Below are 57,671 nucleotides of genomic sequence, written 5' to 3'. Positions count from 1 at the left end.
TTTCGTATAATGAATAGAATTCAGGAATTAAAAACAAGATATTGTAGGGCGATAACATTGGAAACGTATCTGTAAACATTGGGGGCTCATTTTGCTTATAATTAAAAGCACAATTATAGCAGTAAGATATGACGAAATTGATAATGTATTGTACCTCCTGGTCAAAAAAATGTTGACTATCACTCTTTGTTCACTATAATGAACAGCATAGGATGTATAACAGAGGTCTATTTTGAAGTTTGGTAAGATGATTAGAGAACTGAGGCAGGAGAGGAATTTGACCCTGCGGGCCCTTGCGGAGTTGAGCGGCTGCAGCACTTCATTCCTTTCTCAGGTAGAGAGGGATTTAATCTCGCCGACTGTGGCAAGCCTCAAGAAGCTGGCCGATGCACTCGGCGTAACCATGACCTCCTTCTTTGAGCAGGATAACAGCACAAAGAGCAGCGTTGTTGTCCGCAGAGGGGAGAGGGTTCGGTTTGCCTCAAAGGGCTCCCGTGTTATTTACGAGTCACTGAAGCCCCTTGAAGCAAACTCCGTACTCGAGCCGCTTTATCAGATCCTTGAATCAGGTGCTTACAGCGGTGACGACTATAACATCCATGTTGGCGAAGAGTTTGTTATAGTCCTTAGTGGAAGGCTTGAGATAACCCTGGATGATGAATCCATCGTTTTGTCAGAAGGGGACAGCGCTATCTATAATTCTAACGTTCCGCACCGCTGGCGGAATATCAACGATGGTCAAACAGAGCTGTTATGGGTGAATACACCCCCAACATTTTAATTTACGGATAGAGGAAGTAAGCGAATGCTAAACGAACTTATTGCCAACACAATGCCCTTTATGCCCAAATCCTTTGTGAGACTGTTTGCTCAGAAGTACGTTGCGGGAAAGTACCCTGAGGATGCCTTCCAGTACACAGAGGATCTGAATCGTGAGGGAGCCGTGGGAACAATCGATCTCCTCGGCGAATTCACAGAGGAGCGCGAAAAGGCCCGTGAAACTGTGGATATGTACAAGCATGTTCTGGACAACATCGTTTCCAGAAAGCTCGGTACAAACATATCCATCAAACCCACAGCCTTCGGAGCGCTGGTGAACATGGACTTCTGCACGGAAAACATCCGTGAGGTTGTCAAATATGCCTATGAGAAGAAGATCTTTGTAAGGATCGATATGGAGGATCACCCCTATACCGATTTCACAATCGATCTTTATCTTCAGCTCAACAAAGAGATGCCCGGCTCTTGCGGTACGGTACTCCAGTCCTATATGAAGAGGACGCTTAAGGATATCGAATACATCGCAGAGAACATCGACAGGGCGAATATCCGCCTCTGCAAGGGTATCTACAACGAGCCCGAGGAGGTCGCATACAAGGACAAGAAGAAGGTTAACGAAAACTTCCTTGATGCCCTTGATCTCCTCTTCAAGAACAAGGCGTATGTGGGTATTGCCACCCATGACGACTATCTCATCGACGGCAGCTACGAGCTGATCAAGAAATACGGGCTCAATAAGGATGATTATGAGTTCCAGATGCTTCTCGGTGTTCGTTCCGAGCTCAGGAAGAAGCTTCTGGCAGACGGCCACCTTCTGAGGATCTACACACCCTTCGGTGAGGACTGGCTCCCATACAGCATCAGAAGATTAAAGGAAAACCCCGCCATAGTCGGTTCGGCTATAAAGGGATTTCTTAAGGGCGGCAAATAAGGCCGCGATATAAATCAACAACCTTAATACTTCAGCAATGGAGAGTAGCATTATGAACAACAGCCAATTTAAAGTACCTTTCCCCACGAACGAGCCTGTAAAGGAGTATCGTGACGGAAGCCCCGAGAAAGCAGAGCTTAAGGCCGCTTTCAATGAACTTAAGGATAACTACACGGAGATCCCCCTTATAATAGGCGGGAAAGAGATCAAAACCGGCAACACTGTTGAGATCACTGCACCCTTCGACCACTCCATAAAACTCGGAAAGTACCACCTCGCAGGCGAAGAAGAAGTTAAGCTCGCCATCGAAGAGTCCATGAAGGCTCGTGAGGCGTGGGGCAAGATGCCCTGGTATGACAGAGCGGCTATCTTCCTCAAGGTGGCAGAGCTCCTTTCCACAAAGTATCGTGCACAGATCAACGCAGCCACCATGCTTTCCATCGGTAAAACCGCCCACCAGGCGGAGATCGATTCAGCATGCGAGCTCATCGATTTCCTCCGTTTCAACGTATTCTACATGCAGCAGATCTACGGCGAGCAGCCCCTTCACAACTCCAAGGGTGTGTGGAACTCCACCCAGTACCGCCCCCTCGAAGGATTCATCCTCGCTGTAACACCCTTTAACTTCACAGCCATTGCAGGAAACCTCCCCACTTCTCCCGCAATGATGGGTAACGTATCACTCTGGAAGCCCTCTTCCGATGCATGTTACGTACCCTATCTGCTCATGAAGATCTTCAAGGAAGCAGGACTCCCCGACGGCGTCATAAATCTTATACCCTGCCGTTCATCCTCACTTTCCGGCATCGCTTTCAGCCACAAAGACTTCGGCGGTATCCACTTCACAGGCGGTACATCCACCTTCAAGAACATCTGGGAAACCATCGGCAAGAACATCTGGAACTACCGTTCATACCCCAGAATCGTCGGCGAGACAGGCGGAAAAGACTTCATCTTCGCACACAAATCCGCAGACATTCAGGAACTCGTTACAGCCAGCGTAAGGGGCGCCTTCGAGTACCAGGGACAGAAATGCTCCGCAGCTTCCAGAGCTTATGTTCCCAACTCCATGAAGGAAGAGTACCTCAAGCGCATGAAGGATATGATCGCAACCATCAAGATAGGTACACCCTACGACTTCAGAAACTTCATGACTGCATGCGTTTCCAAGAAGGCTTATCAGGAGATCACCGAGTATATTGATTTCGCTAAGGATGCCTCCGACGCAGATGTTGTAATCGGCGGAACATACGATGATTCCAAGGGTTGGTACATTGACCCCACGGTTATCGTTACAGACAACCTTGAGTTCAAAACCTTCAAGGAAGAGATCTTCGGACCCGTTCTTACAGTAACATTCTATGATGACGAGAAGTACGAAGAATATCTCAAACTCTGTAACAGCGGCAACGAGTATGCACTCACAGGCGCAATCTTCGCAAGGGAGCGCGAGGCTGTTAATACCGCCATCGAACTCCTTGAGGATTCCGCAGGAAACTTCTACATAAATGACAAACCCACAGGAGCGGTTGTAGGCCAGCAGCCCTTCGGCGGCGGCAGAGGCTCCGGAACCAACGATAAGGCCGGAAGTTACCTTAACCTCATCCGCTGGGTAAACACCAGAACCGTAAAAGAAACCTTCGTACCCCCCGTTGCGTACGAATATCCTTTTATGGAAGCAGAGTAAGTCTATAATTCCGGTAGCGTTAAACGCATAAATAGTGTTACAATGAAAATGCGTTTTATATCGGTACTTTAGAGGGTAGTGAGCGGGCGACTGTCCAGCTCCTGTCCACACAATAAAGTGATAAACCAATTTATGGAGGGTATCGCATGAAGAAACTTTTGGTTATGGTAGCTGTAATGCTTACAGCGGCAGTCTTCGCCACTGGCGCATTTGCAGAAACCATCAAAGTCGGTGTTCAGGCCCCGATCACTGGACAGTACGCTAACGAAGGGCAGGGAATCGACAACGCAGCCCGTCTCCTCGCAGACCAGGTTAACGCCAACGGCGGACTTCTCGGCAAGCAGCTTGAAGTATTCACCTGTGATGACGAAGGTCAGGCAATGAAGGCAGCTATCTGCGGAAAGGAACTCGTTAACAAAGGCGTTATCATGATTATCGGTTCCTACACTTCTTCCGCTGCAGCAGCAGCTCAGAAGACCTACTATCGTGCTGAAGTACTTCAGACAACTGACGGAACAAGCGATGAGCTCGTGGAGAACTGCTACTGGACTTTCTTTAGAAACTCCAACCCCAACTCCGCAGCTGCCGCTTTCACTGCAGACTACATAGTTAAAGAGCAGGATTTCAAGCGCATCGCTATAATCTCTGACTACTCCAGCTATGCTCAGGGTCTTGCAGATGCAGTTACCGATGAGATCAAGAAGCGTGATGGAAACATCGTTTACTCCGGTAAGATCAAGGCCGGAAGCCAGAACTTCACACCTGTACTCACAAAAGTGAAGTCTCTTAACCCCGATGTTATCTACTTCTCCGGCTATTATGCTGACGGCGGTCTTCTCCGTGCACAGCAGGTACAGCTTGGAATCGAAGCTGACTTTATCGGCGGTGACGCAAACGACAACGTAGATTTCGCCAAACTCGCAGGCAAAGCTGCAAAGGGTGCTAAGATCATCAACGTTCCCACACCCGAAATGCTCCCCTACGACAGCGCTAAGACTTTCCTCGCCGACTACAGAGAGAAGTACGGCAAGGATATCCCCTCAATCTGGGCACTTCTTAACGCTGATGGTATGCAGGCTTTCCTCAAAGCTATTGAAGAAACAAAGTCAACTGACACTAAAAAGATGGCTGAGTGGCTCCGTGCTAATGAGATCCAGGGTTACTCCGGTACCCTTAAGTGGGACAAGTGCGGTGAGCGTGTTGGTTCTGCATTCATGGTTTACGAAATCCAGGAAGACGCAAGCTACGACGTAGTCTTCCCCAAAGTTAACTAATTAATCATTTTGCTTAAATACTGGGGCCGTTTCTTCGGCCCCAGTCTAAAAATTACAAAGTAGTAGTCTCAAAGGAAGCTCATATGGATATATTACTGCAACAGATCGTTAATGGTCTGACAATAGGAAGTATATATGCGCTCGTTGCCCTCGGCTACACGATGGTTTACGGTGTGCTTAAACTAATCAACTTTGCCCACGGAGACCTTGTGGCGCTTTCCGCCTATGTTGGTCTTGTAGTTTACATGCAGATAGCCGGCACAATCCCCGGTGCGTTTGCTGTAATTATTATGTTTCTGGTTACTGCTATGGTAATCGCCGTTGTTGGTGTTATCCTCGAACGCCTTGCATACCGTCCTCTCAGGACAGCCCCAAGACTTTCTGCGGTCGTTTCCGCCCTTGGAGCGTCTATGATGATCCAGAACGGTATCATGCTTATCTGGGGTCCCAACATCAGGATCTATCCCTCTGATATTCTGCCGACTACTACATGGACTATCTTTGGCGTTACGGTTACCTTTGTTCAGGTTGTTATGCTTGTTATCACCATCGTCCTGATGGCTGCTCTCACTCTGTTTATAAACTATACCAAATTCGGTACTGCAATCAGGGCTAGTGCCATCAATCAGGACGCCGCCAAACTTATGGGCATTAACGTAAATATGGTTATCGTTGTAATCTTCATCCTCGGTTCCGTTCTCGGTGCTGTGGGCGGACTTTTCATCGGTATGTACTATAAGAGTATTTCATTCAACCTCGGTTGGAACTACGGTCTAAACGCCTTCATCGCCGCCATCCTCGGCGGAATCGGAAACATCCCCGGCTCTATGGTGGGCGGATACCTTCTCGGTCTTTTCACCGCCCTGATATCAGGATACGTCTCTTCCACATGGGCAGAGGCTTTCACATTCATCCTGCTTATCGTTATCCTAATCTTCAGGCCGACGGGAATTCTCGGTGAACGTGTTGCGGAGAAGGTGTAATGAAAACATCAACTATAGGATACATAATCTTTTTGGGAGCCCTTGCGGTTTTCCCCGTAATAGACGATCCCCGCTGGATAACGGTTGTTACAACATTCTGTATCTATTCCGTTGTTGCTCTCAGCGTTGACATAGTGCTCGGACGTGCTGGGATGTTCGATATGGGTCATGCGATCTTCTTTGGTCTCGGAGCCTATATTACAGCTATCCTAAATGCGCACTTCGGGCTTAATGTCCTTATTGCAATTCCGCTGGTTATTATCATCCCGGCGTTATTCGCAATTATTATATCATCCCCCATTGTGCATCTGCGAGGTGACTATCTCCTTGTTGCCACAGTGGGATTCAACATCGTGTTTGAGCAGGTGCTTAAGAATAACCTCTTCGGCCTCACAGGAGGCCCCAACGGTATCTTCGGCGTGGACGCATACGTGTTTGGCTTTTACCTTGATGAACCCCTTGTGGTTTACTATCTCGCCTTCGCTCTGCTCATACTTACCCTCGTAATTATCAGAAATCTTGAGGCGAGCAAAGCGGGTAGGGCGCTCCACTATGTTCAGGAGGATCCCCTCGCATCGGAGAGTATCGGTATTAACCCCAGGTTCTATCGTGTTTTTGCCTTTGCTCTTGGTGCAGCTATTGCGGGTCTTGCAGGATTCCTCTTCACAATCCAGTACGCGGCAGTTAGCCCGGAGGCCTTCGGATTCATGACCTCCGTTCTCTTCTTCGCCATCGTACTTGTGGGTGGAAAAGCCTCCATCCCCGGAATTCTGGCGGGAACATTTATCATGTTCGTGCTTCCAGAGATCTTCCGTGAGTTTGCCACATGGAGATACTTCGTTTTCGGATTCGCCATGATCTTTACCATGGTTATGCGTCCCCAGGGTATCTTCCCCGCTAAATACGGCAAACTCCCTAAATACATGACTGGAGATAACCATGACACTGCTTGAGCTTAAAAACGTAACCAAGGTATTCGGTGGTGTCGTTGCAGTGGACGATCTCTCCTTCAGTGTTGAGGAGGGGCAGATATACGGCATTATCGGACCTAACGGTGCCGGTAAAACCACTGCATTCAACTGCATCACAGGAATTTACAAACCAGAAGGTGGAGAGATCCTCTGGAAGGGTGAGAATATAGCTGGAAAACACCCCTGCGATATCGCAGATAAGGGTATTGTCAGGACATTCCAGAACATCCGCCTCTTTGGAAAGATGAGCGTTGCGGAGAATATAATATCCGGACGTCACCACAAGTCGAAGCAGCAGTGGTGGCAGGGACTCCTCAGAACTCCCGGATATAAGAAGGATGAGGAGTATAACTGGATGCAGGTTAAGGAGATCCTCAAGTTCCTTGACCTGGAAAAGTATGCAACTATCCCCACACAGTCGCTCCCCTACGGTATTCAGAGAAGGGTGGAGATCGCACGGGCACTCGCTATTGAGCCCGAGCTCCTTATCCTCGATGAGCCGGCGGCCGGTCTTAACGATAAAGAGACCTTCGAGCTTGTGGAACTTATATACGAGATTCGCAAACAGGGTGTTACCATTCTGCTCATTGAGCATGATATGGATATGGTTATGGAGCTTACAGACTATATAACCGTTATCAACTTCGGTAAGAAAATCAGCGAAGGAACACCCGACCATGTACAGAACGACCCCGAGGTTATCGAAGCATACCTCGGTGTTGATGACGACGATGAAGAGGAGGCCGTAAATGAGTAATGATTTGCTCCTCTCGGTAAACGACCTTTGTGTAAACTACGGTAACATTCAGGCAATAAAGGGTATCAACTTCCGTGTTAAGAAGGGTGAGATCGTATCCATCCTCGGTGCGAACGGTGCTGGTAAAACAACCACCCTGCGTACCATCAGCGGACTGCTTAAGCCGAAATCGGGTGAGATAATCTATCAGGGTACGGATATATCCAAAGTTCCCGCTCATAAGATTGTCCAGATGGGTGTTTCACAGTCCCCCGAAGGGAGACAGGTTTTCGGAACGCTCACCGTTGAGGAGAACATACGCCTCGGAGCCTTCACAAGGAAGAAGCCCAGCCAGGAAACCATAGACTGGATATACGAGCTCTTCCCTAGACTCCTGGAGAGGAGAAAACAGCTCGCTGGAACACTCTCCGGCGGTGAACAGCAGATGCTCGCCATTTCACGGGCACTTATGGCTCAGCCCCAGCTTCTTCTGCTGGATGAGCCCTCCCTTGGTATCGCACCTATCCTTGTTAAGATGATCTTTGCCGCAGTAAAGAAGATCTCCTCAAGCGGTGTAACAGTACTTCTGGTTGAGCAGAATGCAAAGGCAGCCCTTAAGCTTGCAGACAGAGCTTATGTACTTGATGTCGGTAAGGTTACCATTGAGGGTGATGCGAGTGAACTCCTCAGTGACCCAAGGGTCCAAGAGGCATACCTCGGTAAAAAGGCAGCAAACTAATATAATAACCGGGGCATGCGCTAAGCGTATGCCCCTTTTTTGTAACTTGATATTGCGGTTGCTTACGGAAAATGGTAATGGATAATAAGACTAAAGGGATGATATTTAACTTTAAAAAGTACGCCGTTCATGACGGCCCCGGCATCCGGACAACGGTCTTTCTGAAAGGCTGTCCTATGGAGTGCTGGTGGTGTCATAATCCGGAGGCGAGAAACGCTGCACCGGAGAAGATTGAGAAGAACATCAAGCTGGACGGTATAACGAAGAAAACATATAAGACCATCGGGCGCGAGATGAGCGTCCGGGAGGTTATGGACGAGGTGGAGAAGGATCTTATCTTCTATGAGTCCTCCGGCGGCGGGGTAACATTCTCCGGCGGTGAGGTATTTGTCCAGAAAGACTTCCTCTTCGGCTGTCTCAAAGAGGCCAAGAGGAGAGGGATGCATACCTGTATCGATACAACAGGCTACACCTCCGCAGACAATATGGAGAAGGCTATTGAGCTGACAGACCTTTTCCTCTATGACATAAAGTTTGTGGATGATGAACAGCATAAAAAGTACACAGGGGTTTCCAACGAACGGATACTGGACAATATTAGAAGGATAAGGGCATCCGGCACACCTCTCAGGGTTCGTTTCCCGCTTATACCGGGGATAACGGACAGCAGAGAAAACCTGCGTGATGTAGCTGAGCTTACCGCATCGCTCACGGAAACAGAGATAGATGTTCTCCCATACCACAGGATAGGGAGTGACAAATACAGCAGACTCTCCATGCCATACATGATGGATGGTGTGAAAGAACCAACAGAAGAAGAGGTTCAGAAGGTCTGTGATTACTTCAAAAGCTACGGCCTTACGGTCGGAGTAGGAGGATAGTACATGACAGAACGTATCAAAATGCTCAGAGAGCAAAGCCTTAATGCAGTCCCCACAGTTTCATCAGAGCGTGGTGTGCTGTTAACCGAATTCTATCAGAGCGGAGCCGCAGACGGTCTTTCCGTACCTGTTCAGCGTGCTAAAGCCTTCTACTATATAATGGATAAAAAGGAGCTCTGCTTCCACGACGGAGAGCTTATTGTCGGCGAAAGGGGGCCGTCCGCCAAGGCGACACCCACATACCCCGAGGTGTGCATCCACTCCGAGCAGGATCTCGATATGCTCGATTCACGTGAAAAGGTGTTCTTCAAGGTGGGCGACAAGGACCGCAAGGATCACCTTGAGAAGGTGTACCCCCACTGGCACGGCAAGTCCCACCGTGAAAAGGTTATGCTCCATATGACAGAAGAGTGGAAGAATGCCTACGCTGCCGGTGTTTTCACAGAGTTTCAGGAACAGCGTGCTCCCGGTCACACAGTGCTCGGTGAGAAGGTTTTCCGCACCGGACTTAACGGCCTCAAGGAAGAGATCGCCGATGCCATAGCCGCCCTTGATTTCTATAATGACCCCGAAGCCTTTGATAAAAAGGAAGAGCTGACGGCTATGGATATAGCCGCCGATGCTGTTATAAACTACGCAGAACGCCATGCAGACGCACTCAGAGGCCTTGCAGAGCTTGAAACCGATGAGAAGCGCAAGCTTGAACTTCAGGAGATGAGCGCAATCTGCTCCAGGGTTCCCGCCAATGCACCCGAGACTTTTTGGGAGGCTCTGCAGTTCTATTGGTTCCTACATGTGGGTGTGATCACCGAAACTAATCCATGGGACTCCTTTAACCCAGGCAGGCTGGATCAGCATCTGTATCCCTTCTACAGCAATGATATGGATACCGGAGCCATAACCGAGGAGAGCGCAAAGGAACTGCTCGGCTCATTCTGGATCAAGTTCAACAACCATCCCGCACCCCCGAAGGTGGGAGTTACGGCGAAGGAGTCTAACACATATACTGATTTTGCCCTAATCAACGTTGGAGGGCTCAAAGCGGACGGCAGTAATGCTGTTAACGATTTTTCCTATGTGCTCCTTGACGTTATTGAGGAAATGAGGCTTCTACAGCCTAGTTCGATGGTGCAGATCTCCAAGAAAACACCTGATCGTTTCCTCAAGAGGGCGCTAAACATCATAAAGACGGGCTTCGGCCAGCCATCAATATTCAACAGCGATGCGATTGTTCAGGAGCTTGTCCGTCAGGGCAAGGATATTGTGGATGCCAGAAACGGCGGGGCTTCCGGGTGTGTTGAGTCCGGTGCATTCGGCACAGAAAGCTACATACTTTCTGGTTATTTCAACCTCACAAAGATCCTTGAGCTAACCCTCTACGGCGGCTATGATAAGCGAACAGAGAAGCAGGTCGGTCTCAATATAGAACCTGACTTCAACACCTTTGAAGAGCTTATGGCGGCCTATGAGAAACAGCTCAACTACTTCATAGATATTAAGATACGTGGCAATAACGTTATAGAGCGTCTCTATGCTGAGCATATCCCAGTACCCTTCCTTTCCATACTTGTTGAGGACTGCATAAGCAAGGGTAAGGACTACAATGACGGCGGTGCAAGGTACAACACCACATATATTCAGGGTGTGGGCCTTGGTTCCATAACAGATTCTCTCACATCACTCAGGTATAACGTTTACGACAAGGAGCGTGTAAGCCTTAAGCAGATGCGTGAGATACTTGATGCAGATTTCGATGGATACGATGACGAGCGCATCATGTTCCTTGAGGATACACCGAAATACGGCAACGATGATGACTATGCCGATGAGCTCTCCGTTCAGGTTTTCGAGATGTTCTATGAAGCTGTTAATGAACGTCCTAACACGAAAGGTGGGCACCACAGGATCAACATGCTCCCCACCACATCCCATGTTTACTTCGGAAGCGTTATCGGCGCAACACCCGATGGGCGTAAAGCGAAGATACCGCTCAGCGAAGGAATCTCACCTGTTCAAGGAAGCGACAGGAACGGCCCCACGTCCGTTATCAAGTCTGCCTCCAAGATAGACCACATCAGAACCGGCGGTACGCTTCTGAATCAGCGTTTCTCCGTGGACTTCATGCACACGTATGAAGGGATAGACAAGGTCGCAAATCTTGTTCGCTCGTACTTCAAGTTGGACGGTCATCATATCCAGTTCAACGTAATGAACGTAGATAAACTCCGTGAGGCTCAGAAGAAGCCGGAGAACTACCGTGACCTTATCGTCAGGGTTGCTGGCTATTCGGACTATTTCGTTGATATCACCGAAGAGCTCCAGGAGGAGATTATCAAGAGGACTGAGCACGAAGGGGTGTAAGTATAGCGTTTAGGGGGAGATATTCATGAATATTTCCCCCTAATATATCTATGGAATTTCCCATCCATGGAAATTCCATTGTTGTTCGGGCAAAGGGACTTTGCCCTCTCGCACTTCCGGCTACGTGAATTGAGCAAAGCCCAATTCAGCTCCGCCTTCAGGGCTTCCATCCATACTAATCTGGGAAATTCATCATCCTGAGAATTTCCCTGCCGCTCCGCTCGGCAAAGCCTTCGCTTCGCTTACTTCCGTTACAGAATATGAAGCATAGCTCCATATTCTTCACTTCAGAGGCTTCCATCCATGGAAGCCTGTTACGTATCAACCCCAAACGTATGATTAGCAAAAGCTTTCATTGATGAAAGCGCGCTTGCGTAAGTGAGAAGGAAGCCTCTTTCTTCGAACGGCAGAATAATTTCCATGGACGGGAAATTATTCAGATAAATAAAGGAGTTTTTGAGGGGTGCGGGGAACTTTGTTCCCTAAAAAGTTCCCTGCGATTTTTGCTTTCACACTTATACTCGAAATAAGTCACTAACTTATTTGTCTTGCGCTTATGCGCCACATACTTTTTAGAAAAGTATGCAAAACTACTCCCTCAGAGTTTTTAATCCGTCATTGTTACCAGCATTTTAATAAAATACTGATAACTGATGACGGTACCCTTGCTTCGCACTCCCTTTTCCTGAATATTTCCTGATTCTGAGGAGGTTATTAACTAATCACAGTTAACCGAAGCCACTATTCATAGATTCAGCAATGGTTGTCGTGCGGGAAATATTCCGGGCGGAAAAGTGAGTACTCGTTCGGCTTAAAAACATTCAGGGAAGAAAAGAAAGGAACGTGTACGCAACAACTACATGGTCGAATGTATGACTACTGAACAAACAGATCCACACGGGGCACGTTGTTTTGCTCGCACCGGGCACGTGACAGCATACTTTATAACGGTCTGCGTCGTCATTAATCTAGGAAATTGTAGGGAAACCTTCCCCTTAGGAACCCCTTAAAAACCCATTTAGAAAAAATCATTTTACTTGGGGCACCTAAATCATTACAATCGTGTTTCATTCATTTTTGTAGGTGTGTCATGATTAATAATAACTTAGCGGGAAAACTTCTCGTAATCTCCGCCGCCGTTCTTTGGGGAACAACGGGCACTACACAGGCGCTTTCACCCGAAGGTGCATCACCTCTGGCAGTTGGTGCCTTAAGGCTTGCCATAGGCGGTACGGCACTATTCCTTATCTACATCAGCAAGAACGGGTTCTCCGCATGTAAAAAATGGCTGAACAGTGTGACGCTCTCCGGTGCACTCTTCATTGCACTTTACCAGATATGCTTCTTTAGCGGCGTTTATATGACGGGTGTGGCTGTGGGAACCATCGTTGCCATCGGCAGTTCACCCATGTTTGCCGGCCTGCTTGGCAGTCTGGTTATGAGAGAGGGGTTGTCTAAGGCATGGTACGTATCTTCGGCTCTGGCAGTAGCCGGCGGCACTGTTCTTGTTCTAACAGGTAGCAAAGAGGGTGTCAGCATCAATATATACGGAATCCTTCTCGCACTGGGAGCCGGCGCTTCCTATGCTCTTTATACTCTTACAAGCAAGCTTCTCCTTGAGCGGAAGCTGAAACCTAGCGAGGTTATGGCATCCCAGTTCTTTTTTGGTGCATTCATGCTTGCGCCCTTCCTGTTCATCAACGACATATCCTGGACGGTGACCGTTCAGGGTGCACTCCTGATGGCGCACCTCGGGCTTATCGTGACCACACTGTCCTATGTGCTTTTTGCAAGGGGGCTGCAGTACGTTAAGGTTTCTACTGCGGGAACGCTTGCCCTCGCAGAGCCTCTTACGGCAGGGTGCCTCGGTATATTCTTCCTTGGTGAAGCTGTGAGTCCGGGGACAGTGACGGGGATAGGTCTGCTGATAGCAGGGCTTGTGGTTCTCAGCGTAAACAGGACATGAAAAAGGCCGGTTGAAAATCATTCCGGCCTGTTTAGTTGATTAATCGTCCTTCTTAGTCTTTCCAAGTTCTCTTGATTTCAGCGTTGCAGCCTCAACTGCATCGATGACCGCCGGACGAAAGCCCGCCTTGTCCATGGCGTGGAGCGCCTTGATCGTTGTTCCGGCGGGTGTTGTTACGTTATCCTTGAGCTGGCAGGGGTGTACGCCTGTCTCAAGTACCATCTTAGCAGCTCCCATGACGGTCTGGGCAGCGAGGAGGGTTGCGTTGGCACGTGTGAGCCCCATGTTAACACCTCCGTCGCTAAGAGCGTCGATAAACATGTATACAAAGGCGGGGCCGCTTCCTGAAAGGCCTGTGATGGCGTCCATCCTGTCCTCTTTCACCACAACGCACACACCCACGAGCTCGAAAATCGACTTGATAAGATCTACATCATCATCTGTGGCGTGGCTTCCTGCGCAGACCGCTGTTGCGCCTGTCATAACGAGGGCAGGGGTGTTTGCCATTACACGCACAACCCTTGTCCCCTCGGGGAGGTGGGACTCGATGGTGGGGCACTGGACACCTGCGGCGATGGATACAACAAGCCGGTCACCTATATCATCCTTAAGCTCATCGAGCACATCGGGGATAATCTGGGGCTTGGTGGCGATGAAGAGTATGTCGCAGAAATCAACGGTTCTTTTATTATCTATGTTGGCTTGGCCTACCTTGTACTGGGTTTTGAACATATCGAGGCGGGCTTCATTGATGTCCGAAACGGCTATGAGTGCGGGGTTTGTCTTCGTGGTGATACCACGGACGATCGCCTCCGTCATGTTGCCTGCGCCAATGAATCCGATCTTGTAGTTTCTAAGCATAGAATCTGCTCCAATATATGAAGATTTTATATAAAGATTTCGATAATTTTATCAATTTACTCTTATTTTGGCTAGAATAATCTGCGGGACGGGGATAATGTCTGTTTGTAAAAATTCTCGCTATGACGGGGAAAATACTTGTGTTTCCATGTTTGGTATCTGCATTTATTGTCAGATAGATACGTTAGACTGTTTGAATCTTGATTTTATGTTTGGAATTTCCCATATATTAAAAGCTTATCGTATCGAACTCAATATTTGCCAAATCTGTTTTTAAGAGGAGCTTTATACATAAAGATTAAACAATGTATTAGTTACTTACAATTATTCTTATAACAAAAAAGCCCCTTCGTTTTTGAAGGGGCTTCATTATTTGATATAGAGATATGTTTATATTCTTTCTACGATAAGGTCGCCCATTTCGTCGGTATTAACCTTAGTTTGTCCTTCACCTTCACGGAAGAGGTCGCCGGTTCTGTATCCTTTTTCGAGGATATCTTCGATGGCCTTTTCAATGGAGGTTGCTGCATCATCCATATCGAAGCTGTAGCGTATCATGAGTGCGGCGGAGAGTATCTGCGCAATGGGGTTTGCGATGTTCTGCCCTGCGATATCGGGTGCCGTTCCGCCTATGGGTTCATAGAGCCCGAAGCCGTCTGAGTTTATAGATGCGGAGGGGAGCATGCCGAGGGACCCTGTGAGCATGGCGGCTTCATCGCTGAGTATATCGCCGAACATGTTTCCGGTTACCACAACATCAAACTGCTGGGGGTAGCGAACGAGCTGCATTGCGGCGTTGTCCACGTACATATGGTTCAGCTCAACATCGCTGTATTCCTTTTCGTGGAGCTTTGTAACGGTTTCACGCCAGAGAACGCTTGTCATGAGCACGTTTGCCTTGTCCACGCTGGTTACCTTGTTATCCCTGATTCTTGCGGCTTCGAAGGCAAGCCTTGCGATACGCTCAATCTCGGGGACGGTATATACCATAGTGTCCATTCCTCTCTGCCTGTCTTCGCTGATCTCCTTGGGCTGGCCGAAATAGATGCCGCCAGTGAGTTCACGGAAGAATGCGATATCAAGACCATCGGGGATGAGTGTATTCTTGAGCGAGCTGGAATCGATGAGCGCCTTGAATATCTTAACGGGACGGATGTTGCAGAAGAGCCTGAAGTGCTTTCTCAGGGGGAGCAGGGCACCCCTCTCGGGCTGTTTTTCAGGAGGAAGGTTCTCCCATTTGGGTCCGCCCACAGAGCCGAAAAGGATAGCCTCGCTCTCTTCGCAGAGCTTGAGTGTTTCCTCGGGGAGGGGTGTTCCGTGGTTGTCTATGGCGATTCCGCCCACATCTGCTGATGTGAACTGGAACTCCTTACCGTATTTGTCCGAAACCTTCTCAAGCACCTTGATTGCCTGCTTCATAACCTCGGGACCAATACCGTCGCCGGGGAGTACCGCTACTTTATACATAAAAACCTCCGATATTTTCGATTAATCAACCGACATTTTAATACACCCGAATATGTAAAGTCAAATGAAACTGTTTTTAGTGTTATTGAACATGTTTTGCATCGTTGCTAAATCCTGCGTATCCTGCTAATATCTCCCGGTTGAAACATCCTATAACCCATTTCGGAGAGAATAATTGCTGTTTAATCTGTCATATAAATTTATCGCATTGTCCGTAATAGGCGGGCTCATATTTAAGTATTTCCCCCGGATAGATATATGGTTTTCATCCATATTCTATAAGGACGGGGAGTTCTATCTGAGCGACTATCCATGGATCGACTATTTCTACCAGTCCGCCCATGTTGGTGCTCTTCTGCTTGCCCTTATAGTTATTGTCACCTATGTGGTTGTGGTTGAAACGAAACTGCATAAGCCGGGTAATGAAAAGGCTATGCGTATCAAGAAGGCGTGCCTTTTCCTGCTTATCGCCATGCTTATTGGGCCGGTAATAACGGTGAACGGTGTCATGAAAGAGGGAATAGGAAGGGCGAGACCCACTAATGTTGCAGAATTCGGTGGTGATAAGATCTTTACACCGGCGTTCACCCTCGCTGATCAGTGCAGTTCAAACTGTTCATTCGTCAGCGGACACGCCTCTGCGGGCTTCTTCCTAGTAACACTGGCTCTCGTTGCCAGAAGGGAATGGAGACGCAAGGTTTTCTGGATAACCCTTACCTACGGAGGGCTCATCGGCATGACAAGGGTGGCTCAGGGTAAGCATTTTCTGAGCGATGTTATATTCGCCTTTGTGATCACCTACGGGGTGAGCAAGCTCGTGCACTACGCAATGTACAGGGAGAAAGACGCCTTTCCATGAAAACCTCTATTCTAACAGATAGAAACGCACTTTTAGCCATTGCAGTATTCGGTATTCTACAGGCCTTTTACAACATAATGCTCCCCCTGCATCCGGACGAGGCATACTACTGGCTCTGGAGCGTATACCCGGAGCTGAGCTACTACGACCATCCACCCATGGTGGCATGGATAATATGGCCGTTTACGCTCTTCGGGGATAGTGAATTCACTGTCCGCCTTGCTGCTGTGTTCTGTATGAGCGGCGCATCGGTGTATATGTATCTGCTGACAAGGGATGTCTTTTCCAGAGAAACGGCGTGGCTCGCTCTGCTGGTTTCCGCAACTCTTCCGTCAACCAACATGGGCTATACGATAATAACCCCCGATGCACCCCTTATCCTGTTCTGGGCGGCCTCGGCGTATCATTCATACAAGGCTGTTTTCAGAGGGTCATGGACGGACTATATGCTCACCGGGGTGATGCTCGGCGGGCTGATGCTGAGCAAATACACCTCTGTCTTGTATATGGGATCACTTTTTATCTTTGTGCTGTTAAAACGGCCGAAGCTATTCATAAGCGTCAAGCCCTGGGCGGCTGTTGTAGTGGCATTTATCGTGTTTTCGCCGGTAATTATATGGAATATGCAGAATGAATGGTTGAGCTTCTCTTTCCAATATGCTCATGGCACAGGCAATACATTCAGATCCAAGTATCTTGTTGAGTTTATAGCCGGTCTGTTTGTTGTCTTTACACCCGTATACTTTGCCATACTCCTGCGCTATTTTTTCGATGTGAAGGACTGGTTCAAAAATGATAGATACTTCTTCGTTATGGTCTCCTGCCTCTTCCCGCTTCTCTTCTTTTTATATAAGGGAATGTTCAAGCGCATGGAGCTGAACTGGGCGGCCATCGCCTTCATCACGGGAACCGCCGTCTTTGCCCATGCGGTGCAGAGATACAAGCTCAAGAAAACCTTTATAGCGGGGGCTGTTCTCGCCTTTACGATGACCTTTGTGGTGAAGTTCTCAAACCTCCTCCCTCTGCCGCCAAACCTGAATATCCACAGCCGTATACAGGGGTATGAGCAGGCTGTTGAGCGGTATGAGAGCTACATAAAGCCCGGTGATGAGCTTTTTGGCGGGCATCTGCGCATAGCTTCGATGATAGCCTTCTATGTGGAGGGGCGTACGGATGTGAGTATCCCCATAAGGGAGCGTTTCAGCCAGTTTGACATATGGGACAAGGAAAAGGACTTCTCAAAGATGGAGGGGCTTTTCCTCAGCGAAGGTGATGAATATAAAAAGCTCAAGGAGGTTTTCTCTTCCGTTGAACTTGTGGAGCGCTACGTGTTCCGGCAAGAGGGGCTTAAAGAGCGTGAATTCTATATATACAGGGTTAAAGGTTGATCACGAACATAATTAAGTTTGCCGTATCCGCCGTTTTGCTCTTCTTCGTTTTCCGGATGGTGGATTTCGGCGAGTTCTTTGCGATAACAGCATCCGCCAGCATACCCCTTATTCTTGGTGCCCTTATTTTGCAGACCCTAAGCACAATAACTGCTTCGTATCGCTGGTATCTTATTATGAATGCGCTGAAATTTCCCGGGTCTGTGCTCTTCTACGGCAAAAGCTACTTCAAAGGCTCCTACTTCAATCAGGTTCTCCCGGGGAGTATCGGCGGCGACGCAGTTCGTATACTTGAGGTGAGCAACGCCTACAAATGCAAAAAAAGGGAAGCCTTCTACGGCATTTTTATCGATCGTATTGTCGGCCTGCTGGGGCTTCTGGCTCTCAACTTCGCAGCAAACCTTATAAACCGTGGTCTTCTCCCCGAGTGGCTCTATAAGCTTATCATGGGTATAGGCCTTGTTGGCTTCGGCGGTTTCTTTATGTTCCTTCTCATTGCAGGACATCCGTTCTTTACGAAGTATCAGCTGTTAAGGCTTTTTCATAATATCAGGGCACGCTTCCTGCGGGTCTATAACAGTGCGAAGAATATCGCTGTTCAGTCGGGGCTGTCCCTGCTCACACACCTTTTTTCCGTACTTTCGATTTTTGCCCTCGGCAACGCCCTTGGGCTTGACTATCCGCTCTATGTGTATATGGTAACTGTGCCCCCTGTGCTTCTTCTGCTCATCGTTCCCATATCCCTTGCGGGGTGGGGCGTTCGTGAAGGAGCCATGGTGGGTATATTCATGCTCGTGGGCGCACCGAGGGAGTCTGTTCTCTCCATTTCGATCCTCTACGGGCTCATACTTATAGTATCCAGCCTGCCCGGTATGTATTTCTGGGTAAAGGGGAAGGGGAAGTATTAGATGAAAGTCGACACTATGAGGGCAATAGACCACCTGGCGGGTGTGCCCCTCTGCTTCTTATCAACATATATCACTAAGGTTATAAACCCCATACAGAAAGAGGTTAAAAAGCCTGAAAAGGTTCTCTTTATCGAGCTTTCGGAGATGGGGAGTACGATACTCGCCGATCCCGCTATGCGCAAACTGGCAGAAGAAACCGGTGCAGAGCTCTATTTTGTCATATTCGAGAAGAACAAGGGGAGCCTCGATCTGCTGAAAACCATCCCAGAGGATAATATCTTTACCATCAGCGAGAGCGGCTTTTTCAGCCTCACAAGGGACACGCTACGTTTCCTGAAATGGTGCAGGGAAAAGGATATCGATACGGTTATCGATCTCGAGCTTTTCTCCCGCTTCACAGCACTGCTCACAGGCTATTCGGGCGCAGTGAATCGTGTCGGGTTCTACAGGTTCCATAATGAAGGGCTTTTCCGGGGGGAGATGCTGACCCACAGGGTGGCGTATAATCCCCATATACATATCTCCAAAAACTTTATGGCGCTGATCAATTCACTGCTCGCAGATGATGAGGAGATACCATATTCAAAGACCCTTATAAGCGATGAGGATATAAAACTCTCCAAGGTGTATTTCTCCGATGAGGAGAAGCTTGGAATGAGGGAGAAGATCCGGGGGATCTACCCTGAACTCGGGGAAAAGAGAATCGTCCTTGTTAACCCCAATGCCAGCGATCTCCTCCCCCAGAGACGCTGGATGCCTGAATACTTCAAGGAGCTTATCCAGATGATGCTCGCCGAGCGTGAGGATACGGTTTTCCTTATAACAGGTGCACCCTCCGAGAGGAGTGAGGCGGCGGAGCTCGAGAAGAATGTAGGTTCAAGCAGATGCATCAATTTTGCTGGCAAAGTAAAATTCTCCGAACTGCCTCTGCTCTATTCTGTGTCATCATTTATGGTTACAAACGATTCTGGGCCGGGGCATTTTGCCGCAATAACGGACATGCCCACATTCGTATTCTTCGGCCCCGAAACCCCGAAGCTCTATGGCTCTCTTGGGGATACAACGCCCATATACGCAGGGCTTGCATGCTCACCATGCGTTAGCGCATCAAACCACCGCAAGACCCCCTGCGATGACAACCGTTGTCTGCAGGTGATAAAGCCGGCGGATGCCTTTGGGGTGATCGCTCCGAAATTGAGGAGTATCTAGGAAGACCTTTCCCTGCTGTATATGAGATAGAAGGCGAGCCCGGCAAACAGTATATGGGGTGTAATGCTCGCCACGAGGGGGGAAACAACCCCTGTCTTTGCGATGGACTGGGCGGAGCCCATTATGACCCAGTAGCCGAAGGCGGCGGAGAGTGAATATACTGCGCTGAGTACATAGGAACGGTGGCGGGAGTAGTTCACAGATAAAGGGAACACCAACAACAGTATGATGATAACGCTCAGGGCGTGGCTGAAGTTTTTATACAGCATCAGCTTATATTTTGAGGCATCGAGCCCCTGATTCTCAAGTATGTCGATGATCCGGCCAAGCTCCGCAATGGAAAGGAATTTCGGCTGATTTACGGGGAGATCCGCCAGGTCGCTGAACATCGGGTTATCTTCCACAGCCACATCGATCTGTTCCACAAGTTCCGGCACAGGGACAAGGCTGAATATCTCAATATTCTCAAGCTTCCATTTATCACCCGAAGGGGTAACGGATTCTATCCTCTCAAGGCGGTCTATCTCGAAGCTGTTATCAAGCCTGTAGCGGCTGACACCCCTGAACGACTTGTCTATGGGGTCTATCAGCTCGAAATGGACAAACCCTTCCTCACTGCGCATCCAGGTGTTGGTGAGCTTCCCCTTGAGAACGAACTGCTCACGATCGAATACCTCTGTCTCGTAACGCTTCCTCTCAAGCTCGATCCACGGATTCACAGTATCCCCCATCCAGACAAGAAGACCGGATGTGAATACACCGATTATAAGAAAGGGATATACAAGACTGCGAAGCTTGCCTCCGAGTGTGACAAAGGCTAAAAGCTCGTTGCTCCGAACAAGGGTCACCATAGTGAGCATCGCCGTTATGGCCATCGCCATGGGCATCGACTCATGTATGGAGTAGGGGATCTTAATAATGTCGAAGATGAGGATCGAATAGAAGGATACATCGTATTTCGCCATCAGCTTCGTGTGGTGGAAGGAATTGGCGATTACATTGAGGATTATCACAAATACCTGAACTATAAGGGTGTATTTGATGAACAAGCGCAGCATGTACAGGTGGAACCTCTTCATTTAAGCACCCTCCTCAGCGTGAATAAGGTGACGGCGGCAAAAAGGATATTGGAGAGCCACGCACCGGAGAAGGGCTCAAGCTTCCCTGAACGAACAAGGTTGAGCGCTACGAAAAACAGGATATAGTAAACAGTTAGCAGTAGAAGGGATACGGGTATACCCACCGAACGCCCCGAACGCTGGAAGAATATCCCCAGCGACATGCCGAATACACTCATGATAACGGCGGAGAAGGGGAGGGCAAAGCGTTTTGAATACTCGAAGGCGAAGGTGGGGCTCTCTCCGAAATTAGCTTTCAGCTCATCCAGATACATGAAATACTCGTAGCGTTTGTTGAACTTGTCACGAACATCAAATCCCAGATTGGCTCCAAGCTCGCCGAAGTTTATCACAGAATGATTAGACCTCTCCGATGTTCCCACGATCCTTCCGTTCTGGAGCTCCATAACAAGCCCCGCCTCATCAGAAGGGGTTATCCTGCCGGAGCCTGCGCTTACTATGCTCCCCGAACGGCGGTCTATGATAACAAGGTTTTTGAAGCTGTCCTGACCGGTTTTTTCATCGGCGTAGAAGAGCATCCCAGGAACCTCGTCATACATCTGCTTCTCTTTCATATCATTGATGGATATCGTTTTGGCGATCTCAGCCAGGTTATCCACAGCAAGACTGCTCCCCTTCGGCATAAGGTATGTGCTTATGGCGATTCCGGCGATAAATGCGGCAAGACCGAGAGCTATGGCGGGTTTGAGGAAGAACATAGGCCCCGCTCCAGTGGTTCGCATAACGATAACCTCGGAGTCCGCACTGAGCCTGCCGAAGCCGATAAGGCACGCCATCAGGGTCGCCGTGGGAATGGTTATCATCAGAAACGAGGGGAGATAGAAGACGATGGTCTGGGCGATGAGAATACCCGGAACGTTCTTTGTGAAGAAGAGATCAGCCAGAGATACCAGTTTTTCAAGCAGGAGCAGGGTGACAAGCAGGACGTTGCCGAGGATAAAAACGGGGAAAATCTCTTTGAATATATACCGCTGGAGGGTGTTCATCCGTTAATCATCATCCCCGTTATAAAGCCTGATTATGGGGGTTTCCTTCTCTATGTATACCTCATCGATACGTATGATGGTATTGATGGGAAGAAAGGTGCGCTCAACGTTTTTGAATTCGGTTTTTATCTTGTCGTCTCCGGGGGTTACGAGAATATCCGAACTGTCCATGAAGACAATGTCCGATACCTCTATGAGCCCGAGGAAGGAGGAGGGGTTAACACTGGAGGCGTGGATGGTCATGCTCTCCTTCTCCCCGTTTACAAAGGTTATTTTAAAGAGTTTCTTTTTCATCGTTCATTCAGCTCAAATTCAATTATTTTTTCGGTACGATACGGAGCTTGGGCTTTCCATCTTCGACCTTAAGGGATACGTCTATATCAGTATATCCCTTGCTTTTCAACTCATTTATCTTTGTTTCAACAGCAGCTTTAACCTTTTCCCTGTTGTAGCTTCCGTCGAGCTCTTCAATCTTCTTAAGGTAAGCGGGTGCGCTTGTCTGTTTCGTGGTTTCTTCATCGCTTATACCCTGCTTCTCCTGCTCTATCTCCGCCTGCCTTTGCTGAGGGGTTTTGATAATCCCCTCCTTCTCGGCCATCTGCCTGCTCCATTTCTGCCGCATGGTCACAAACTTTGCCACCAGATTATTGAACCGGAAACGCATGGCAGAGTTCGGGATCTTAACCCGGTTATACTCCTGCATAATCCGGTTTATCTCACGTTCCTGGGAGTTTGGAGGGGTAGGGGTTGCGCCTCTGAAGAACTGATCGTAGCTTATACGCATCTTGTTCATCAGCTGCTCAAAGCGGTCCAGGTCTTCCTTGATCTTCTTGGTGTCCATTCACTGAATCCTGTCCAGCCTGTTGGCAGAAGCGTAGCCGTCCAGCAGCACGTTTACAAAGCTTATGATCAGTGCGGCGAATAAGGCGGAGAAGAAGCCTTTTATATACATATCTCCGGCCAGATCTGCAGCTATCATCACAAAAAATGTATTGATGATAAGATACAATATGCCTACAGTTAATACCTGCAGAGGTAGGGTGAGAAACACCACAATCGGCCTCACGAAGATATGCAGAAAGGTAAGGATGAGCGCAGCGCCGATAAGGTTCATGAATGTACCCGTGTCGAAGCCAGGTATCAGGAAACCCGCAGCGGCAAGCCCTACTAGATTTGCTAAAATTCTGTATACGATATAGCTGCCATCATTCATAGTGTAACTATATTGTTAAAAGCTATATAAAACAAGGAGATTTCAGGATGATAGATCTGCACTGCCACTCCGTATACTCCGACGGAACTTATACACCCACTCAACTTATTGAGCATGCCGAAAGAATCGGCCTTAAAGTCCTCGCTCTTACAGACCATGATACGGTGAGCGGACTCCCCCAGTTTTTCGCCGCAAAGACAGGCATAGAGCGTGTTGCGGGTACAGAGCTGAGTATAGACTACAATAAGGGAACCTTCCACCTTGTGGGGCTTTTCCTGAATCATACCGATGAGAAGCTTCTTAAGACACTTGACAGCCTTCTTGAGGAACGCAGAAGACGTAATGAGATTATGATAAGACTTACGGGTGAGCTTGTGGGTAGGGAACTATCAATGGAGGAGCTCTCCGGCGACAGCCGTGGTGAGCTGGGAAGGCCTCATATAGCCAAGTTCCTTATCAGGGAGGGTATCGTTAAGGATACCGATGAGGCGTTTGATAAATATCTCGGCAAGGGAAAACCCCTTTACAGGGATAAGCGGAGGCTCAGTTTTGATGAAGGTGCTGAGCTTATCCATGGTGCCGGCGGTGTAGCCGTTCTGGCCCACCCACTCAGCCTTAAGCTGGATAGGGATGAGTACGAGCCGTTTATAGGGGATCTTAAAGATAGAGGGCTGGACGCCGTTGAGGCGTACTGTTCTATGCACCAGTATCAGGATATGGTCTTTTTCGGTGATATAGCCAGAAAGCTGGAACTCCCTGTTTCCGCAGGCAGCGACTTCCATGGAACGAACAAGCCGGGCGTTAAGCTAGGCAAGGGCAGGGGGGATCTCAAAGAACCTATGCGTATCTACGATACCCTCAAAGATTTAAGCTTGAGGTACGGGTAACAATCTTGTTCAAGGCGTGCGGTTACTGATTGCCCGGTAAGGCAGCAGGGGGAACACCTTTAAACATGCTCCCCCTGATAACTCTCACCAGCTGATTATTTTAGCATCCTCTGCCATGGCTGCTTCGAAAACACTGTCCGCAGTGGCTGTTTCTACACCCTTCATTACATTCTCCGCAGGCATGCCAGCTTCGTTCATGCAGTCTGGGCCGATAAGGATTCTTCCCCCTTTCTCAATAACACCCCGAATGAGATCACGTTCATCATCAAAGCCTTTCTTTGTAATATCGGCAACGAAGACAGCTCTGATATTAAGCAGGATTGTAACAGCATGGCCTCTCATAAGAGCCTGAGTACTGAAACGCAGAGCCTTAGCAGCACGCCATCCTTCATCGCTTGTAAGGTTTACAAATAGACTGGTTTTAGACATTTCTCTCTCCTTGCGAATATATTGATATATGAATATAACTTATCAGCAGGGTGTATGTGAAGTTGAAATTGCCTTAATCTTTTTTGAGTATTATAGTCGTTGAATGCTTAACCATATTCGCTCCGTATTAAAGGAAACCTACGAGATTTGCTATGTACTTTTTAAGATTATGATCCCTGTCATAATCGCTGTTAAATTACTGTCAGAGTTAGGTGTTATCGATGTGTTGTCGGGTCTCCTTGCGCCTGCGATGCAGGTTGTAGGACTGCCGGGGGAACTTGGGCTTGCTTGGGCAACGGCCCTTGTGACGAATATATACGGCGGAATCATTGTTTTCGTGGCTCTCGCCAGGGATATGGATATAACAGCGGCCCAGGCAACCATCTTTGCCTCTATGGTACTGATTGCACACTCGATGCCTGTGGAGCTTCAGGTAATGCGAAAATCTGGTCCCAGGCTTCGTGTAATGTTGATCCTTCGTCTGGGTTCTGCGCTCTTGTATGGTTGGCTACTTCACCTTATCTACACTGCCACAAATACGCTGCAACATCCTGTACAGATAGTATGGACACCCGAACCCAGAGCAGAGGGGCTTCTGGCATGGGTCTTTGCCCAGGTAACAAACCTCGCCTATATCGCTTTTATTATCCTTTGTCTCGTTGTTTTTATGCGCATTCTTTCAAAACTTGGCATCATAGACCTTATGAACAGGCTTCTTTCGCCCCTCTTGAAAGTTTTCGGTGTGAGTGCAAGGGCTTCCACCCTTACCATCTTCGGCTTAACCCTTGGGCTATCATACGCTGGCGGAATGATTATCAAGGAGGCCAGAAGCGGTAAGCTGAGCGAGACGGATGTCTTTTTCTCCGTTTCACTTCTCGGGATAATGCACAGCCTTATTGAGGATACGCTCCTGCTCATGGTTATCGGCGGAGAACTATCCGGCATACTCTGGATGAGAATCCCGTTCTCACTACTTGTTATATTCCTTATTACTAAAGCTGTGAGCAGGATGGATAAAGAAACCTTTCATAGATACATATTCTCCCCTGCACCAGAAACTGTTCAAATGTGAAAATCCCCCTTTACCCGATTAAAACAAGATGGGTATAATTTATAAAATGAATAAGGGGGATTAGATGAAAATAATTATTTCTGCAATACTTTTGATGATTTCAGTCGCTGGAACGGCGGTGGCATTCGATATGTCAAATGCCTGGTATGTGAGCCCATATGCCGGATACCGATTCTTCGATGATAAAGAGGACCTTGAGAATAATCCGGAATTCGGTCTGCGATTCGGCAAATTCCTTACAGAGAATATCGCCGCAGAGGGTGGACTTGGGTACATAAACTCAAACTATGAAGATACGGGTGATGATGAGAACCTTGTTGTTCTAGATGCCAATGCTCTCTATCATTTTAAAGTATCAGAAGATAAGAAGGTTATGCCCTACGTTCAGGCGGGTATTGAGGGTAGAAATTATGGGAAAACACTTTGGGGTGTTGATGCAGGTTTCGGCTTTAAGTATCTGTATAATAAGAATATAGGTGGTGATCTTAATCTCAAGAATGTCTATTTCGGTCAGGGGCGACACGATCAGGTTGTTTCCCTTTCCCTTAATTTCTATTACGGCGTAAAGGATGAGAAGGAACCTGTAACCGTTGTTATCCCTGTTAAAAAAGAAGAGCCTAAGCCCGAACCTGTGAAGGAAGAGCCTGTGAAACCCTCCGTTGAGGAGAAGCCTGCTGAGTCCTTTGCGAAGGCTGAGGAGCCTGAGAAGAAGGAAACCATGGCTGTGGCTGCGGTGGGCGATGCCGATAACGACGGCGTTAACGACGATGAAGATATGTGCCCTGGAACCATGGCTTCCGTTGTGGTTGACGAATACGGATGCTTCCACAGCATGGATCTTGAAGTCTACTTCCCCTTCGATAGCGCAAAGGTGCAGAAGAAGTATATGGGAAGAATCTCTGAGTTTGCCGGATTCATGAAGAAGAACACCATACTTAAGGCGGAGATACAGGGGCACACCGACAGCATCGGAACCGAAGAGTACAACAAGGCTCTCTCAGAAAGAAGGGCAGAGGCTGTTATGAAGAAGCTCACGGGTGAGTTTGGTATTGCAGAAGAAAGGCTGAGCTCCATAGGATACGGCGAGGAACAGCCCATTGCTGACAACTCAAACCCCGAAGGCCGCCAGAAGAATAGAAGAATTGAGACAAAACTGCTTACTAAATACGGCGGTAATGTCGAATCCCAAAGCAAATAATCAATAAAGGGCTCCTTCGGGAGCCTTTTTTTGTTATAACTGTGGAGCCGATTGTTAAGAAAATGCTGAAAAAATCATCAGAGCGGAAGGATTATCAAATAGGTAATTATTGTAAATAAAGGATATTGTTACCTGCCCAATTCAAGCTTACTACTAAAACTCAACAACTAGTTCAAAAAAACCACACAATAATATGAATATAAATATCAGTAAGATCACATAAAATAGCCTCATGATTGATGAAGAATCCAAATCTTAATGAGGTGAATCATGAAGAAGGTATTACCGGCAAGCATCCTCAGGGTGCTTATCTTTGCTGTTATTGCGGCAACATTCTTTCTTTCCGGATGTGCAGGCGACAGCGACAGCAGTGGCAAAAGCATTAAGATCGTTCATGTGAATGATGTTCACTCCCATCTCGACGCAGCAACCTATGATGTTACCCTCGATAACGAAACAACAAGAATCGAGCTCGGCGGCATTGAGAAGGTTGCCCAGAAGATCAAAGAGCTCAGACAGCAGTCATCCAACACCCTCGTTCTCCACGCAGGGGACGCAGTTCAGGGTACACTCTATTATACTCTCTTCAAAGGTGAGGCTGACGCTGAGGTTATGAACGAGATCGGTTTCGATGCCATGGCCATCGGAAACCATGAATTTGATGATGGCGATGAGTTCCTCAGCGGTTTCATCGACATGCTTGATGCTCCCGTTATCAGCTCAAATATTGTTCCCGATGCGGGCTCACTTCTGGACGGCAAGTTTTCCCCCTATGTAATAAAAGAGGTAGACGGCGAGAAGGTTGGTATAATCGGTCTCACAGTTAAGCAGAAGACCGTTGAGTCCTCCAGCCCCAGCGACAACCTCACGTTCCTTGATGAAGCTGAAGCACTTCAGATTTATGTGGATGAGCTTCAGGGTAAAGGCGTTGAGATGATCGTTGTTCTCAGCCACTACGGATACAGCAAAACAAAAGAGCTTGTTAAGAGTATCCCCGCCATCGACGTTGTTGTTGATGGAGATTCACACACACTCCTCGGCGATTTCGACTATCTCGGCCTTTCCAACTCAGGCGACTACCCCACAATCGCTTCCAATGCAGACGGCGACAAGGTTTGTATCGTTCAGGCATGGAACTACGGATACGCTGTGGGCGATCTTACAGTTAAATTCGATACAGATGGTAAGGTAGAGAGCTGCTACGGCGAGCCTGTTCTTATCTCTGGAGACAGCTTCCTTCGTAAAAACGAAGAGGGTAACAGGGTGGAGATCGAGGGTGATGCTAGGGCCGCTGTGTATGATATAATCTCAGCCCATGCAAACATAGACATCGTTGGCGACAACGCTTCTGTGGCTACGATAAAGTCTGCTTATTCCTCCCAGGTTGATGAGCTTAAGAATCAGGTGATAGGCGAGGCTGGAGAGGATCTTCTCCACAACCGTATCCCCGGGCAGGAATACTACGGTGTGAGCCTTCCCCTTGGCTCTGATATTGCTCCCGTTGTTGCCAAGTCCTTCTACGAGCTCAGCCTCAGATCCGACCTCTGCATCCAGAATGCCGGTGGCGTAAGGGTTAGTATAAACGAAGGTGATATAACCATCGGTGATGCTTATACACTCCTTCCCTTTGCCAATACTCTCTTCGAGATAGAGATGTACGGCTCCGAGATTAAGCAGGTTCTTGAGGATGCCATCGAAGGTATACACCAGGGGGGCTCCACAGGCGGTTTCCCCTATGCCTATGCACTTCGTTATGATGTGGACAACTCTCAGCCCTTCGGCAGCAGGGTAAGCAACCTTGAGGTTATGGATAGAGAGACTAAGACATGGTCTTCTCTTGAGGACAGTGAGATGTATGTTGTTGTTACAAACTCCTATACAGCTGCCGGAAAAGACGGTTACACAACCTTCGGTACTGTTCAGGAGGAGAGAGGCCCCGGTGTTGACACCTACCTTGACTATGCAATGAGCTTCGTTGCTTATGTTGAGGCAAGGGAAAAAGCGGGTGAGGAAGTGATGAAGCTTCCCGCTGCTGAGCACTGCATAAAGATCTATACAGCCGGCACAGACTGGTAAAATAAACACCAACCCCCGTAATAGAGCCCCGGTACATCTGTGCCGGGGCTTTTTTATATTACAACCTCTCGTGTATTATCAAAGGTATTCGAAAACATCCATATGATGGTCGATTCTGGGGCTTTCGAAGAGGTCATTGCCGAAGGCTAGGAAGGGGACTTTGGCGGATTCGGCTGCATAGTAATCGTTTGTGGAATCGCCAAGGAAGAGAATCTCCTCTTTGCTACATGAGAAGTGGTCTATGAGCTTATAAAGCCCTTCCGGATGCGGTTTGGGTTTAACTACATCGAAACTGCACACGAGGCGTTCGAAATAGTCGTACATATCAAAATGTTTAAGCAGATAATCAAGGGACAGACCCCTGTTTGTGAGAACAGCCAAACGGTAGCCCTTGTCACTCAGTTCTTTAAGGGCATCATGGATACCGGGATTCGGAACCATCTTATCCAGAAACTTCTTGAAATTAAGGTTTGAGGCAAACTCCATGATCTCCTCATACTTTGCATCGTCCTGGGAAAACTCCCTTATTATCTCGCTATTAGTCTTCATCATTGCAGTATTAAGGGTTTCCGGGTCATCCCAGTTCAGCATGGGGAGTGAGAATTTATTGAACACATAATCATAGTAGGCCTTAACCGCCTCCAGACTATCAAAAAGTACGCCATCGCAGTCATAAACAACTATTTTTTTCATAACACTGGGTTTAATATATTAAATAAGAAAAAGCAATTTTTTTCTAAAGTTAAGCCCGTTATTGCCGAATAGAGTGATAACCATTGGAGGGTTTGCTATATGGGCGCAATAAAAATGGGCGGAATCGTCTCAGGGATGGACACCAATGCCATAGTTGATGAACTCGTTTCAGCAACTAAGGCTCCCATCGACAGACTGAACCAGAAGCTCGAGGTCAAGGCTCTTGAGAAGACCATTTACAGCGATGTGAATGAGAAACTCGGAACGCTTGAGACCGATCTTCTTACGCTCCGCCTCGAATCAACATTTAAAACGAAGAACGTTAACTCCTCAAACTCTTCACTACTCTATGCTACTGCTACTACGGAAGCGAGTCCGGGTACGCATGTGGTAAACGTTGAGCAGACAGCGAAGAACTCTTCCTGGGTCAGCTCCTATACACGTCAAAGGGTAGCTGAAACAGGAGCAGGAGTTGCGGGGCTGTCCGGTGTGCCGGATGACAACATTGAGGGTCTGCATCAGGTTGAGATATCCGACAAGGGAACACATTTCTTGTCCACAAATACATTTAAGCCCGATAACTGGGGAACCATGACCAAAAGCAACGGTGCTGTTCTGGCTGGAACAGTTGTAGATGCTTCCGGCGATCTCCAGGCGGATTACACCGATGCTACATTAACCATGGATTTCAGCGATGGTACCGACACCTACAGCGTTACATCAACCTTCACCGCCGCCACAGGCGATGATATAAACACGGTAACAAGGCAGATCGAGGAGGATATCAACTCCCAGCTTAATACTGCCATGGGCACAAACGCAAAGCAGTACTATGCGGTACGTGCTGATTACGACGATGCAGCAGGGGAGTGGAACATATCCTTTTACGAGCCGGCGACATCTAACCTCGACATGAGCGTTACTGGCGGTACTGCACAAGCAGATCTCGGCCTCGGAGCCGGCTTTGACAGCACTGGAAGCGCTACAAACATAATGAAATATCATAGAGCCGCCGATGCAGCCTCACTTCACACCAAGATGGATGACGCTGTGGGTGGGCTTATACCGGGTGCTACTCTTAAACTCTATGCTTCTGAGATAGAGGAGGGGACATTCTCCGTTAAGCAGGATGCCTCCCTGAAGGTAGCAGGTGATACGTACTCTGAGGTATTTGGAGCTGACGGAGTATCCACCACCGCCCCCCTTGATACATACGTTACCGGACTTAATAACGCCGGTTTCGATAATACTGTAGATGACTCAGCCAACGGATACTTCACCATAAACGGTATCCAAATTGAGGTTGAGGACTACACCAAGATCAGCGTTGATGAGCTGCTTGCTAAGATCAACTCATCCGGTGCAGGGGTAACAGCCAATTACGAAAGCGCACAGGACAGGATAGTTCTCACAAACAATGAAAAAGGTCCTAAGAATATCGATCTAGGTACATCCAGCGACACAAGCAACCTGCTTGACGTAATGAAACTTACCTACAACGAAGGTGGAGTTAAGGCGCTTGGAAGTACAGAGGGCTCCATAGACCCCACAGCACCCCTTTCAGAATCGGGGATGTCCGCTGTGCCTAATTCGGGCATTTTCACCGTCAACGGGGTGTCAATTTATGTAGACTCTAAGAACGACAGCCTTAACGATGTTATGCAGAAGGTTAACAACTCCGGCGCAGGCGTAACCATGAGTTACGACACCTCCACGGATAAGGTAAATATCGTATCCGACAGCAAGGATAAGATCTCCTTCGGCTCGGCATCGGACACCAGCGGATTCCTGCAGGCCGTTAACCTTACCACCAACACCACCGTTGAGCAGTCCTTGGGAACCGAAGGAAGGAGTGCGGTAATAGAGGTGGACGGTGTTACGTATGTTCGTGACAGCAACAATGTGGACGACATTATCCCCGGTGTTGAGCTGGATATTCGCGGTACGGACGGAACCCCCATAACCCTTACGATAGAAACCGACACAGATAGAACCATAAAGGCAGTAGCAAGCTTTGTTCAGCACTACAACGAACTTATGCAGAAGCTGAACGTTCCCGATGTGAGCGATGATGATCGCGATGAATACATGCGAACCCTCAGCGATGAAGAGAAGAACTCCATGTCCGATACTGAATACAAGGAATGGATGGAGAAGTTCTACGAGGTTAACGAGTACGATATCATCTCCAAGAGTTCGGAGCTGAGAAATCTTCATCAGAGTGTGCGTGCTGAACTGTTTTATGAGATACCTGGATTAAATAGCACATTCAGTAACTTACAGGAACTCGGCATCGAGATTGCCGGCGATGGTGATATAGAAACCGAAAGTCTTGGTTATCTTATCAAAGATACGACCGATTATGATGAAATAGTGGCCGCCCTTGAGGGGAACACCGATTTCCTCAATGCACTCCGTAATCAGCCGGCAGACGTCTACAACTTCTTTGCAGAAGATGGCGGATGGACGAATGAATACGAGGACATGATCGAACGCTACACCGAAAACGATGGAATGATCCAGACGAAGGTGAAGGCGGACGGCAGCCTCGACAGAGAGATGCAGAGACTCAGCGAGCAGATCGAAAGACTGCAGGACAGGGCGGAGATGGAGCTTGAAAGGTATTGGAAGCAGTTTACGGCCATGGAAAAGGCCATAGCTGATGCCGAGGCACAGGGAAATGCGCTTACGCAGGCACTCTCAGGGGCCGGATAAAAGAATCAAAAGGAGTTGAGCTAGTGTCCAACCCGTATCAGAATTACATCAAACAGGAAGTCGAAGGGGCAACCAAAGGAAAGCTTGTTCTTCTGCTGTATGATGGTGCGATTAAGTTTATGAAGCTTGCGATCATAGCCGTCAATGAGGAGAACGTTCCTGAGGCTCACAACAACATCATGAAAGCGGAGAACATCATATACGAGCTGATGTCCACGCTTAACATGGATGCAGGTGAAATCTCTGATAACCTTATGAGGCTTTACGATTTTATGATATGGCAACTCATCGAGGCAAATAAGACAAAGGACAAGCAGAAGATCGAGTCCGTAATTGAGCTTATGGCAAGCCTTAGAGAAGCCTGGAAAGAGGTTGTAAAGCAGGAAGAGGGATCAGGCGAACAAAGTGGAGAGGCAAAGTCAATTAATTTTGCCGGATGATGCATAGTGATAAACTTTGAAGGACCAATAGTCAATCTTCGTGAAAAGCTCATGGAAGTTGAGAAAAAACGGGGACAGGCTGCCGCAAACGAAAAGAATGAGCCTATCGAGAGCAAAGGGAAGAGCAGCAGTGAGAGTTCATCTTCCAGCCAGAGCATTGCGGATATTATCAGCATTCGCAATGAAAACAGAATGGCCGCAGACAGCTCCATACGCTCTGAGGAAGAAGCTAAGGAGGTCCTTGGCGACCTTATGAAAAGCTTTTCCAAAAGTACCGGCGAGTCTATCAATGCCCATAAAAAGGCAGACCCGAATACTGTCATGCAGTTTTACCCGTTTGAGTGATTTAACGAAGAGTAACTTTTAGAGATAGATTTCTTAAATATATTACAAGATCACAAATGCCCCTCGACTCAAAGAGGGGCATTTTTACGTCCAAAGCCTTGCCTGTACTGTCATACAGAAAATATTTATTATTTCAAAATCAGGAAAAGAGTTTGTTTCTCCACAATGATGGTTAAGCCGTCTAGATCGTAACTGATAATCAAGCGTATTATGAATAGTTTATGTTGTGATTATAAAGTAGTGTCTACCATTCATACATCTTCTGCAAGTAATGATGAGTGTTTCCCGCTGTATAAAAGACTGTCAATAAGATACAAATCAATAAGAAGCAGTTTCTTGAGTAAAAAATATGTAAGATGGTATATTTCCTGACATCATCTCGAAGGGAACTTTGTTCAGTCTTTTATGCCATTTATTTCGCTATCTTATTGAAAAATATTCCTCTTTTGATATTATAGTGAATAGATGTATGATCTGATTTATTGAAGGTGGATATGTATAGAGAGTATTTTGCTTTCAGGGACAAACCTTTCCGGCTTACTCCAAGTCCGGCATATTTCTATTGCTCCTCCACCCACGACAGGGCAATGACCCTCTTGGAGTATGGAATAAACAGCCGAAAGGGATTCATGATGCTTACCGGTATACCCGGTTCGGGCAAAACGACTATGTGTATGCTCCTGCGGGAAACACTTGCGGAATGCAACACAGCCCTAGTGGAAAAATGCCCTGATAAGGATATTCTCAAAACCGCCTGCTCGGAATTCGGCATCGAGATAGAGAGCTCCTCCGAGGACAACCATCTTTTCGGCGTGCTTATGGATTTCTTCGTAGATGAATACAAGAAGGGTAAGAACAACGTCCTTATCATTGACGATGCCGATGAATACTCCGTTGAAACCTTCAATATGCTTGAGCGTCTCGCTGAGATTGAGATAGAGCAGTGTAAACTTGTACAGGTTCTCCTTGTGGGAACGCCCGAACTCAGCTCCAAGCTCATGTATGGACAGATAAACAACCTGAACGAACGGGTCTTTTTCGTACAGGAGCTGGGTCTTCTCGGTCTTAAGGATACAGCTATGTATCTACAGCACCGTATAAACCAGGCCAAGGGTGCCGATCCCGACATCCTTAAGCGAACAGCGGTTGTGGAGATCCACCGTTTCAGCCACGGTCTCCCTTTGGAAGTAAATGTCATTGCCGATAAGGCCTTTCAGGTAGCCGCAGAAGCTAAGGACAAAAAGGTCGGGCCCAAGCATGTTCGAAAGGCTGTAAAGCTCATTTCCGGCGTTAAACCGCCACTCCGCTTCGCAACCATAGCTCCATATGTAACTCCCGTGCTCCTTGTTCTAGTGCTCATACTGGGATTCATGCAGTATCAGAACATGACTAAGGAGCCAGAGCAGAAGGTTGTAGTAATAGAGAAAGCGCCCGAGCCTCAACAACCCGTTACCGAGAGGATACCTTCCGAGGCTGAGATAAGGGAGCAGACAACAGAAGAGCCTGAACCACAGGTTCAGCAAGAAGCCGAGAAAAAGCCGGAGCAGGTTTCCGAGCCTGTTGAGCAAAAACCTGATCAGGCAACTGAACCTGCTCAGCCGTCCGCCGAAACGGAGCCGGCTATGCAGGCAGATACACCCATCGCAGATAACATGACTACGCAGGCGGATGAGCCCGAATCATCTGTTGAGAAACCTGCCGAGGAACCCTTAGAAGAGCAGGCAGAGGCAGTCCGTTACGGATGCATAACAGCAAACAGCGGGCTTAATATGCGTGCAGAGCCCACCACAAACGGAGAGCTGCTCACCGTTGTACCCTCAGGAGAGTCCGCCGTGTTGATAGAGAATAAGCCTGCAGGGTGGTGGAGAGCAGAATATAACGGTATTGAGGGCTATCTTTACGGCTCCTTCGTTGAAGAAACTGATAACCCGGAAAACTGCGGCGGTTAAACTTGTCCAGACACACCTTTCTTATAATTATCACTATTCTATTCTGTGTATCCTGCGGTGGTAAAAGCGAGACAGCGGATCAACTGCGTATACTGGAAGAGCAGATCAAGCTTATGCGTCAGGATACAGCCAGGATGAAAGAGGGGCTGGACAGTCTTGAAAAACGCCTTTCATCTGTATCGGAAAAACTGGATAAGCAGAATTCCGATATAGATACCACAAGGCGGGAGTTGGACGCCGCCATCGAAGAGATGAGGGAGCTTAAATGAACATATCAGAGAAGCTTGCGAATGAATACAAGCCTAACAGCAAGTACATAGACGAATTTCTTAAGCTACCGGATGAGGAATTATTCACTCAGGCAGAATCGATAAAGATGAAGAGTTTCGGTTCCTTGATGGCCACATGTGCCATAATAAATGCGAGGAGCGGCCTATGCAGTGAGGACTGCTCCTTCTGCGCCCAGTCCGCACATTACAGCACAGATGCACCCGAATATCCGTTCATCGACCTGAAGCGTATCGATGAAGCCGCAAAGTCTCTGGCGGAGAAGGGTGTTGAGCGTTTCAGCATCGTGATGAGCGGAAAAGGACCCACAGAGGATGAATTTCAAAAGCTGAAAGAGGGGATAGGCATAATCGTTTCCCACGGCCTTCTGGCCGATGCATCTGTAGGCATATTGAGCAGGGAACAGCTTATCGAGCTTAAGGATGCGGGGATGTCCGCATACCACCACAATCTCGAAACCTCACGCAGTTTTTTCCCCGAAGTTTGCACCACCCACAGCTACGAAGAGGATGTTCGGGCTGTGCGGGACTCTGTGGAGCTCGGATTATACGTGTGCTCCGGCGGTATCTTTGGTCTTGGGGAGTCGTGGATGCAGAGGGCGGAACTTGCCTATACACTGAAAGAACTGGGAGTTCAATCGGTTCCGGTTAACTTTCTGACTCCGATACCCGGTACACCAGCAGAAGGGAAGGGGATACTTGATAAGAACGAGGCGCTGAGAATAACTGCCCTTATGAGAATGATCCTTCCCGACAGACATATACGCATATGCGGCGGCAGAAACGCTGTCTTCGGAAGCGATGATTCTATAATGCACACTGGGGCGAGCGGGCTCATGGTGGGGGATTATCTCACTATCAAGGGCGTTTCCCTCGATGAGGATATGGAGAAGATAAAAAAGCTATCAGAATGAAAGAGATATGGCGAATGCCGCCGCCGCTGAACTGAGTATGGTTTTTACCTTTCCGGTTTTATGGTGCTTTGCAAACTCCGCCCAGTCGCCACCCTCAACACGCAATCCCATGGTTTTGACAGCCCGCTCCTTGGAGGGGTTTGCGGTGAACATTATTACGTCCACACCGTTAATCTTTACTATCTTCTCTCTATATACCGGATTAATCTCGAAAACTCCCTCATACTCTCTCAGGGAGCGGAGGGTATCTTTATCAACCTCGTAAACCTCTCCGGTCATTTCAGAATCTTCACACTCAACGGCCACAGGATAGCCGAAGGGGAGATGGTAAAGGCTTCCGTTTACCCTTGCAGTAAAGAGGGGTTCCTTGTCCTTTAAAAAAGTTCTGTGACCGTGCCACCCTTTGCGGAGTGTTCCGTAAACAAAGACCTTAACAGGATAGGTGAGGTTTTCAATCATTAAACAAAGCCATCCTTTTATCGAATATTTCGCCAAGACGTTGCAGGTTATCTCTGATATAGCCTCCAGGAAGGGATGTTTCGGCGGAGAGGCCCTTTTCCGCCAATTCCAGAAACCGGGAACGGGTATATTTTCGGCTGTCTGGCATTTCGTGCCCAATCATACAGATGGTTTCGGTATATGTCAACATCTGAAAAGGAGAATATATTCTTAAGGGCTGTCAAAAGCAGGATAAGAGGCTCGTAATAGTTTTCACTCGCCCTCAGCGGAGAGAGGCGTAAATGGGCGAACTCTACGGTGAACTTAAGGCCTTCACGGTTTATTCTGTCCCGTATAACAGCCGTACCCTTCACATCGCCGTCCAGTATCCTCTTTTCTACAACCCTGCCGTTCTCCCTTCTCAGATCGCCACTCATCATCATGAAAAGGAGCACATCTTCGAACTTCGGTTCAATATTGGGAGTGCGACTGTCGATTTCAAGGGATAAATGCAGGCTGTGGGGCTTAACCGGTGTGAAGAACAGGGATTCCTTGATCAATCCCCCTGCAAGGGAAGCGGAGGAGGTTAGGGGACCTGTAAAGCCTCCGGATGGGATAAAGGTGTACTCAAGGAAGCCACCTTTTTTTATGTACTGCTTCATAGAGTAATTGGAATCGATGTATGCACCGAAGCGCCAGAGGAATTTAAGCAGGTGGTAATGGTGGTACTTTGAGAAGTTTCGGAAAGGGTAAACACCCTGCTCAAAGAAGTTTCCGGCTCTTGTTCCCACATTGGAAAACTCCAGCTCAATCCCGATGGGGGTCAAGCCGTCTATCATCCGTTCCGGTATCCTCTCAAAACGTGCCTCTTTGAGGAAGGTGTTAACACGCCTGTTTGCCGTGTTTATAAGGTTTTCTATGCTGTCATCCCTGTTTGGATGATATGAAAAGATATCAAGATTCCTGTTATAGTCGTGCAAAGCGAAATATGTGGCCGGAGCGAAGGGTGAAAACCGCTTATCTGACAGTCTGCAAAGGTGTTTCAGCCTTCTTTCGTAATACTTGCCAAGCAGATTGACGCAGAGTACGCTGTAGAGGAAGTCGAGGTATGCGGGATGCCACTCATCCTCCTTGTGATACTTTAGTTTAGAAAGGTATTTTAGTTCTTTTCTGCTCGCTTCTTTAAGCTTCTCGTGACGGTTTGTACTGGTTATGCGCTTGTAGTAGTTTCTCCCTGCAAGCAGATAAAAGAACGCAGTTCTATTGTCCATATCATATCGTACACTCCCTGCTCACTGGTTTTCAATCCTTTCTTCTCAGAATTCTTCCGGGTTTTTGTAACCCGCTATGAGGTCTATAAGAACAATAATGAGCGAGATTACGTTAGCCACCGCAGCTCCGGCAGCAAGCCCGAGAACAAGGCTCATGCGGGCGTTGTTAAAATAGAGTACAGCCGCAGGAATAAGGTGAAGATTGGCGGCGAAAGCCGTTGCCAGAAGCTCCGCGGCGAGGATCTTCTTAACATTGAATTTCATAACAGCCGCTATCAGGTTTACCCCCACAGCTATCACAAGCTGATAGGGATCCTGGCCGAATATAAAGCCTACGTTTGTTGTTAGTGCTATGAAAATAAAGAAATCGGACCAGACTCTTCCCCATTCTATCATATTGTTAATCCTCCATAAATTACGATGCTAGAAGCTTCTTTGCCTTATTGAGCGATGATGGTGTTCCCAGCAGGATAAGTGAATATCCTGCTTTAAGCACGATGTCTCCGGGAGGTGCAACCTTCATCTTCCCTTCCTTGTTGGATATAGCGACGATGGTTGCGCCTGTATTCTCACGAACGCCAGTCTCCTTGAGTGCCTTTCCTGTAACATCCGATGATTCGCTAAGCTGCAACTCGATGATATCAATATCTGTGCGCTCCCCGTAGGCTATCTTTTCGAGGAAGCCTGAAAGAACGGGGGAGGGGGGATGAAGTACGTATGACAGGATCCTCCGGCCCGTGGTAACAGCCGGGACGATAACCTCGTTTGCGCCGAGGAGCTTCATCTTGTCACGGTCGTATTCGCTCAGCGCTGTGGCGTATATGGTGAAATTATCCTTATCAGGGCGCAGGAGCCTCGCTGTAACGATTACGGCAATGTCCGTAGTACCTTCCTCGTAGGCGGTTATAAGCCCCCTCGCATCATCGATATTCAGACCGAGAAGCACATCCCGTCTGTGCGGCTCGGCAAACACATAGAACTCAACCCCGGAGTTTTCAATGTTCTTATCACAGCTTGTTTCAGAACAGGCTACGATGAAGGGTATACCTCTCCTGCGGAAGTTCCGGATTATCTCTTTTGTGGTATCGTTGTATCCGCAGATGATGAAATGGTTTTTAAGCTGTTCCATCTTTGAATATTTCCTCCAGTATCTGTAGATTGAGCGCAGATCCCCCTGTAGAAGAACCTGAACTGTGGCAGCAAGGCCGTAGAAGTAAACAAGGGGGAAGGCGAGCATGACAAAGACAACCATAAACACCCTGTTCATGGTGATATTGCTGTTGTAGCCCTCTGTGAATCCGATGGTGCTGAATGTTATGAGAGTGTGGAACAGATAGTTGAGAACACTTTTACCGTCGGTATCCTTATTGATGATCATCAGAGAGAGAACACCGATTGTTGTGAAGAAGATCACCGTCATGAGGGGGAGGCGTAGATTACCCAGAACATCGTACAGCTTCTCCTCATAAATCCTTTTAAAACTTACCGGCTTAACATTTCTATAACCGTCTTTCTCAGCCAAAACCCGCTCCGGTGCCCTAAATTTCTGCCTTGATTAAAAGATACCAAACACACAATGATTTGTAAAACTGTTGCTTGACATTTTGGCGTTCACCGATAAAAATTTAGTATAGTCTATGAGTCCGGAGTGGTTGATGCCCAAAATAAAGAACTTCGTGGTTGACACTAATGTCATCCTCTATTCCCCCAAGGCCCTCGAAACATTCGAAAACAACAACATTTACATGCCCGCAGTAGTTCTTGAAGAGCTTGACTCCTTCAAGAAAAACGTTGATCTCAACGGCTATAACGCAAGGGAGTTCATCCGCAGAATCGAAGAATACCGCATGGCTGGTGACCTTCAAAAGGGCATTAAGCTCGATTCAGGCGGTAAGCTCTATATCGCTTTCCACGATCAGGAGTCGAGAAGCCTTATCCCCGATGAGTTTGAGCGAAAGAACGATAATCTAATCCTGAGCCTTGCCATGAAGCTCAAGAAATCGAAGCGTAACGAGACGGTGGTTATATCAAAGGATGTTAACCTCCGACTCAAGGCCAACGCGCTCGGGATTAAAGCGGAGGACTACTACCACGAACGAAGAGGAAGCTTCCTTGATAACACAAACGATGAACTCATCGTTGCGGATTCCTACCTTAACGAGCTGCGAAACTCCCATGAGATGCATCTTCCTGCTGAGATTTACGGTATTGACTCCGAGGAGTTTCAGCCAAGGGCAAACGAGTATTTCATCCTGAAAAGCTCAGAGAACCCCGGTTTAAGCGTATACGTGAAATATATTGAGACACCCGAAGGTGAGCGGTATTTTCAAACCCTCAAGATGGAGGAGACCGACAACGTCTACGGTATAAAGCCGGCAAATAGAAAGCAGAGGTATCTACTTGATACACTACTGGATCCTGAGATCGATATAGTCTTTGCCATCGGTATTGCTGGTACTGGTAAAACCCTCCTTGCCCTTTGTGCAGGTCTTAATGCAGTGCTGAGCGAAGGGCTGTACAAGCGTATGGTTGTTACACGCTCACCCATCCCCATGGGAAGGGATCTCGGTTATCTCCCCGGCGGCATATCAGAGAAGCTGGATCCCTGGCTTAAACCGATTTACGACAACCTCGAGTTCATCATAAGCAGGGGGAACGTAAGCGAAGGTAAGGACGGTGTAACCCATAAGAATCAACTGAACAACATGACAATAGAGTATCTTAAGGATGCAAACCTCCTTGAGATAGAAGCGCTTACGTATATCAGGGGAAGGACTCTCATGGATACCTTTGTGGTTATCGATGAGGCCCAAAACCTCAGCCCCCATGAGATGAAGACCATCATAACAAGAGCAGGGCACAACACGAAGATCGTTTTTACCGGTGATCTTAAGCAGATCGACAATCCTTATCTTACAGAGCTTGATAACGGCCTTATAAACGCATCAGAGAAGTTTACTTCATCTAAGTTTGCACACTGCTCAACGGTTTATCTGGATAAGGGCGAGCGAAGCAGGCTTGCTTCCGAGGCAGCAAAAGTGCTTTAGGATGGGCTTCTGTTTATTTAATCTGGGAAATTCATCATCCGATTTTATCTATGGAATTTACCATCCATGGAAATTCCATTGTTGTTCGAGCGGGGGAACCCCGCTCTCTCGTACTTCCGGCTACATAAATTGAATACAATTCAATTTAGTTTCGCCTACAGGGCTTCCATCCATGGAAGCCTTTTGTATATCAACCTTTAATATATACCCCAAATTTGTTTTTAAGGGGTTCTTAAGGAGAGCTTTTTACATAAAAATTTCCCCTTACATTAATCTGGGAAATTCATCATCCTGAGAATTTCCCTGCCGCTACGCTTGGCAAAGCCTTCGCTCCGCTTACTTCCGTTACAGAATATGAAGCATAGCTCCATATTCTTCACTTCAGGGCTTCCATCCATATGACTTGGGAAATTCATCATCCTGAGAATTTCCCTGCCGCTACGTTCGGCAAAGCCTTCGCTCCGCTTACTTCCGTTACAGAATATGAAGCATAGCTCCATATTCTTCACTTCAGGGCTTCCATCCATATGACTTGGGAAATTCATCATCCTGAGAATTTCCCTGCCGCTACGCTTGGCAAAGCCTTCGCTCCACTTACTTCCGTTACAGAATATGAAGCATAGCTCCATATTCTTCACTTCAGGGCTTCCATCCATGGAAGCCTTTTGTATATCAACCTTAAATATATACCCCAAATTTGTTTTTAAGGGGTTCTTAAGGGGAACTTTTTACATAAAAATTTCCCCTTACATTAATCTGTGAATTTCCATCCATATAATCTGGAAAATTCTCAGGATTATGAATTTCCCAGATTATAAAGAAAAATCAAGGGAAGGATTTATCTTAGATAGATTTAGATATTGACATAATCCGATAAACTCCATATACATAGGACTGCTTGGATCCCGGACGGGACCGAGACGCTTTCCCATATAAGTACCCTTATGTGTCTTTAAGCCTCTCGATCTGCGTCCAAACTGCATAAGGGGAAGCCTGAATGAGCAAACACTCTGAAATCAAGAAGATAACAGTTAATCACTTCGCAAAGATGAAGCAGGAGAATGAGAAGATCACCTGCCTCACAGCCTACGACTACACCTCTGCTATGATACTTGACGAAGCAGGCATTGAGCTTGTTTTGGTTGGAGATTCCCTAGGCGTTGTTATGAATGGCTACGAGAACACTATTCCTGTAACGTTGGACGAGGTTATATACCACACAAAGGCCGTTAAAAGAGGGCTCAAACGCTCCTTTCTTGTGCTTGATATGCCGTTTGGGACATACCATGAAAGTGAGGAAAAAGCGCTTACAAACTGCATCAGGGCCATTAAAGAGAGCGGTGCTGAAGCGGTTAAGATAGAGGGGGGCGCAGAGAAGGCTCCTTTGGTGAAGAAACTGGTTAATTCCGGTATAAACGTGATGGGGCATATCGGACTTATGCCTCAGAGTATTCATACCATGGGTGGCTTCAAGGTGCAGGGTCGTGACGGTGTTGAAAAGTACATTGAAGATGCTAAGGCCCTTGAGGAAGCCGGAATTTTCTCTCTGGTACTCGAAGGACTTGTGGCGGATGTCGCAACATCTGTAACTAAAGCGGTTGATATACCCACCATAGGCATCGGCGCAGGGAAGGGGTGTGACGGTCAGATCCTTGTTTTCCATGATGTCTTCGGCCTCTTCGATGACTTCATTCCAAAGTTTGTTAAAAGATATGCGGACGCAAAAACAGAACTTGTGAAGGCGGCTCAGGACTATATTGGAGACGTCAAAAGCTCAGTATTCCCAGATGATAAGCACAGTTACCTGAGGTAATATATGAAGACAGTTTCAAAGATAGAAGATATAAGAAAAGAGCTGAACAAAGCACGCATGGATGGCCTGCGCATAGGGTTTGTCCCGACGATGGGTTTCCTCCATGAAGGTCATTTGAGCCTTGTGCGTAAATGCAGGGATGAGAACGATATTGTTGTCGTAAGCATCTTTGTAAACCCCGCCCAGTTCGGTGCAGGGGAGGATCTGGACAGTTATCCTTCGGACATTAAGCGTGACACAGCTCTCCTTGAGGCGGCTGGAACAAACATACTCTTCCTCCCCGAGCGCGAGGAGATATACCCCGAGGGGTTTTCCACAAATATATCCGTTGCCGGTGTGAGTGATGGACTGTGCGGACGTTCCCGCCCCGGTCATTTTGATGGGGTATGCACCGTTGTGACCAAACTGCTGAATATTGTTCAGCCGGAGAGGGCATATTTCGGCGAGAAGGATTACCAGCAGCTGCAGGTCATTAAGAGGCTCGCCAGGGATCTTAACATCCCGTCGGAGATAATAGGCGGTTCAATTATCCGTGAGGATGACGGTCTCGCCATGAGCTCCCGAAATGTATACCTTACCCCTGAGCAGAGGGAGTCCGCATTGAGTTTGAACCGTTCATTTAAAGTCGTTCAAGATGCCCTGAAAGAGGGAGTTGAGGATGTATCAGAGCTGAGGGCGGATGTGGAGGAGTTCATTAACTCACATGAGTATGCAAGAATAGATTATATCGAGTTTGTAGATCCGGAGTTCCTTAGACCTGTAAGAAAGATAGAGGGAGATTTCCTCATGGCTTTGGCGGTGTATGTCGGCAAGGCAAGACTAATAGATAATAACTACTTCGAGGTGCAGAAATGATGGTACACATGTTTAAATCAAAGCTCCACAGAGCAACCGTAACCGACGCAGACCTTCACTATGAAGGGAGCATAGGCATAGATAAGAACCTTATGGAAGCGGCTAACATCCGTGAGTATGAGAAGGTTGATATCTGGAACATCAACAACGGCGCACGCTTTTCCACCTACGTTATTGAGGGTGAGAGAGGAAGCGGCCAGATATGCCTTAACGGCGCAGCTGCAAGGCATGTACAGCACGGTGACAGAGTAATCATCGCAACCTTTTCCATGGTTGATGAAAAAGAGCTCGATAACTACCGCCCCACAGTGGTTCAGCTCGATGAAAACAATCAGATTGTTGCAAAGGACGGCGTTCTCGTTTAAGAACTCCATCTTGTTGCAAAAGCTGATGTTAACTGCTATCATCACATAAAACAAACTAGAGGTTTGAGTGATGGCCGAAATGAAGCAGATTGTCAGCCTTTCCCTGGCGGGGGAGAAATACGGTATAAACATCATGGATATTGAAGAGATTATCCGTATGATGGAGATCACAAGAGTTCCGAAGGCTCCCCCCTTTGTTGAAGGGATAATTAACCTCAGAGGGCAGGTTATCCCCATCGTGGACTTGCGTAATAAGCTGGGCCTGCCCGTTCCCGAAGAGGATCATAACACTCGTATTATAAATGTGGGCATATCCGGGCGGAAGCTCGGCTTTGTCGTTGATAAGGTTGATGAGGTTCTCAGGCTGGATCCCGGCGTTGTGGATAAGGCTCCAGCGGTTTCCATGAATGTGGATTCCAACTATATCGAAGGTGTGGCCAGAACAGAAAACGGTATGATCATCATCCTTGAAGTTCACAACATCTTCTCCACAAGGGAATCCAATCAGCTTAACGCCTTTTAGTGAATGGCCTCACAGTTTGCCAGACTAAGGAAAATATCATCCGAAATTGATAAAAACCGGTCGGATTATCTGAAGGATCCGGCCCGTTATCTTGAACCCGCCCTTGAGCTCCTGCGTAAAACCAATCTAAAACTAGCCTCCGATGCCGAAAGATTATTGGAATCGGAGGATGCTGATTCGAAATCTCTGGAGAACTTCATTTCGGAGATGAATATATTCCTAGCCTCATCCCAGGCATCCTCTGGCTCGGCACTTCTTCTGCAGACATCTCTGCACGTTATCAAAGGTATAGGGGAAAAAAAGGCGGAATCACTGTCGAAATTCGGGCTTAACACCGTGGAGGACGCTCTACTGCATTTTCCTTTCAGGTATGAGGCAGTGGGGTACGAAGAGGGTGAGCGCAGAGTAATGAGCGGAACCCTTGAAACCAGACAGAAGACCTTCACGAGGGGGCGTAAAGCTGTATACAGGGCGATATTTCGCAACGAAAACGGCTTTTTCAGCGCATTATGGTTCAACTTCAATGCACGTTACCCCGCAAACGCTCTGGTAGAAGGGCGTAAATACCACTTGTACGGCAATGTCTCAAGGTATGATGGAGCCCCTTCGGTGGTGCACCCCGAGTTTATCGATGAAAGCGAGATAGGCCGTGTTCGCCCGGTGTACAGCCTTCCTGCAAACGTAGGGCAGAAGCCGTTTAACTCCGCCATGAATATGATGATAGAGCAGTACCTCCCCCACATGCCCGATACCCTTCCGGTTCGGCTGGCGGATAAATACGACTTTCCAGAGATCCGTTCCGCTGTTAAAACCCTCCACATGCCGGACGACAGGCATATTATACCGAAGCTAATGATGCGGACCCATCCGGCATATGAGCGGTTTGTCTATGAGGAGCTTTTCTATATCCAGCTCGGTCTGTTGATGAAGAAAGACACCTACGCCTCTGTGCCGGGTATATGCTTTGATATAAAGAGGGAGTATCTGGACGAGGTGGCGGAGATAATGCCCTTCAAGCTTACCAACGCCCAGAAGAAGGTACTTGCGGACATATTCAACGATATGAAGAGCACCAAACAGATGAACCGCCTTATACAGGGGGATGTGGGGAGCGGAAAGACCATAGTCTCCTTCATTTCGGGGATAATGGCTGTGAAAAACGGTCATCAGGTTGCTGTTATCGCACCTACGGAGGTTTTGGCCGAACAGCACTATATAAACCTGCAGAAGTTCCTCGAGGGAACCGGATTCACCGCCGCACTGCTGACAGGCTCGGTGGGAAGCCGTGATAAAAGGGAGACAAGGGAGCTTATAGCCTCCGGTTCGGTGGATTTCGTCGTGGGAACCCATGCCGTTATTCAGGAGGATATCCTTTTTCATAAGCTTGGTCTCGCCATTATCGATGAACAGCACCGCTTCGGCGTGCTCCAGCGCAAAACTCTGGTAGATAAAGGGTATAATCCTGACATCGTCCTCATGACGGCAACGCCTATCCCCAGAACGCTTTCCCTCACTTTCTACGGTGATCTCGATGTAAGCATAATAGACAGCCTGCCTCCTGGGCGTAAGCCTATTGTCACCAAAGCTTACCCTGAGAAGAAGCAGAGCGAAGCTCTTAAGCTTGTTCAGAAGGAACTAGATGCAGGTCGAAAGGCTTATTTCATATACCCGCTCATAGAAACCAGCGAGAAGATGGAGCTTAAAGCGGCGGTGGCCAGCTATGAACAGATAGCCTCTGTCTTTGGCGAGGAACGTGTCGGGCTTCTCCACGGCCGTATGAAGGGGGAGGAGAAACGGGAGCTGATGCACCGCTTTAAACACGGAAGTATCGATATCCTCGTATCCACAACGGTTATCGAGGTGGGTGTGGACGTTCCCGATGCCACTGTTATGGTTATAGAGAATGCCGAGCGTTTCGGTCTCTCCCAGCTGCACCAGCTTCGGGGAAGGGTGGGGCGTGGTGCGGAGCAGTCCTACTGCTGTCTTATATACTCCGGCGATATCAGCGAAGAGGGGAAGATACGCATCGATGCCATGGTTAAGCACACGGACGGATTTAAATTAAGCGAGATAGACCTTGAAATAAGGGGACCCGGTGATTTTTTCGGTACGAGACAGTCAGGTTTACCACGGTTTAGGTTTTCAAATATCGTAAAAGATGTCAAAATATTACAGAAGGCAAGAAGGGATGCAGAAGATATTCTCGCTTCGGACCCTTCACTCGACGCCCCGGCATCGAAAGTTCTTGTCCAGACGCTGAAAACACGCTGGAACGGGATTGACTTTTTAAATGTCGGGTAATAAAGTGACTGATGAAGCGGGAACAATGAATAACGGAGGGTCGCCGATGCAGCTGCCGAAACTGAGCGAAGAACAGCTCAAAAACATTTCCACCCCCATCAATCTTCAAAGAGCGGAAAACTATGTTGGAAAATTTGTGGACTGCTCCATCGAAGGAAACGTGCTTAAGGGCACAATCAAAGGCAACCACGGTTCCTATACCTCGGAACTGGTCATAGACACGGATCCCATTGAATTCAAATGCGACTGTGAGAATGCGAAGGAGGTTTTCTGTAAGCACGCCGCTGCACTCGGGCTTACTTACATATACACCCCCTGGGTGTTTGCCTCGGAGAAGATTGAGCGAAGCAAGATAAACAGCTTTGAGGATATCAAGTTCTATATAAAGACCACCACACTTAAGGAATTAATAGAGGAATTGAGGGGTAAATCCATTGGCTCTGCCCAGATAGCAGAGCTTAACGGTATATCTCTTCAGCAGCTCTCGGCCATTGTTAAGGACGATCTGAGCGGTAAGCACCATACGCTCACCGACCCCCTCAAGCTGGCCTGTCTGTATCTGCTTGAAAAACAGTAAAAGCTTTTAAATAAAGGGCTCCTTTTTGGAGCCTTTTTTTTCGCCTTCTTATGTTGTAATATATCGCTTAATCTGCTATAAATCTCAAATTTTGCCCCTGTTTAAGAACGGATGTTCCTGCTGGGATAGATTAAGATTGGGCTTTATCTGACAATGCTATATATCAAATAGATAAAGTAATAACATAAGTAGCTCCGGTTAAGATTACTCAGTTTGACATATACTGGAGATGCTAAGAATGAAAGAACATACATATACAGTGCTTTCCTATATATCGAGGGGGTTTTATGCCTAAAAGAGAAGACATTAAAAGCGTTCTTGTTATCGGTTCCGGTCCAATTGTAATCGGTCAGGCCTGCGAGTTTGACTATTCCGGAACCCAGGCCGTCAAGGCTCTAAAAGAGGAGGGTTACCGGGTTATTCTTATCAACTCAAACCCAGCAACCATTATGACCGACCCTGAGATTGCGGATGCAACATACATTGAGCCCCTCACCGTGGCAGTGCTCGATTCCATCCTTGAGCGTGAGAAGCCGGACGCCGTACTCCCCACCGTTGGAGGGCAGACAGCACTCAACCTTGCCCTTGATGCCCATGAAGAGGGAGTTTTGAGCAAACACGGCGTTGAGCTTATCGGTGCAAATATACAGGCTATAAAGAAGGCAGAGGACAGGGACCTCTTCAAGAAGGCTATGTCCAAGATAGGGCTCGGGATGCCGATGAGTGCCGTCGTTAATTCCTACGAAGAGGCGATGGATGCCATTAAGGATATTGGCTTTCCCGCCATCATCCGCCCCTCATACACCCTCGGCGGAACTGGTGGTAACGTTGCCTACAATATTGAAGAATACAGGGATTACGTGGAATGGGGTCTTGAGGCATCTCCTGTCCATGAGATACTTGTGGAGGAATCCGCCCTCGGCTGGAAGGAGTACGAGCTTGAGGTTATGCGGGACAAGGCGGATAACGTTGTAATAATCTGTTCCATCGAAAACTTCGATGCCATGGGTGTACACACCGGTGACAGTATCACTGTAGCCCCCGCCCAGACCCTCACTGATAAGGAGTATCAGGAACTCAGAGATGCGGCCATAAAGGTTATACGTGAGATAGGAGTTGATACCGGAGGTTCAAACGTACAGTTTGCCGTAGAACCCTCCACAGGAAGACAGATCATCATTGAGATGAATCCGAGGGTATCAAGAAGCTCCGCCCTTGCCTCAAAGGCTACCGGCTTCCCCATAGCCAAGATTGCGGCGAAGCTCGCTGTGGGCTACACGCTGGACGAACTCCCCAACGATATCACAAAGAAGACGCCGGCATCCTTCGAGCCCTCCATAGACTACTGCGTGGTCAAATACCCCAGATTCACCTTTGAGAAGTTCCCCGGAAGTGACGACAGGCTCACAACCCAGATGAAGTCCGTCGGTGAGGTTATGTCCATAGGCAGAACCTTCAAGGAATCCCTCCAGAAGGCTATCTGCTCACTTGAGATAAATAGGTACGGCTTCGATGAGATCTTCAGCGAAGAGGAACTCAAAACAGAAAAGGCACACGAAGAGATTGATAAATACCTCAAACGCCCCACAGACCGGCGCATGTTTTACATAGGCGAGGCGTTCCGTGCGGGTTACTCACTTGAGGATATCCACACATTCACCAGCATAGATCCTTGGTTCCTCTATAACATCCAGGAGATCATCGACTTTGAGAAGGATATAAAGGATGCCGGAAGCCTTGAGAATTTTACAGAGATGAGAAGGGCCAAGGAGATGGGCTTTACGGACAGAAGGCTGGCTAAGCTCCTGAAAACCGATGAAGACACCATACGCAACTCCCGGGACAAGGCAGTCTACAAGCGAGTGGACACCTGTGCGGCAGAGTTTGAATCACACACGCCTTATCTCTATTCTACATTCGAACGTGAGTGTGAATCCGAGCCCACCGACAGGAAGAAGATAATAATCCTCGGCGGAGGCCCCAACAGGATAGGGCAGGGGATAGAGTTCGACTACTGCTGTGTCCACGCCTCCTTCGCCCTTGAAGAGGCTGGCTACGAGACAATCATGGTGAACTGCAACCCCGAAACGGTGAGTACCGATTACGACACCTCCGACAGGCTCTACTTCGAACCCCTCACAAAGGAGCATGTGCTCAATATAGTGGAGAAGGAGAAACCGGTGGGTGTTATTGTCCAGTTCGGCGGCCAGACACCCCTTAAGCTCGCTGTGCCCCTTGAGAAGGCTGGTGTGCCCATCCTCGGGACATCTCCGGACAGCATCGATGCCGCAGAGGACAGAGAGCGCTTTAAGGACCTCATCAACCGTGTGGGTATCAAACAGCCCCCCAACGGCATAGCAAAGAACGATGAAGAGGCCTTCGCCATCGCAGAAGAGATTGGCTACCCCCTTGTTGTCCGCCCCTCATATGTTCTTGGCGGCAGGGCTATGGAGATATGCTACGACAGGGAATCCCTTGTTAACTATATGAAATTCGCCGTTGAGGCCAGCGAGGAGCATCCGGTGCTACTGGACAGGTTCCTTGAACACGCCGTTGAGATGGATGTGGACTGTGTGAGCGACGGCGAAACAGCTGTGCTCGGCGGCATTATGCAGCATATCGAAGAGGCGGGGATACACTCCGGTGACTCCGCATGCTCCATACCCTCAAGAACGCTCACGCCGGAGATGAGGGCAGAGATCGATACCGCTACAAAGAGGATAGCAAAGGAGCTGAACGTTGTGGGTCTTATGAACGTTCAGTACGCAGTTAAGGATGAAGAGCTTTATATCATCGAAGTAAACCCCAGAGCTTCAAGAACAATCCCTTATGTCAGCAAATCCATAGGCGTTCCTCTGGCCAAGATAGCCTCAAGGGTTATGGCGGGTGAGAAGCTTAAGGATATCGGCTTCACAGAGCAGGTTATCCCCGATTACTACACCGTTAAAGAGGCTGTTTTCCCCTTCGTAAAATTTCCCGGAACGGACCTTGTTCTCGGACCTGAGATGAAGTCCACCGGCGAGGTTATGGGGATAGATAATGATTTCGGAAAGGCCTTCCATAAATCCCAGATAGCTGCAGGCAACCGGATACCGCAGTCGGGTAAGGTTTTCATTAGCGTTAAGGACTCGGCAAAGGCTCATATTCTTGATGTGGCGAAGGATCTGGTGAAGCTCGGTTTCAGTATCGTATCCACCAAGGGTACATGGGCGTACCTCAAGGAGCATGGTGTTCCTGTGGAGAAGGTTAACAAGGTGAGCGACGGACGACCTAACATCGTGGACTCCATCAAGAACCGAGATATCAGCTTCTGCATCAACATTCCCGAGGGTAAAAAGTCCAGACTGGATACCGAATCTATCCGCAGAGCTATCCTTAGCTACAATATCCCATACGTATCGACCACAGAAGCGGCGATGGCCTCCGTAACCGGCATCGAGAGCTTCAAAGAGGGGACTATGACCGTTAAACCGATACAGGAATACTACGGCGGCTGATATGAAAGGAAGAATAATCGAGAATAAGAGGCTGAACTCCAAGTACGGCCTCCTCACCATAGAATCATCCAAGTTCACCAGCAGGGCGGAAGTAGGGCAGTTTGTGATGGTAAAAACCTCCCAGCAGGACTACCTGAGCGATCCGCTCCTTCGAAGACCCCTCGGTATTATGGATATCGAGGGAGACCGCTTCAGGCTCCTTTATATGATTGTGGGGAAGGGAACCATGCTCCTCTGCGACTGTATGGGCGAGATCGGCTTCTCCGAACCTCTCGGCAACGGCTTCAAGCCCGTTAAAGAGGGGAGGGCAGCGCTTGTGGCGGGGGGTGTGGGCATCGCACCCCTTCTATGGCTTGCAAAGGAGCTCAAATCATCAGGGGTTGCTGTAGACCTCTACTACGGAGGACGCTCAGCAGAGGATATTGTTATAACAGAGGAGTTTGAGCCCTATGTCGAGAATATGTACATAACAACGGAAAACGGCGATAAGGGTGATAAGGGGCTGGTCACTGCTCCATTGGCTGTTAAGGCTGGTGATTACGATGTATGCTACTCCTGCGGTCCAAAGGGTATGCTTAAGGCTGTCAGTGAGATATGCGAAATAGCTGAAGTTCCGGCTTACGTTTCCCTGGAGGAAAGGATGGCCTGCGGTATGGGTGCCTGTCTCGGCTGTATCATCTATACGAAGGGGGATGGCGGGATAGAGCAGAAACGGTGCTGTGTTGAAGGCCCCGTTTTCGATGGAACCAAAGTTGTATGGGAATCGGTACAGGGTAAATAATATGAGCAGATTGAAGACAAATATATGCGGAGTGGAATTCAAGAACCCGGTAATCACAGCAAGCGGAACCTTCGGCTACGGCCTTGAATACTCAAAATTCATAGATATTTCCAAGCTCGGCGGAATTTCTGTTAAAGGGATCTCCCGCCATGAGGTTACGGGAAATCCGATGCCCAGAATTATGGAGACAACATCGGGAATGCTTAACGCCATCGGCCTGCAGAACGTTGGACTGGACAGGTTTCTGTCGGAAAAGCTACCCGTGCTTAGGAAATATGACACCAACATAATCGTGAACTTCTGGGGAAAGAGCATCGATGAGTACGTGGAAGTAGCTATGGCACTCGATAACGAAGATGTGGATATGCTCGAGATGAACATATCATGCCCCAACGTGAAGGAGGGGGGGATAGCCTTCGGCGCGGATCCGAAGATGACCGAGAAGGTTGTTTCCGAGTGCCGCAGAGTGGTAAAGAGTAAGCCTCTCCTCGTTAAACTCAGCCCCAACGTTACGGATATCAAACCCTTTGCCAAGGCCTGTGAGGAGGCTGGTGCGGATGGTATCAGCGCTATAAACACACTGCTCGGCATGGCTGTAAACGTGAATACAAGAAAACCCTATATATCAAATGTTACCGGCGGTTTATCAGGCCCAGCTATTAAGCCTGTGGCGATACGTATGGTTCACGAGGTCTACAAAACGGTCTCGATCCCCATTGTTGGCATCGGCGGAATCATAAACTGGCGTGATGTTGCGGAGTTCTTCCTTGTGGGCGCAAGCGGGGTGCAGATCGGTACGGCGAACTTTGTCGATCCGGAGATACCGCTGAAAATAATTGATGATCTTGAAGAATACCTTGAGAAAGAGGGCGTTGCAAATATAGCCGATCTCAAGGGTGAGGTTATTCTTTAACCCACAAGATATGTTCCGGTTCCCACGGCGATGAGCAGACCCTCATCGTTGTGGAGCTGTGTTCTTGTGACCGAGATCTTGTTTCCTGTTCTCAGAACCGTTCCGGCTGCTATGAACTCTCTCCCTCTACCGGGGCGAAGGTAATCTATTCTGAGATCAATGGTTCCGAAGGTGCTCAGCTTCTCCATAAGCTCCTCCATGCTCTTGTCCCTGAACTTGTCTATCAGGCTGAGAACAGAGGTTAACCCACCCATAACATCCAGCGTGCTGGCGATTACGCCGCCGTGGAGTATGCCCATAACGTAGTTGCCAACGAGATCCTCACGCATCTTAATGCGTATCTCCGATTCATGTATGTTCTTTATATTTACGTCCAAACCGAGAAGTCCGTTGAAAGGTATCCTCTCCTGGAATATCCTTTCAATACGCTTGATTACTTCCTCTCTAGGTTCTGTCATTTCAGATTAATCCCCCTCATGTGAGCTGCTCCGTCTATCTCTGTGTTTCCGTTTTTCAGCCGGAACTCGCTGTATACAATCTTTTCAGGGCTCTCTTCGGGCACTGCCTCAAAGGTTCCTATCGCTGCATATTTATTCGTATCACCACCAATACGGCTTACGGCAAATATCTTAAGGGATGGAACCTGAAATGGAGTACGCATCGTTTCGTAAATATGATAAACCCCTTCGGGGCGTTTGATTATCATCCCTCTATTCTGCTCCGTAACCGCAGAATTTTCCATAGCTATCATATCTTTTGCCATGGGAAGACTCAAATATTCACCGGCAGGGGTTTCGCCGTTTAGCCTTATGGCTCCTTCACTAAAAACCAGTTTAAAGGGTATTCCTTCGATTGTTCCTATGTCAACGCTCTCATTCTCCATGGAGCCCGGGTAGAGCTTTACCTCCTCCATACCTGTGGCACTTAGCATGTCAAGAGCTCGTTTTGGTTCGGTATCCTGATAACGTTCAAAGCTTGTGAGCATCGTATTTAAGGCGGGTGACTGGGCTTGAAAATGATCTTTAAGTTCAGCAAGAATTCTCGTGTATTCCATATGAGCTGCGGTGAGTCTCTCCTCAATCTCTGCTGGCAGTTTCTCCTTTTCAGTGTACGCTGCCTCAGCCTCACGTTTTGCCATAAGATACTCTGAAAATGAGGATTTAAGTTCACGCCTCAGTTGCAGAGTTAGATCAGATGCGTACAGGCTCACATCCTCAGGTTTATCGGATAATGACCTGCGGTATTCATCGAAGTCTTTGTTAATCCTGTCCATGTCAGAAGAGGTGAGGGCGTATATCTCATCTGTGGCCTTGAGAAGCACCTGTGAGGCATAGCGAGCCTTGAGCATGTTCTCTGCATAACGCTGGGCCTCTTTTCCCATCTCGAACATAACATCCTTTTTATCCAGCTTCAGCAGAAGCATACGAAGACGCCCTTCGAGCTTCTTAAGTTCAGAAAGGGTGAGATGCCCTGGTTTACCAGTGTACTCATTGTTCAGATCATATATGCTGGTGATCAGCTCATCAAAATATTCGTTGAAAGCGGGCAAGTAAGTGAGCTCAATATTCAGAACGCTTTCGTATCCTTCATCAAGGTCATCACCACCGTCATGAATAATAAAGCGTCTTGTGTCATAACTCCATTTGTCCGGGCTATGGGCCCGTATCCATATCTTCTTTTTAGGCCACTCGTCCAGTATTATCTTGGTGGCATTGGAGAAATCATCTTCATCGGGTGTTATCCCATGGAGAGGGTATATCACTTCATCAAGGATGCGGGGGAGGGTGTAAAGCATATTATAGGAGTAGCTTACGGCATTCCAAGCTGTTTTGTGAGATGCGCCTCTGCTACGCAGAGTCCTGTATCGGGGATAGATTCCGTTTACGGTATCCGGCTTATAATAATCCCCGGTTATCAGTGCGGACGCTTCACGGAACTCCATATAAGAGGATATAAGCCTGTCACGCCTGAAGATTCCTTTATCCTCAAGCCTCTGCATCAGAACACCGCCGGTATATTCGCCGAAGAGATTAAGAGCCTCCGATTCCTTATCCAGTTCGAGAAGTTCCTTCATTTTTGATGCTGTATTGTAGTCTGCAGCCTGCTTTTCGAAGAGGGGGTTTTCTTTTAGGAAGTCCTCCCAGAGGGCAGGGTAGGCGTTTGAATAATCAGCGGAATAGGACAGAGTGCTTACTAGGAATATAAACATTATTACAAGGTATTTAAGTGACTTCATGTGATAGCCCCCGAATACAATCATCATTACGATTATATCAGGTTTAGCGGTTAGATCTATATAATTTGGGAAATTCAGGGGTGCGGGGAACTTTGTTACCTATAAAGTTCTCCGGGTATTTTTACATTCATAATAACCAACTTGATTCCATCCTAACGATGAAGTTTGATATATAATAAGCCAACATGGATGTTGGCTCTGGAGGTGAAAGTAAGAACAGCTTTGGTAGTCTGCCTTTCGCCTTCAGGGCTTCCATCCTTGGAAGCCTTTTACGTATCAACCTCAAACGTATGATTAGCATAAGCTTTCATGGATGAAAGATTGCTTGCGTAAGTGAGAAGGAAGCCTCTTTCTTCGAACGGCAGAATAATTTCCATGGACGGTAAATTATTCAGATAGATAAAGGAGTTTTTGAGGGGTGCGGGGAACTTTGTTCCCTAAAAAGTTCCCTGCGATCTTTTCCTTTCATACTCTAATTAGAAATTAGTCACTAACTTGTTTGTCTTGCGCTTATGCGCCACATGCTTTTGTCGCAAAAGTATGCAAAGCAATTTCCTTGCTCGGGAAATTATTCAGATTGATTAATCTGAGGAATGCCATAGATATCATCAGACAGGGGAGAGCTCAGTTCAATAATATATTACGTCCGATAAGGTATATTATGTTATATACAGGAGGGTGTGAAAGGAGCGATGAATTTCTATGGGTGTCCGTTTTAGTCGATCCCGATATAATATGAGAACGCCAGTTCAAGATGCCTCTGCGTTTTAGGTATTGTAAAAAGTGATCTCAAATCTTTGGGGGTGCTGAACCATACTGGTCGTAGCAAAGTTCAGAATCCATGTTTTGCTGGATTCCCTTTCCTGATTAATCTTTCAGGATAAGCACTCCACCGGCAAACCCCATAACGGCGCCGGATATCCTGTTTATGATACGTCCGGCTCCTTTATCCTTGACAAACACCGACGCTCGATCAGCAACAATAGAGTAAATCAGCAAAACTGAACCAAGCACAAGGCTTACCACTAAAGCTATAACAAAAACATCTGATATATGGATGTTTCTGATATCGATAAAAGCAGGAAGGAATCCGCAGTAGAATAACACCACTTTCGGGTTGGAAAGCGTGACTGCCAGACCGCTAAAAAATCCGGAGTATCTCTTATTTGGCATCTCGTTCTCCCCTTCCGGCTTCCTGAAGAAAAGATTGAAACCAAGATATATAAGGTAGCCGCCACCTGCGTACTTTATAAAAATGAAAAACTCGCTGTACGCCTCTGCCACGGCAGCTAGTCCGTAAAGAGAAAAGATCAGGAAAATGAGATCCCCCAGAATAATACCCAGGATAAGCGGTACTGAAGATCTGAGCCCTGTTGACAGAGACTTAGAAACCGTGGCCAAGACACCAGGCCCCGGGCTTGCCGCCAAAACCGCCATTGCACCTGCCAGTGTTACAAATCCGAATGAATCCAAATAACGCTCCTTAAAACGGCTCCATATTTTGCCCTGAGAGAAGAGATAGAAAACGCACTAAGGTGTTTATGTGCAGTAACTATATCTGTACAAATCCCTTGAGAGGGCTTTCTGTCAATAATATTAAAACAAACGTGTGTATAGTCAAGCTTAACCACGACTAGATGCTATGGTTAAGCAGCGCTGTACTGAGCAAGCAACCTATTATTTAGTCAATCTGCTCTTGTGTAAATAGAGATTTCAGACAAGGCTTCATTTGATATCCCAGGCAATTTACAGAAATAATACGTAGACCAATATCGGGAGTGATAATACTAAGAGCAATCTTTCATCCATGAAAGCTTCTGCTAATCATACATTTGAGGTTGATACGAAACAGGCTTCCAAGGACGGAAGCCCTGAAGTGAAGAATATGGAGCTGTGCTTCATATTCTGTAACGGAAGAAAGCGAAGCGAAGGCTTTGCCAAGCGTAGCGGCAGGGAAATTCTCAGGATGATGAATTTCCCAGATTATTCAGGATGGTAAAATCCATAGATTAAATCAGACAAGCTCTTATTCTTCCCCGAATGTTTTACAGCCGAATGAGCTCTTTTGGAACCGCCCGGAAGTTTTGGCCGTACCTGACAGACGAGGTAATCCTAATTATTGAATACATTCATGTATGATATGCGGTTACATTCCTCAGCATCAGCAAAACTTCAGGTGGAAAAAGAGTGAAATGAGGGAAGCGCCATCTCTTACGAATTTATGAATATAAATGAGTAACAATGGGGGCTGGAAAACCTTGAGGGAAAGGTTTTGCATACTTTTGCGACAAAAGTATGTGGCGCGAAAGCGCAAGACTAATAAATTAGTGACTTATTTCGAATGTGATTATGTAAAGAATAAGACTAAGGGGAAAATTTTAGGGAAAACTTTCCCCTTAGAATCCCCCCTGGATTCAATAATTAAGTGCAACTTTTAAGTAGTGGTCAAAAGAGGTCAGGTGCGTTAGCATCGTAGCTCTTTAACCACCACGTCAAAGGAGCACCGAATGAAGAACTATACACACCTGACCCGTGAACAAAGGTACCAGATTTATGTGCTGAGGAAAACCGGACATTCTCAGACGGACATAGCTGATTTGCTTAAAGTACATAAATCTACCATCAGCCGAGAGTTACGCAGAAACACAGGAGGTCGTGGTTATCGCCCAAAGCAAGCTCATCGCAAAGCTATTGAACGAAGAATGGACAA

General features: G+C 47.7%; 55 protein-coding genes (1 of these 55 cut by a window edge). 37 read left to right on the top strand and 18 right to left on the bottom strand.

Annotated elements, in window-relative coordinates; all coding sequences use genetic code 11:
- Positions 1-232: 232 nt before the first annotated feature.
- The 10 genes from K300_RS0102470 (at position 233) to hypD (ending at position 11,343) form a co-directional block, all read left to right on the top strand.
- Complete coding sequence (locus K300_RS0102470; RefSeq protein ID WP_022850082.1) at positions 233-781, top strand: helix-turn-helix domain-containing protein; 549 nt, start codon at positions 233-235, stop codon at positions 779-781.
- Between the two features lie 24 nt (positions 782-805).
- Positions 806-1,711 carry a proline dehydrogenase family protein gene (locus tag K300_RS0102465; protein ID WP_022850081.1) on the top strand — a complete coding sequence of 302 codons (906 nt, stop codon included), beginning with the start codon at positions 806-808 and terminating at the stop codon, positions 1,709-1,711.
- A 52-nt stretch (positions 1,712-1,763) separates the two neighbouring features.
- A complete protein-coding gene (gene pruA, locus K300_RS0102460) occupies positions 1,764-3,398 on the top strand; it encodes an L-glutamate gamma-semialdehyde dehydrogenase (protein WP_022850080.1) in 1,635 nt (544 codons plus the stop codon).
- Between the two features lie 146 nt (positions 3,399-3,544).
- Positions 3,545-4,672, top strand: a complete 1,128-nt coding sequence (locus K300_RS0102455; RefSeq protein ID WP_022850079.1) for a branched-chain amino acid ABC transporter substrate-binding protein — start codon at positions 3,545-3,547, stop codon at positions 4,670-4,672.
- Positions 4,673-4,755: 83 nt separating this feature from the next.
- Complete coding sequence (locus K300_RS0102450) at positions 4,756-5,655, top strand: branched-chain amino acid ABC transporter permease (RefSeq protein WP_022850078.1); 900 nt, start codon at positions 4,756-4,758, stop codon at positions 5,653-5,655.
- Entirely contained in the window at positions 5,655-6,608 is a 954-nt protein-coding gene (locus K300_RS0102445) for a branched-chain amino acid ABC transporter permease (RefSeq protein WP_022850077.1), read from the top strand. The genes K300_RS0102450 and K300_RS0102445 overlap by 1 nt, the downstream gene beginning before the upstream one ends.
- A complete protein-coding gene (locus K300_RS0102440; RefSeq protein ID WP_022850076.1) occupies positions 6,595-7,383 on the top strand; it encodes an ABC transporter ATP-binding protein in 789 nt (262 codons plus the stop codon). Before K300_RS0102445 ends, K300_RS0102440 begins: the two co-directional genes overlap by 14 nt.
- A complete protein-coding gene (locus tag K300_RS0102435) occupies positions 7,376-8,101 on the top strand; it encodes an ABC transporter ATP-binding protein (RefSeq protein WP_022850075.1) in 726 nt (241 codons plus the stop codon). The genes K300_RS0102440 and K300_RS0102435 overlap by 8 nt, the downstream gene beginning before the upstream one ends.
- A 77-nt stretch (positions 8,102-8,178) precedes the next feature.
- On the top strand, positions 8,179-8,982 hold the full coding sequence (locus K300_RS0102430; RefSeq protein WP_022850074.1) for a glycyl-radical enzyme activating protein: 804 nt from the start codon (positions 8,179-8,181) through the stop codon (positions 8,980-8,982).
- A gap of 3 nt (positions 8,983-8,985) precedes the next feature.
- Positions 8,986-11,343 (top strand): trans-4-hydroxy-L-proline dehydratase, encoded by a 2,358-nt coding sequence (gene hypD / locus K300_RS0102425; RefSeq protein WP_022850073.1) that lies wholly within the window; start codon positions 8,986-8,988, stop codon positions 11,341-11,343.
- A 175-nt stretch (positions 11,344-11,518) separates the two neighbouring features.
- Here the strand turns inward: hypD and K300_RS16805 are convergent, their stop codons facing one another.
- The gene (locus tag K300_RS16805) at positions 11,519-11,668 is read right to left on the bottom strand and encodes a hypothetical protein (RefSeq protein ID WP_162139838.1); all 150 of its coding nucleotides are present in this window, start codon (positions 11,666-11,668) and stop codon (positions 11,519-11,521) included.
- A gap of 765 nt (positions 11,669-12,433) precedes the next feature.
- Here K300_RS16805 and K300_RS0102415 point away from each other — a divergent pair.
- Positions 12,434-13,309 carry a DMT family transporter gene (locus tag K300_RS0102415; RefSeq protein WP_022850071.1) on the top strand — a complete coding sequence of 292 codons (876 nt, stop codon included), beginning with the start codon at positions 12,434-12,436 and terminating at the stop codon, positions 13,307-13,309.
- A gap of 39 nt (positions 13,310-13,348) precedes the next feature.
- Here the strand turns inward: K300_RS0102415 and proC are convergent, their stop codons facing one another.
- A complete protein-coding gene (gene proC / locus K300_RS0102410) occupies positions 13,349-14,170 on the bottom strand; it encodes a pyrroline-5-carboxylate reductase (protein WP_022850070.1) in 822 nt (273 codons plus the stop codon).
- A 390-nt stretch (positions 14,171-14,560) separates the two neighbouring features.
- Complete coding sequence (leuB, locus tag K300_RS0102405) at positions 14,561-15,637, bottom strand: 3-isopropylmalate dehydrogenase (protein ID WP_022850069.1); 1,077 nt, start codon at positions 15,635-15,637, stop codon at positions 14,561-14,563.
- Between the two features lie 208 nt (positions 15,638-15,845).
- Here leuB and K300_RS0102400 point away from each other — a divergent pair, with 208 nt between their 5' ends.
- The 4 genes from K300_RS0102400 to K300_RS0102385 are packed head-to-tail and all read left to right on the top strand — an operon-like array spanning position 15,846 to position 20,001.
- Positions 15,846-16,496, top strand: coding sequence for a phosphatase PAP2 family protein (locus tag K300_RS0102400; protein ID WP_162139837.1), 651 nt, complete (start codon positions 15,846-15,848; stop codon positions 16,494-16,496).
- A complete protein-coding gene (locus K300_RS14275; protein ID WP_022850067.1) occupies positions 16,493-17,884 on the top strand; it encodes a glycosyltransferase family 39 protein in 1,392 nt (463 codons plus the stop codon). Before K300_RS0102400 ends, K300_RS14275 begins: the two co-directional genes overlap by 4 nt.
- Complete coding sequence (locus K300_RS0102390; protein WP_022850066.1) at positions 17,881-18,792, top strand: lysylphosphatidylglycerol synthase transmembrane domain-containing protein; 912 nt, start codon at positions 17,881-17,883, stop codon at positions 18,790-18,792. Before K300_RS14275 ends, K300_RS0102390 begins: the two co-directional genes overlap by 4 nt.
- Complete coding sequence (locus K300_RS0102385; RefSeq protein ID WP_022850065.1) at positions 18,793-20,001, top strand: glycosyltransferase family 9 protein; 1,209 nt, start codon at positions 18,793-18,795, stop codon at positions 19,999-20,001.
- Here K300_RS0102385 and K300_RS0102380 read toward each other — a convergent pair.
- The 5 genes from K300_RS0102380 to K300_RS14270 are packed head-to-tail and all read right to left on the bottom strand — an operon-like array spanning position 19,998 to position 23,339.
- Complete coding sequence (locus K300_RS0102380) at positions 19,998-21,080, bottom strand: LptF/LptG family permease (RefSeq protein ID WP_022850064.1); 1,083 nt, start codon at positions 21,078-21,080, stop codon at positions 19,998-20,000. The genes K300_RS0102385 and K300_RS0102380 overlap by 4 nt on opposite strands.
- Positions 21,077-22,126 carry an LptF/LptG family permease gene (locus K300_RS0102375; protein ID WP_022850063.1) on the bottom strand — a complete coding sequence of 350 codons (1,050 nt, stop codon included), beginning with the start codon at positions 22,124-22,126 and terminating at the stop codon, positions 21,077-21,079. Before K300_RS0102375 ends, K300_RS0102380 begins: the two co-directional genes overlap by 4 nt.
- A gap of 3 nt (positions 22,127-22,129) precedes the next feature.
- Positions 22,130-22,420, bottom strand: coding sequence for a DUF1820 family protein (locus tag K300_RS0102370; RefSeq protein ID WP_022850062.1), 291 nt, complete (start codon positions 22,418-22,420; stop codon positions 22,130-22,132).
- Positions 22,421-22,442: 22 nt separating this feature from the next.
- On the bottom strand, positions 22,443-22,967 hold the full coding sequence (locus K300_RS0102365; RefSeq protein ID WP_022850061.1) for a hypothetical protein: 525 nt from the start codon (positions 22,965-22,967) through the stop codon (positions 22,443-22,445).
- Entirely contained in the window at positions 22,968-23,339 is a 372-nt protein-coding gene (locus tag K300_RS14270; protein WP_022850060.1) for a phage holin family protein, read from the bottom strand. It lies immediately after the preceding gene.
- 47 nt (positions 23,340-23,386) lie between these two features.
- Between K300_RS14270 and K300_RS0102355 the strand changes: the two genes are divergently transcribed.
- Entirely contained in the window at positions 23,387-24,226 is an 840-nt protein-coding gene (locus tag K300_RS0102355) for a PHP domain-containing protein (RefSeq protein ID WP_022850059.1), read from the top strand.
- Positions 24,227-24,310: 84 nt separating this feature from the next.
- On the opposite strand, the gene K300_RS0102350 is transcribed toward K300_RS0102355, so the two are convergent.
- Positions 24,311-24,655 (bottom strand): DsrE family protein, encoded by a 345-nt coding sequence (locus K300_RS0102350; protein ID WP_022850058.1) that lies wholly within the window; start codon positions 24,653-24,655, stop codon positions 24,311-24,313.
- Positions 24,656-24,758: 103 nt separating this feature from the next.
- Here K300_RS0102350 and K300_RS0102345 point away from each other — a divergent pair, with 103 nt between their 5' ends.
- The 3 genes from K300_RS0102345 (at position 24,759) to nadN (ending at position 29,001) form a co-directional block, all read left to right on the top strand.
- Complete coding sequence (locus K300_RS0102345; protein WP_022850057.1) at positions 24,759-25,727, top strand: nucleoside recognition domain-containing protein; 969 nt, start codon at positions 24,759-24,761, stop codon at positions 25,725-25,727.
- A gap of 64 nt (positions 25,728-25,791) precedes the next feature.
- Positions 25,792-26,925, top strand: coding sequence for an OmpA family protein (locus tag K300_RS15900; protein WP_022850056.1), 1,134 nt, complete (start codon positions 25,792-25,794; stop codon positions 26,923-26,925).
- Positions 26,926-27,195: 270 nt separating this feature from the next.
- Positions 27,196-29,001 carry an NAD nucleotidase gene (gene nadN / locus K300_RS0102335; protein WP_022850055.1) on the top strand — a complete coding sequence of 602 codons (1,806 nt, stop codon included), beginning with the start codon at positions 27,196-27,198 and terminating at the stop codon, positions 28,999-29,001.
- Positions 29,002-29,079: 78 nt separating this feature from the next.
- On the opposite strand, the gene K300_RS0102330 is transcribed toward nadN, so the two are convergent.
- A complete protein-coding gene (locus K300_RS0102330) occupies positions 29,080-29,694 on the bottom strand; it encodes an HAD family hydrolase (protein ID WP_022850054.1) in 615 nt (204 codons plus the stop codon).
- A gap of 99 nt (positions 29,695-29,793) precedes the next feature.
- Between K300_RS0102330 and fliD the strand changes: the two genes are divergently transcribed.
- The 6 genes from fliD (at position 29,794) to bioB (ending at position 36,344) form a co-directional block, all read left to right on the top strand.
- Positions 29,794-32,409: a flagellar filament capping protein FliD gene (fliD, locus tag K300_RS0102325; protein WP_022850053.1), complete on the top strand. Its 2,616-nt coding sequence runs from the start codon at positions 29,794-29,796 to the stop codon at positions 32,407-32,409.
- A 23-nt stretch (positions 32,410-32,432) separates the two neighbouring features.
- On the top strand, positions 32,433-32,849 hold the full coding sequence (gene fliS, locus K300_RS0102320; RefSeq protein ID WP_022850052.1) for a flagellar export chaperone FliS: 417 nt from the start codon (positions 32,433-32,435) through the stop codon (positions 32,847-32,849).
- A 6-nt stretch (positions 32,850-32,855) separates the two neighbouring features.
- Positions 32,856-33,194 carry a hypothetical protein gene (locus tag K300_RS0102315; protein WP_022850051.1) on the top strand — a complete coding sequence of 113 codons (339 nt, stop codon included), beginning with the start codon at positions 32,856-32,858 and terminating at the stop codon, positions 33,192-33,194.
- Positions 33,195-33,688: 494 nt separating this feature from the next.
- A complete protein-coding gene (locus K300_RS0102310; RefSeq protein WP_022850050.1) occupies positions 33,689-35,143 on the top strand; it encodes an AAA family ATPase in 1,455 nt (484 codons plus the stop codon).
- 2 nt (positions 35,144-35,145) lie between these two features.
- Positions 35,146-35,412: a hypothetical protein gene (locus tag K300_RS0102305; protein WP_022850049.1), complete on the top strand. Its 267-nt coding sequence runs from the start codon at positions 35,146-35,148 to the stop codon at positions 35,410-35,412.
- A complete protein-coding gene (gene bioB / locus K300_RS0102300) occupies positions 35,409-36,344 on the top strand; it encodes a biotin synthase BioB (protein WP_022850048.1) in 936 nt (311 codons plus the stop codon). Before K300_RS0102305 ends, bioB begins: the two co-directional genes overlap by 4 nt.
- On the opposite strand, the gene K300_RS15895 is transcribed toward bioB, so the two are convergent.
- Genes K300_RS15895 through K300_RS0102280 form a run of 4 tightly spaced genes read right to left on the bottom strand, consistent with a single transcriptional unit; the run spans position 36,336 to position 39,575 of the window.
- Positions 36,336-36,803, bottom strand: coding sequence for a gamma-glutamylcyclotransferase family protein (locus K300_RS15895; RefSeq protein WP_022850047.1), 468 nt, complete (start codon positions 36,801-36,803; stop codon positions 36,336-36,338). The genes bioB and K300_RS15895 overlap by 9 nt on opposite strands.
- 47 nt (positions 36,804-36,850) lie before the next feature.
- Positions 36,851-38,053, bottom strand: a complete 1,203-nt coding sequence (locus K300_RS0102290) for a hypothetical protein (RefSeq protein ID WP_026836245.1) — start codon at positions 38,051-38,053, stop codon at positions 36,851-36,853.
- A gap of 45 nt (positions 38,054-38,098) precedes the next feature.
- Positions 38,099-38,449 carry a DUF6394 family protein gene (locus K300_RS0102285; protein ID WP_022850046.1) on the bottom strand — a complete coding sequence of 117 codons (351 nt, stop codon included), beginning with the start codon at positions 38,447-38,449 and terminating at the stop codon, positions 38,099-38,101.
- 19 nt (positions 38,450-38,468) lie between these two features.
- Positions 38,469-39,575 carry a potassium channel family protein gene (locus tag K300_RS0102280; RefSeq protein ID WP_022850045.1) on the bottom strand — a complete coding sequence of 369 codons (1,107 nt, stop codon included), beginning with the start codon at positions 39,573-39,575 and terminating at the stop codon, positions 38,469-38,471.
- A 133-nt stretch (positions 39,576-39,708) separates the two neighbouring features.
- On the opposite strand from K300_RS0102280, the gene K300_RS0102275 reads away from it, so the two are divergent.
- A complete protein-coding gene (locus K300_RS0102275) occupies positions 39,709-41,100 on the top strand; it encodes a PhoH family protein (RefSeq protein WP_022850044.1) in 1,392 nt (463 codons plus the stop codon).
- Positions 41,101-41,369: 269 nt separating this feature from the next.
- Here K300_RS0102275 and K300_RS0102270 read toward each other — a convergent pair whose 3' ends face one another.
- Entirely contained in the window at positions 41,370-41,756 is a 387-nt protein-coding gene (locus tag K300_RS0102270) for a hypothetical protein (protein WP_022850043.1), read from the bottom strand.
- A gap of 341 nt (positions 41,757-42,097) precedes the next feature.
- On the opposite strand from K300_RS0102270, the gene panB reads away from it, so the two are divergent.
- The 9 genes from panB to K300_RS0102225 all read left to right on the top strand — a co-directional run bounded on the left by panB (position 42,098) and on the right by K300_RS0102225 (position 52,725).
- Positions 42,098-42,913 (top strand): 3-methyl-2-oxobutanoate hydroxymethyltransferase, encoded by an 816-nt coding sequence (gene panB, locus K300_RS0102265; RefSeq protein WP_022850042.1) that lies wholly within the window; start codon positions 42,098-42,100, stop codon positions 42,911-42,913.
- A 3-nt stretch (positions 42,914-42,916) separates the two neighbouring features.
- A complete protein-coding gene (panC, locus tag K300_RS0102260; protein WP_022850041.1) occupies positions 42,917-43,768 on the top strand; it encodes a pantoate--beta-alanine ligase in 852 nt (283 codons plus the stop codon).
- A complete protein-coding gene (gene panD, locus K300_RS0102255) occupies positions 43,765-44,133 on the top strand; it encodes an aspartate 1-decarboxylase (RefSeq protein ID WP_022850040.1) in 369 nt (122 codons plus the stop codon). The genes panC and panD overlap by 4 nt, the downstream gene beginning before the upstream one ends.
- 70 nt (positions 44,134-44,203) lie before the next feature.
- Positions 44,204-44,656: a chemotaxis protein CheW gene (locus K300_RS0102250; protein WP_022850039.1), complete on the top strand. Its 453-nt coding sequence runs from the start codon at positions 44,204-44,206 to the stop codon at positions 44,654-44,656.
- 3 nt (positions 44,657-44,659) lie between these two features.
- Positions 44,660-46,957, top strand: coding sequence for an ATP-dependent DNA helicase RecG (recG, locus tag K300_RS0102245; RefSeq protein WP_022850038.1), 2,298 nt, complete (start codon positions 44,660-44,662; stop codon positions 46,955-46,957).
- Positions 46,958-47,003: 46 nt separating this feature from the next.
- Positions 47,004-47,534 (top strand): SWIM zinc finger family protein, encoded by a 531-nt coding sequence (locus K300_RS0102240; protein WP_022850037.1) that lies wholly within the window; start codon positions 47,004-47,006, stop codon positions 47,532-47,534.
- A gap of 287 nt (positions 47,535-47,821) precedes the next feature.
- Complete coding sequence (carB, locus tag K300_RS0102235) at positions 47,822-51,031, top strand: carbamoyl-phosphate synthase large subunit (protein ID WP_022850036.1); 3,210 nt, start codon at positions 47,822-47,824, stop codon at positions 51,029-51,031.
- 1 nt (position 51,032) lies between these two features.
- Positions 51,033-51,812, top strand: a complete 780-nt coding sequence (locus tag K300_RS0102230) for a dihydroorotate dehydrogenase electron transfer subunit (protein ID WP_022850035.1) — start codon at positions 51,033-51,035, stop codon at positions 51,810-51,812.
- A 1-nt stretch (position 51,813) separates the two neighbouring features.
- Positions 51,814-52,725, top strand: coding sequence for a dihydroorotate dehydrogenase (locus tag K300_RS0102225; RefSeq protein WP_022850034.1), 912 nt, complete (start codon positions 51,814-51,816; stop codon positions 52,723-52,725).
- On the opposite strand, the gene K300_RS0102220 is transcribed toward K300_RS0102225, so the two are convergent.
- The 3 genes from K300_RS0102220 to K300_RS0102210 all read right to left on the bottom strand — a co-directional run bounded on the left by K300_RS0102220 (position 52,722) and on the right by K300_RS0102210 (position 56,434).
- Positions 52,722-53,183 carry a thioesterase family protein gene (locus K300_RS0102220; protein ID WP_022850033.1) on the bottom strand — a complete coding sequence of 154 codons (462 nt, stop codon included), beginning with the start codon at positions 53,181-53,183 and terminating at the stop codon, positions 52,722-52,724. The genes K300_RS0102225 and K300_RS0102220 overlap by 4 nt on opposite strands.
- Positions 53,180-54,961 (bottom strand): hypothetical protein, encoded by a 1,782-nt coding sequence (locus tag K300_RS0102215; RefSeq protein WP_022850032.1) that lies wholly within the window; start codon positions 54,959-54,961, stop codon positions 53,180-53,182. The genes K300_RS0102220 and K300_RS0102215 overlap by 4 nt, the downstream gene beginning before the upstream one ends.
- A gap of 867 nt (positions 54,962-55,828) precedes the next feature.
- Complete coding sequence (locus K300_RS0102210; protein ID WP_022850031.1) at positions 55,829-56,434, bottom strand: LysE family translocator; 606 nt, start codon at positions 56,432-56,434, stop codon at positions 55,829-55,831.
- 334 nt (positions 56,435-56,768) lie between these two features.
- On the opposite strand from K300_RS0102210, the gene K300_RS0102205 reads away from it, so the two are divergent.
- Positions 56,769-56,960: a hypothetical protein gene (locus K300_RS0102205; RefSeq protein ID WP_022850030.1), complete on the top strand. Its 192-nt coding sequence runs from the start codon at positions 56,769-56,771 to the stop codon at positions 56,958-56,960.
- Positions 56,961-57,468: 508 nt separating this feature from the next.
- Positions 57,469-57,671 carry the 5' portion of an IS30 family transposase gene (locus K300_RS0102195; RefSeq protein ID WP_022849682.1) on the top strand. It continues 763 nt past the right edge of the window, so only the first 203 of its 966 coding nucleotides appear in the window; its start codon is at positions 57,469-57,471; its stop codon lies off the right edge, out of view.

The organism is Limisalsivibrio acetivorans, assembly GCF_000421105.1.
Taxonomy (GTDB): Bacteria; Chrysiogenota; Deferribacteres; order Deferribacterales; family Geovibrionaceae; genus Limisalsivibrio; species Limisalsivibrio acetivorans.
The sequence above is the reverse complement of the archived record's forward strand: the minus strand, read 5'-3'. Positions and strand labels throughout refer to the sequence as shown.

Bases quoted from the DNA above. Each gene is read 5' to 3' on its own strand.
- K300_RS0102465 (WP_022850081.1), top strand. From the start codon at position 806: ATGCTAAACGAACTTATTGCCAACACAATGCCCTTTATGCCCAAATCC.
- pruA (WP_022850080.1), top strand. From the start codon at position 1,764: ATGAACAACAGCCAATTTAAAGTACCTTTCCCCACGAACGAGCCTGTA.
- K300_RS0102455 (WP_022850079.1), top strand. From the start codon at position 3,545: ATGAAGAAACTTTTGGTTATGGTAGCTGTAATGCTTACAGCGGCAGTC.
- K300_RS0102450 (WP_022850078.1), top strand. From the start codon at position 4,756: ATGGATATATTACTGCAACAGATCGTTAATGGTCTGACAATAGGAAGT.
- K300_RS0102445 (WP_022850077.1), top strand. From the start codon at position 5,655: ATGAAAACATCAACTATAGGATACATAATCTTTTTGGGAGCCCTTGCG.
- K300_RS0102440 (WP_022850076.1), top strand. From the start codon at position 6,595: ATGACACTGCTTGAGCTTAAAAACGTAACCAAGGTATTCGGTGGTGTC.
- K300_RS0102435 (WP_022850075.1), top strand. From the start codon at position 7,376: ATGAGTAATGATTTGCTCCTCTCGGTAAACGACCTTTGTGTAAACTAC.
- K300_RS0102430 (WP_022850074.1), top strand. From the start codon at position 8,179: ATGGATAATAAGACTAAAGGGATGATATTTAACTTTAAAAAGTACGCC.
- hypD (WP_022850073.1), top strand. From the start codon at position 8,986: ATGACAGAACGTATCAAAATGCTCAGAGAGCAAAGCCTTAATGCAGTC.
- K300_RS0102415 (WP_022850071.1), top strand. From the start codon at position 12,434: ATGATTAATAATAACTTAGCGGGAAAACTTCTCGTAATCTCCGCCGCC.
- proC (WP_022850070.1), bottom strand. From the start codon at position 14,170: ATGCTTAGAAACTACAAGATCGGATTCATTGGCGCAGGCAACATGACG.
- leuB (WP_022850069.1), bottom strand. From the start codon at position 15,637: ATGTATAAAGTAGCGGTACTCCCCGGCGACGGTATTGGTCCCGAGGTT.
- K300_RS14275 (WP_022850067.1), top strand. From the start codon at position 16,493: ATGAAAACCTCTATTCTAACAGATAGAAACGCACTTTTAGCCATTGCA.
- K300_RS0102385 (WP_022850065.1), top strand. From the start codon at position 18,793: ATGAAAGTCGACACTATGAGGGCAATAGACCACCTGGCGGGTGTGCCC.
- K300_RS0102380 (WP_022850064.1), bottom strand. From the start codon at position 21,080: ATGAAGAGGTTCCACCTGTACATGCTGCGCTTGTTCATCAAATACACC.
- K300_RS0102375 (WP_022850063.1), bottom strand. From the start codon at position 22,126: ATGAACACCCTCCAGCGGTATATATTCAAAGAGATTTTCCCCGTTTTT.
- K300_RS0102370 (WP_022850062.1), bottom strand. From the start codon at position 22,420: ATGAAAAAGAAACTCTTTAAAATAACCTTTGTAAACGGGGAGAAGGAG.
- K300_RS0102365 (WP_022850061.1), bottom strand. From the start codon at position 22,967: ATGGACACCAAGAAGATCAAGGAAGACCTGGACCGCTTTGAGCAGCTG.
- K300_RS14270 (WP_022850060.1), bottom strand. From the start codon at position 23,339: ATGAATGATGGCAGCTATATCGTATACAGAATTTTAGCAAATCTAGTA.
- K300_RS0102355 (WP_022850059.1), top strand. From the start codon at position 23,387: ATGATAGATCTGCACTGCCACTCCGTATACTCCGACGGAACTTATACA.
- K300_RS0102350 (WP_022850058.1), bottom strand. From the start codon at position 24,655: ATGTCTAAAACCAGTCTATTTGTAAACCTTACAAGCGATGAAGGATGG.
- K300_RS0102345 (WP_022850057.1), top strand. From the start codon at position 24,759: ATGCTTAACCATATTCGCTCCGTATTAAAGGAAACCTACGAGATTTGC.
- K300_RS15900 (WP_022850056.1), top strand. From the start codon at position 25,792: ATGAAAATAATTATTTCTGCAATACTTTTGATGATTTCAGTCGCTGGA.
- nadN (WP_022850055.1), top strand. From the start codon at position 27,196: ATGAAGAAGGTATTACCGGCAAGCATCCTCAGGGTGCTTATCTTTGCT.
- K300_RS0102330 (WP_022850054.1), bottom strand. From the start codon at position 29,694: ATGAAAAAAATAGTTGTTTATGACTGCGATGGCGTACTTTTTGATAGT.
- fliD (WP_022850053.1), top strand. From the start codon at position 29,794: ATGGGCGCAATAAAAATGGGCGGAATCGTCTCAGGGATGGACACCAAT.
- K300_RS0102310 (WP_022850050.1), top strand. From the start codon at position 33,689: ATGTATAGAGAGTATTTTGCTTTCAGGGACAAACCTTTCCGGCTTACT.
- bioB (WP_022850048.1), top strand. From the start codon at position 35,409: ATGAACATATCAGAGAAGCTTGCGAATGAATACAAGCCTAACAGCAAG.
- K300_RS15895 (WP_022850047.1), bottom strand. From the start codon at position 36,803: ATGATTGAAAACCTCACCTATCCTGTTAAGGTCTTTGTTTACGGAACA.
- K300_RS0102290 (WP_026836245.1), bottom strand. From the start codon at position 38,053: ATGGACAATAGAACTGCGTTCTTTTATCTGCTTGCAGGGAGAAACTAC.
- K300_RS0102285 (WP_022850046.1), bottom strand. From the start codon at position 38,449: ATGATAGAATGGGGAAGAGTCTGGTCCGATTTCTTTATTTTCATAGCA.
- K300_RS0102275 (WP_022850044.1), top strand. From the start codon at position 39,709: ATGCCCAAAATAAAGAACTTCGTGGTTGACACTAATGTCATCCTCTAT.
- K300_RS0102270 (WP_022850043.1), bottom strand. From the start codon at position 41,756: ATGGATGGAAGCCCTGAAGTGAAGAATATGGAGCTATGCTTCATATTC.
- panB (WP_022850042.1), top strand. From the start codon at position 42,098: ATGAGCAAACACTCTGAAATCAAGAAGATAACAGTTAATCACTTCGCA.
- panC (WP_022850041.1), top strand. From the start codon at position 42,917: ATGAAGACAGTTTCAAAGATAGAAGATATAAGAAAAGAGCTGAACAAA.
- panD (WP_022850040.1), top strand. From the start codon at position 43,765: ATGATGGTACACATGTTTAAATCAAAGCTCCACAGAGCAACCGTAACC.
- K300_RS0102250 (WP_022850039.1), top strand. From the start codon at position 44,204: ATGGCCGAAATGAAGCAGATTGTCAGCCTTTCCCTGGCGGGGGAGAAA.
- recG (WP_022850038.1), top strand. From the start codon at position 44,660: ATGGCCTCACAGTTTGCCAGACTAAGGAAAATATCATCCGAAATTGAT.
- K300_RS0102240 (WP_022850037.1), top strand. From the start codon at position 47,004: ATGCAGCTGCCGAAACTGAGCGAAGAACAGCTCAAAAACATTTCCACC.
- carB (WP_022850036.1), top strand. From the start codon at position 47,822: ATGCCTAAAAGAGAAGACATTAAAAGCGTTCTTGTTATCGGTTCCGGT.
- K300_RS0102230 (WP_022850035.1), top strand. From the start codon at position 51,033: ATGAAAGGAAGAATAATCGAGAATAAGAGGCTGAACTCCAAGTACGGC.
- K300_RS0102225 (WP_022850034.1), top strand. From the start codon at position 51,814: ATGAGCAGATTGAAGACAAATATATGCGGAGTGGAATTCAAGAACCCG.
- K300_RS0102220 (WP_022850033.1), bottom strand. From the start codon at position 53,183: ATGACAGAACCTAGAGAGGAAGTAATCAAGCGTATTGAAAGGATATTC.
- K300_RS0102215 (WP_022850032.1), bottom strand. From the start codon at position 54,961: ATGAAGTCACTTAAATACCTTGTAATAATGTTTATATTCCTAGTAAGC.
- K300_RS0102205 (WP_022850030.1), top strand. From the start codon at position 56,769: ATGAAAGCTTCTGCTAATCATACATTTGAGGTTGATACGAAACAGGCT.